The following is a 57,671-nucleotide window of genomic DNA, read 5'->3' on the forward strand; positions in this document are numbered from 1 at the left end:
CAACCAGGCCACACCGCACAACCAGAAGGCCAGGAAAAACCATTGCTTGAGGAAAAAATCGAAATCTGCGGCACGCCCCCAGAGCGAGGACAACACACAATAAGCGGCAAAGACCAACGCGGAGATGGTGAAGTAACCGCCGTATTCTTCCGTGCGCCATTTACGCCAGGGCAGGACCAGCAGAAAAGGCAACAACAAAAAAACATAGAACACCGCGCGTAACGGCGCAGGCCCTGAGGCCCAAAAAAAGGCGGATAAAAACAAATAAATACCGAGCGCTGCCCAACTGAGACAAAAGGTTTCCCGGCGGGCCCATTTCAGTGCGTTTAGTCGCATAGTTCTGTTAACTCATCCCGCCTGCATCGGCGCCAGCTGTTCAATAAAATCCACAGCATTATCCATCATTGAAAAAATGTCGTTAGTGGCGATAAAGTCCCGCGCCCGCTGCCGCCAGATCTGCGGATCAGATGCCGCCACGTCCGCCACGACATCCGCCAAGTGGTGGTCTGCCGTCGCCGCCGTTATCACGCGCCCCTGTTGCTGCCGGGCCACGTAATGCGCATAACCGCATACGTCTGTCGCAATGACCGGTAACCCAGCCACCATGGCCTCCAGCAATACGGCGCCCGCCGCTTCGCTATGAGCGGGATGCAAGAAGACATCGGCAGCCCACAAGAGTTGCGCCACATCATCGCGCGCGCCCAGAATCCTTAACTGCTCCCGCACCCCCAGGGATTGCGCCAGCTTGATAAACACGTGGGGATCATCCTGGCCAGCCACCCACAATTGCGCCCGCTGACGTAAATCCTCAGGCAAGTTCGCCAGGGCGCGGATGCTGCGCGCGAGGCCTTTGCGGCGGAAATCCGAACCGACCATCAACATCAAGAAGGTATCGGCCGATAAACCAAAAGCCGTCCGCCAGTGCTGACGTTGTGCCGGATAATCCGGCGGCATAACCCGGTCACGTTTGATGCCCGGTGGCAACAGGTGCAGCCGCGTATCCGGCGTGTCGTAGTAACGTTGAAACGGCGCGACCTGGGCCGGGGAGATCAGCAGTATCTGCGTCTTGCTGGTCGGCGCGAACACGGCGCGCTCCAGGGCCAGATAATGCCGGCTGCGACCGCTTAACCGATACCACCAGCCGCGCTCCTCGTAGGCCTTTTGCGCGAAGCACACATCGGCGGCGTAATAAACATCAAGACCGGGCATTTTATTGAAACCCACCACCAGGTCCAGCTTTTCTTGCGCGCGGCGCGCCTGGAACTGTTTAACGAAGGACTGAGCGCGGCCGTGGTTGGTCAGCGCCCGGGTCGGCAGGATCACCACGGGGATTTCAGCCGGTTTATCGCCTGTCCAGCCTTGGGTATAGATAGTCACAGCATGACCGCGCGCCACACAGGCGCGCGCCATGGCGAGCATGTCTCGCTCCAGGCCGCCGTAAGGGAAGTAGTGAAACAGGGTAAATGCAAGGCGCATCAGCTCTCATCTCGCCGTTGTTTTACACGTTGCTTCAAACGCTGCTCCCGTGCATATAGGGCTTGCGCTCGTTGCTCAATCTCTCGCAGTAACGCGCTGTGATGCTCAATAATCTCTCGCAAGGATTGACCGAAGTAGTGTTGCAAAAAACGGTATACATCCCCCCGTGTCACCCCGAAATCCAGGGCTGAAAAATACAGGCTACCAATGTCCTTCACCTGCCACCGGCGGGGCACCCGCGCACGCAACTGGGCACGATGCAGGTCGACGAGATACAGGATTGGCTCGCCCTGCCCCTGGAGCCAGGCGACCATGGATTGACGGTCCAGCAGAAAGTGACAAAGGTATAGATCGCGATGATTGATGCCGTTAGCATGCAATAGCCGCGCAATCTGCGCCGTTTGTTGCAACAACACCCGTTTCTCAGCGAAGCGGAGCGTGCGCGCTTGCAAGCGCTCCAGCAGATAGTGATCGAGCTGTACCGTGCCACACAGCTCTCGGGTCACGATAAAGGACAAGCGTGTGGCCGGGTTGGTTTTTTGCTCGCCGTAAGCCACTGGCGTCAGACTGGGGATCTTGAGCTCAGCCAGTTTGTTAAGCGCCAGCCATTCGTTACGGGCCCCAATCACCGGCAAGCGCAGACGTATCAGATTCTTGATGATCTCACCCCAGCCGACGCCGGTGTGCAGCTTGCGGTAGTAGGCGCGACCAGCCAACTCAAAGCGTAATGTCTGCCGGCCCGGCGCCGCGCGTGCCACCTCGCCGTGCAGTTGCTGCACCTCGGCGAAGACATCCTTGCCTTGCCACAAGGTTTGCAATTCGTCGCGCAAAATCAGCACTTGATGGGCATTATCTGGCATTGCAATCCTGCAAGTTGAAGGGGTCAGGGTAGAGTCACCGGCACGGGCGCCACGTCCTGCAACGCCTCCAGCACCATGGACGGCGGTAAATCCTTGAGGCAGCGATGGTGTTGTTTCGGGCATTCCCGTTCAAAACAGGGCGAGCATTCGATGGCGGTCGAGACAATCCTGACCCGCTCCGTCAACGGCGGCGTAAAGGCTGGGGAGGTAGAACCGTAGATCACCACCAGGGGGCGTTGCAACGCGGCCGCGATGTGCATCAGGCCCGAATCATTACTCACCACCGCATCAGCCACCGCCATCAGATCAATGGCTTCATCCAGCTGGGTTGTGCCCGCCAGGTTGTGACAATGTACCTGCTGCACCTCATCCAACTGTTCACGAATCGCTTCAGTCACAACATTATCTTTAGCGGAGCCCAGCAACCATACTTGCCAGCCCTTGCGGATTTTATGGTCAGCTACATGCGCGTAGTAGGCCTCCGGCCACCGCTTGGAAGGGCCATATTCCGCACCGGGACAGAGTATCAACACCGGGCGGTCGCGCTGCAATCCGAATTTTGTGAGTAATTGTGGCTGGCGTGCCGGATCAATCAGCAGTTGCGGATAGGGAAATGTCTCGGGTAAAGCAGCGTGGGCGGGATAACCCAACGCCAGGTAACGCTGCACCATCAGGGGATAACGGCGCTTGTCCAGCAGGCGGATGTCGTTGAGCAAGCCATAACGCATCTCACCGCGCCAGCCGGTGCGCACCGGAATGCCGGCAAAGGCAGGTATCAGGGCTGACTTGAAAGAGTTGGGCAGGACAATGGCTTGCTGGTAATTTGCCTTGGCGAGAAACTTGCCCAGCCGGTAGCGCACGCCCAGCTCGATCTTGCCATGGCCCAGCGGCATCTCGATGGTGTTGTCCACTTCCGGCATCCGCGCCAGCAATGGCAAGGTCCAGGGCGAAGCGAGCACATCAATCTGTGTATCGGGCTTGCGCTGCTTGATGATCTTGAACAGTGACTGGGCCATCATCATGTCGCCAATCCAGGCGGGGCCGATAATCAACAGCTTGCTGGGAGATGAAGACATAAAAAACCCTGGCAATGAAAAGAGCCTACCGCTACCCCGGAGGCTTTTTGCCTCCGGGCCAGGTCAGTTAGCCGGCTACCGGCGCCAGCCAATTACCGTGATCGGCCAATTCACCGCGCACTGCCTTGAAGTACAAATCTTGCAACCGCGTGGTGACCGGACCGCGCCGACCTTCGCCGATCTGGCGTCCATCCAGTTCGCGAATGGGCAGCACTTCCGCCGCCGTCCCGGTAAAGAATGCTTCATCGGCGATGTACACTTCGTCACGGGTAATGCGCTTTTCACGGATTTCATAACCGCAATCCGCCGCCAGTTGGAAGATGGTGTTGCGGGTAATACCGTCGAGGCAGGAGGTCAGCTCTGGGGTGTAGATCACACCGTCGCGCACCAGGAAAAAGTTTTCGCCACTGCCTTCCGCCACGTAACCTTCGTTGTCCAGCAACAGGGCTTCTTCACAACCACTGTCCAAGGCTTCCTGCAATGCGAGCAAGGAATTGATGTAGTGGCCGTTAGCTTTCGCCTTACACATGGAGATGTTGACGTGATGGCGGGTGTAACTGGAGGTGCGCACTTTAATGCCCAGGTCGCGTGCCTCGGGCGACATGTAAGAAGGCCAGTGCCAGGCAGCAACAATCACGTGAACTTTAAGATTGTCCGCGCGCAAACCCATACCTTCCGACCCATAAAATGCCATGGGGCGCAGATAGGCTTCGTTGAGATTGTTTTCGCGCACCACCTGCTTGTGGGCTTCGTTGATCTGCTCTTTGGCGAAGGGCATCTTCATGCGCATGATATGCGCCGACCGAAACAGGCGGTCTGTATGTTCTTTCAAGCGGAAGATACAGGTACCGCGACTATCGCTTTTGTAGGCACGCACCCCTTCAAAGACGCCCATGCCGTAGTGCAGGGTATGGGTGAGTACGTGAACCTTGGCATCGCGCCAGGGGACCAGCTCGCCGTCCAGCCAAATAACGCCGTCGCGATCGGCAAATGACATAGCCAACTCCTAAAAAAATTAACAAAAAATCAATAAAGAGAAACGCCATCGCCAACACCGGATGGTCTGGCGATGATTCAAATTCAGTGAACCTTGCGATTTATTGGCCGGAAGGATCCTCGAGCAGCTGTTGCCACACGCGACCCACCAACTGACGCTCGGTAACAAACATGGGTTCACCTTCACCCTGTTTGCTGTGCAGTACCGCCTCCTGACGTTGTAGCGCGAGGCGGTGCCCGGTGGATCGGTAAGCCTTGTAGGCGTCGATCAAGTGGGCGACGGATTCGGCGTCCAGTAGACCGGCCTCCTCCAGTGCTCCGAGTATGCGAATGTTATCCGTGTACTTGGCGAGCTTGGGCTCTTTCCAAGCCCAGGCTAAAACGGCGTATTGAACCATAAATTCAATATCGACGATACCACCGGCATCCTGCTTGAGATTAAAAACCTGCTCGTTTTGCGCGTTATTTTTACCGCTGCCTAATTGCTCGCGCATTTTCAGGCGCATGTTGCGCACCTCTTCACGCAAGGCTGGCAATTCGCGCTGCTGGCACAGGACTTTCAGGCGCACGGCTTCAAAGGCTGCTGCCAGTTCCGCACTGCCTGCGGTAACGCGTGCGCGCACCAGTGCCTGGTGTTCCCAGGTCCAGGCTTCGTTGAGTTGATATTTTTCAAATGCCGCCAGCGAGGTCACCAGCAAACCGGAGTTGCCGGAAGGCCGCAAGCGCATATCCACTTCATACAATTTGCCGGAGATAGTGGATGTATTCAGGATGTGAATAATCTTTTGTCCGAGGCGCGTGTAGAAGGTGAGGTTATCAATCGGTTTTTCACCATCGGTGGCCAGGTTGGCCGGGGTGTTATGGATAAAGACCAGATCCAGGTCCGAGCCGTGGGCCAGCTCAATGCCGCCCAGCTTGCCGTAACCGACGATAATAAAATCCGGCTGTTCATCTGCCCGGCCATCGTCGCGCAGGGGGCGACCGTGACGGGCGATCATTTGCTGCCAGGCCAGCTCCAGCACATGCTCCAGGATTACCTCGGCGATATAGGTCAGGTAGTCGCTGACTTTCATCAGTGGCAAGGCGCCGGTCACCTCGCTGGCGGCCACGCGCAGGGCGTGGGCGGAGCGAAAATAACGCAGGGTTTCCATATGGCCTTCCAGGTCGTCCCAGCCAAGACGCAATACTTCACGGCGCAGGTCATCGCGCAAGGCGTCTTTATCGGGCGGGGCATAAAGGCTTTCGGGTGTGAGCAACTCATCCAGCAAGGCGGGGTGGTGACTCAGTTGGTCGGCGATCCAGGGGCTGATCGAACAAAGCTTTACCAGTTGATGCAAGGCGGTAGGATTTTCCATCAACAGCACCAGATAGGCACTGCGCCGGGCGATGGATTCCACCAGCGGCAGGATGCGGTTAAGCGTTTCAGTCATACCTGCCAGGGCTTCCCCGCTGGCGGAGAAACGGCTCAGGACGGCCAGCAGGCGCGGCATAAAACTGTCCAGCCGCGTCCGGCTGCTGGCCTGCATACTCAATACGGCCCGACTCTCCCGGGACTGTTGGAGCAGTTGCAGCAATTGTTCCGGTGCATCGCAGCCGTGAGCGGTCAGGAAGCGCTGGGCTTCATCGCCGACCAGCGTGCCGTCCCACAAGCCGATCCAGGGCTCGGCACCTTTGGTTGAGGCGCTCTGGTTGTCTTCCGGCGCCGCGATCACCGCGCGGAATTCCTCATTAACGCGGGCGCGATGAGCTTCAAGCACTTTGGCGAAGGCATCCCAGGAATCAAATCCCATCACCCAGGCGAGACGCAATTTACCCAGTTCGTCACTGGGCAGGGATTGGGTTTGCCGGTCCTGAAATGCCTGGATAGCATGCTCGGTATTGCGCAGAAATTCGTATGCTTCCAGCAGCGCCGTGCCAGCTCCGGCAGGCAGGTAATTTTCCTGTTCCAGAAACGGCAGCATCTTGCACACCTGGCGTTCGCGCAGCCGCGCATCGCGACCGCCGCGAATCAGCTGAAACGCCTGCACCACAAATTCCACTTCGCGGATGCCGCCCTCACCCAGCTTCACGTCCAGGTTCATGCCCTTGCGCTGCACCTGACGACGAATCAGGCTTTTCATATCGCGCAGGGCTTCGATCACGCTGAAGTCGATGTATTGGCGATAGGTGAACGGCAGCAGCAACTCCATCAGATTCGCCACCGCCTTATCAGCCTGTTCACCGCCCTCGGCAGCCACCGCGCGCGCCTTGACCATGGCGTAGCGCTCCCAATCGCGCCCCTGGGTTTGGTAATAGTCTTCCAGGGCGTCGAAGTTCAGTACCAGCGCGCCACTCTGGCCGTGGGGGCGCAAGCGCATGTCAACCCGAAACACGAAGCCATCGGCAGTTTGCAGATCCAGGCTTTTGATGACCCGCTGGCCAAGTTTGACGAAGAATTCCTGATTACTGATCTGACGCTGCTCATTGGTGGTATGGCCCGCTTCCGGGTAGGTAAAGATCAGGTCAATATCCGAAGAGACGTTCAACTCACAGGCACCTAATTTGCCCATGCCCAACACGATAAAGGGTTGGGCCAGACCCGACTGTTTGCCCATGGGCACACCGTGCTGGACAACCAATTGGCGATAGTGGAAAGCAGCCGCCTGCTGAATGGCGGTGTCGGCAAAGCGGGATAATTCAGCGGTAGTTTCCACCATGCTCGCCAGTCGATTAAGGTCGCGCCAGATGATCCGCACCATCGCCCGGTGGCGATGACGGCGCAGGGTTTTATCCAGCTCCACATCGGTTTGGCGGGCGCCGGCTGCCGCCACCAGCTCAACGTACCCCCGCTCACGCAAGGGCGTGAAAAGCTCACCGCTGCTTATCAGCTCGATCAGCAGTTCGGGGTACTGGACGCAGGTTTTGGCAAGATACTCACTGCCGACAAACGCACGGGTTACCTGGCGGGAAAAGGCTTCAACGGATACCCGTTCATCCAGCAGGCGCTTGGGTGAGGTTAAATGGTGTTGCGCGATAGCTTGCTCGAACTGTTGCCAAAAACGTGAGCCGGCTTCATGGAGCGGCGCGGGCAACTGCGAAAGATCTAGCATAAACATTCATCCCTTGGGTGTTATGGGTGGCTGCCCAAAGAATAACATTCAAGCCCTGGCGCTGCCGGAGGATTTCCCGTGAATTTAATTCTGGCAGGCGTGCTGGTGCGCACTTGAAGATAATAAAACAGCCGATCCACCGGATCGGCTGTTTTATTGTTTATAGCGGAGGCGTTATACAGCTTTGGGGTTGGGGCCGTATTCGTTGTCCGGCTGACTGTCCTGCACCAGGAACACGATCATAATGATCAAACCTATCAGCGGGATGATATACAGCAGTTGCCACCACCCACTGCGCCCGGTGTCGTGCAAGCGTCTGGCGCCAATGGCCAAAGCGGGAATCAGTGAGCCCAACCAGAACAACCCTCCCAGAATCCGCATGCCAAGAATGCCGTCGATGATGCCCAGTACAATGCCAACGATGATGTAAAACAGAACGAACATCCAGAACTCTTGACGACGCGCACGGCCAGTAAAATCTGCGTACTTTTTATAGGCACCTAAAAAATATTCCATGGTATTTCCTCTTGATTGTTGTAGGGATGGGTAACGCAATGAAACTTTTATTATGTCGGTACATCCTTGGTTGCCCGCGCTCATGATGCCCAGGGATTTCGTTAACCGCCACCGGAAATTTTATTGTCGTCGCGCAGCAAGCATCAGCCACTCTTGAGCAGAGCCCAAGGGATTTGCTACACATGACTATAGTGAGGATGGACAAAAGCGCAAGTCGTTGCCGGCCCTCCTCCGGGGTTGTATTCCATTTGCTTCTAGCGAGCTAACTATTTTCTATTTTGATTATTCCTGCCGCACTGATAGCCTGCTCCACTTGTTCGTCGCCCTCCTGTGCAAGGTTCCTATGGATTTCCAATACGCATTTATTATCGCCGGCCTGGTTGTTGGCTTTGTCGTGGGTTTAACCGGCGTCGGAGGCGGCTCATTGATGACGCCGATCCTCTTGCATTTCGGCATCACCCCCACCGCCGCGGTGGGAACGGACCTGCTTTACGCGGCTATTACCAAAGCGGGGGGCGTTCATGTTCATCATAAAAAGCGCAACATCGATTGGCGCCTGACCGGGTGGCTGGCTCTGGGCAGTGTACCGGCGGCGCTGCTTACCTTGGGTGTTTTGCGTTACGGGGGTTTTGATACCAGCAGTGTGGATGCTTTCATTAAAGTCACGCTGGGCTATGCATTGGTCTTAACCGCATTGGCCATTGTGTTCAAACAGAAACTATTGGAATACAGCCACCGCAACGATGTGTGGCTGACACGCATGAATCCCCGCCAACAAATCATTGCGACAGTCGTCACGGGGCTGGTGTTGGGCGCGGTGGTGACCATCACCTCCATCGGGGCCGGCGCACTGGGAACAGTGGCATTGTTCCTGCTGTATCCTCTGCTGCCAACGGTGCGCCTGGTAGGCACCGAGATTGCCCACGCAGTGCCACTGACACTGGTGGCGGGGTTAGGCCACGCAGGTCTCGGCAACGTCGATTGGCATTTGTTGATCAACCTGCTGATCGGCTCGCTGCCCGGTATCTACCTCGGTAGCCATCTGGCCAACCGTGTTGCTGACCATTACCTGCGGCCGGCGCTCGCCGCGATGCTGCTATTTGTGGGTGTGAAGTTAGTGGTGTAACCTCAGGCTTTTTCCGGTGGCGGTGCCACGCGCATGACCTCTTCAACGGTCGTCAAACCTGCCGCCACCTTCTGCGCGCCCGACAGCCGCAAGGTACGCATTCCCTCTTTCATCGCCTGCCGCCGCAATTCCTGCAAATTACAATCGCTGGTGATCTTTTCCTTGATGGATTCGGATAACGGCAGGATTTCATAAAGCCCCTGGCGCCCCAGATATCCCGTATCGCGACATTCCAGGCAACCTACCGGGCGACAGATCTTCGGCGGCACGTTCACCTTCCAGGGCGCCACCAATTGCTGCCAATCATCCGCTGAGATATGTCCCTCCTCTTTGCAGTGCGGACACAGCGTGCGCACCAGGCGTTGCGCCATCACGCCCAGCAGTGTGGCGTTGATCAAATACGAAGGAATCCCCAGATCCAGCAAGCGCGCCACCGTGGCGGGTGCGTCGTTGGTGTGGACGGTGGATAGAACCAGGTGACCGGTCAAGGCGGCTTGCACCGCCATCTGCGCTGTTTCCAGGTCGCGGATCTCGCCTACCATGATGATGTCCGGGTCCTGCCGCATCAGACTGCGGATACCGGCGGCAAAATCGAGGCCGATCTTGTGGTGAACCTGGGTCTGGTTGAAGGATTCTTCCACCATCTCTATTGGGTCTTCGATGGTGCTGACATTCACTTCCGGCGTCGCAATCTGGCGCAGGGACGAGTAAAGCGTAGTGGTTTTACCGGAACCCGTGGGGCCGGTCACCAGCACAATGCCATTGGGGCGGTCGAGCATAGCGCGCCAGCGATTGTAGTCTTCACCCACCAGGCCCAGATCGGTAAAGCTGCGCAGCAGCACGTCCGGATCAAATATCCGCATCACCAGCTTTTCACCAAAGGCGGTAGGCAGGGTCGACATCCGCAGTTCGACTTCGCTTTCATCGCTGCGCCGGGTTTTGATACGGCCATCCTGGGGTTTGCGCTTCTCGGCAATATTCATCCGCGCCAGCACTTTGAACCGGCTGGTCACCGCTGTGGCCACATTGATCGGCAACTCGTACACATTGTGCAACACGCCGTCGATGCGAAAACGGATACGCCCCACTTCACGGCGCGGTTCAATATGGATATCACTGGCCCGTTGGTCGTAGGCGTACTGCAACAGCCAATCCACAATCTTGACGATGTGCTGGTCATTGGCATCGGGGTCGGTCGCCGTGCCCAGATCCACCAGTTGTTCAAAGTTGGTTACGGCCGATGCCGCCGGGCCGCCGCTGGCACGGCTGACCGAGCGGGCCAGGGTGTAAAACTCAACGGTATGGCGTTCGATATCGGTGGGGTTGGCAATAACACGCTTGACGGTTTTGCGCGCGACATGTTCGATCTGGGGTTCCCAACCAGTAATAAAGGGCTGGGTGCACGCAACAATGACGTGGTCCTGGGTAACCTGCACACACAGAATGCCGTGGCGCTTGGCAAAGGCGTAGGACATCACCTCGGTCACCTTGGGCACGTCAATCTTGAGCGGGTCGATATGTACCACCGGCATCTTTGCCTTTTCCGCCAGCCATTCCGTCAGGGCATCACCATCCAGGGTTTTGGTAGGCCGCTTAAGGTCATCGAAATTCTGGCTGGCGATATAACTCAGCGGGTGCATCATGGCCTGTTCGCGGGAGCGGGTGGTACCCAGCAACATATTGGCATCTGTCTGCTTCAGGCGGTCGTCGGCCACCAGGTCAGTCACCAGGCGACGCAGATCAAGCACACCTTCAAAAACCGCAGCATGATTCATGGGAAGGCAATTCCTGTATTGGGGCAAGGATAATGTCAGCAAAAGCAGTACTGGACACGGATTTATTTAGCGAATTCCCGCTCTGTGGATTGTAGCTGCTCTTGTCCGGCGGAGACACCGCTGGTCCCGGCTTTAGCAGACTCAGCCACAAAATACAGCCCGCGGCCGTCATAAATTTGTAAAAATCCTGCGTGACCTGGCCAGCCGATGTTTTTATACTGCGCACACATTTTTACGGGTGCACCGCTTTAAAGCGCTTATTTCAAGGGGACTACCGACATGCCCATTGCTAATCCGTTTTCCAACCTCTTTGGCCGCTCGCCGATCAAGCCCATGCAGGAACACATGGCCGTCGCAGTCAAGGCCGCCGGCGAGCTGATTCCTTTTTTTGAGGCGGTGATCGCCAATGACTGGGCCAGAGCCGAAGAGGTACAAAAGGGCATCACCGAACTGGAACACCAGGCCGACGACATAAAACAGCAACTGCGTCTGCACCTCCCCAAAAGCCTCTTCCTCCCCGTTCCCCGTACCGACCTGCTCGAACTGCTCACCATGCAAGACCGCATCGCCAACCGCGCGAAAGATATTGCGGGCATCATGCTGGGCCGCAAGATGACTATCCCGGCCAATATGCACACCCAAACCCTGGAGTTTGTGCAGTCCGGCGTGCGCACGGCTGAGCAAGCGCTGACCGCCATCAATGAATTGGATGAATTGCTGGAAACCGGCTTCAGCGGCCGGGAGCTGGCGGTAGTAGAAAGGATGATTCAGGAGCTGGACAAGCTCGAAGAAAAAGCGGACGAACTGGAAATCTCCATGCGCTCGTCACTCTTCCGCCTGGAAGCTGAATTGCCGCCTATCGACGTGATGTTCCTCTACAGCGTGATCGACTGGATTGGCGACCTCTCTAACCGCGCCCACGATGTCGGTGGCCGTTTGCAACTGCTGCTGGCGCGCTAGCCGTCGATTTTCATCTTTGAGGAATACACATCATGACCGTGATTGCTGAATACGGCCACATCTTGCTTATTCTTGCCTGTGTCTTTGGCATCTTCATGGCCTGGGGTATCGGGGCCAACGACGTCGCCAACGCCATGGGCACCTCCGTCGGTTCCCGCGCCCTGACCATGCGCCAGGCGATTGTGATCGCGATGATCTTTGAATTCCTGGGTGCTTACCTCGCCGGCGGCGAAGTGACCGCCACTATCCGCAGCGGGATTGTCGACCCGGCATTGATGAGCGACACCCCGGAGCTATTGGTGTATGGCATGCTGTCCGCACTGCTGGCTGCCGGCGTCTGGCTATTGATTGCCAGCATTCTCGGCTGGCCGGTTTCTACTACCCATTCCATCGTAGGCGCCATCATCGGTTTCGCGGCGGTCGGTATTTCTGTCGATGCCGTGGATTGGGGCGCGGTTACTTCCATTGTCTCCAGTTGGGTGGTCTCGCCCGTTATTGCCGGTTTTATTTCTTTCTGGATTTTCCGCTCCGTACAACACCTGATCCTCGATACCGAAGACCCTTTCACCAACGCCAAACGTTACATCCCTTTCTATATGTTTGCGGTGGGCTTCCTGATTTCGATGGTAACGATTCTTAAAGGCTTGTCCCATGTGTTCAAGGACTCGGGCATCAAGTTCAGCTTTGGTGAAAGTACATTGATCGCTCTGGGAATCGCCGCCCTGGTTACCGTGCTCGGCATTTTCTTTTTGAGTCGCGTCAACCAGGACATGGCTGCCGATGCTAAAAATCGCTTCTCCAGTGTGGAGCGAGTATTTGCCATCCTGATGATCTTTACCGCCTGCGCTATGGCCTTTGCCCATGGCTCTAACGACGTTGCCAATGCGGTCGGCCCCATGGCGGCGGTAATCAATACCATTAATTCCAACTCTGTTACGTCAAGTTCGCCGGTAGCCCCCTGGGTTCTGTTGCTGGGCGGCATCGGGATTGTCGTGGGTCTCGCGACTTATGGCTGGAAGGTCATCGCCACCATCGGCAAAAAAATCACCGAACTCACACCCAGTCGTGGCTTTGCCGCCGAAATGGCCGCCGCCGCTACCGTGGTGGTTGCCTCAGGCACAGGATTACCGATTTCCACCACCCATACGCTGGTGGGTGCCGTATTGGGCGTTGGGCTGGCACGCGGTATCGGCGCCCTCAACCTTGGCGTTATCGGCAGTATCTTTATGTCCTGGATCATTACCCTGCCTGCCGGTGCCGGCCTTTCCATCCTGTTTTTCTTCTTCTTCAAAGGCCTGTTCTCCTGACAGCCGATGATGCGCTGGCGAGCTGTCAGCGCATCATCCTCACATTCCCACGTTTTACTCTCCATAGCTCGATCCCCCATGCGCCCCATTTTTGCACACCCTGGATTCAACCTGGCGCATAAACAACGTTGTCAAATAATTTACAAACCTTTTCTTTTTTATTCTTCTTTAAACAATCCATTACTTTTCAATAAGTTAAAAATTTTGCCCAATAAAATTATCGCGTTCTTATGTCGACAGCAGCGACAGCAGTCGTCGAAGCAATTGACAACGTTGTCCACCGGGGTTTAAAAGTGTCACGGGTGCCATTGTCCGCCCGCTCCCAACCATTACAGATACGGATGCCAGATCAACCGGCTACGGCTGATTGATGGGATAGGACAGCAATGATTGGGAAGGCCGGGCAGGTCATACACACGACCGCGCACCCGAATCGACGTTAAAAACAATCAATATAAATTGAGGAGACACCTATGGAAGCTCATAGAAAGGCGTTCCGGAAGACATTACTCGCATCCAGTATTTCTTCCTGTTTGTTGGCATCGGTCTGCGTGCAAGCGCAGGAAAATCTGGTGGAAGAAGTGGTGGTAACGGGGGTTTATGCGTCGCAGCAAAACGCCGTAAACACCAAGCGAAATGCCCCTTCTGTCGTCGATGCAATTTCAGCTGAAGACATTGGTAAATTGCCTGACGTAACCATCGCAGACTCACTGCAGCGGATTCCTGGTATTCAAGTAGAACGCACCGCGGGTGAAGGTGGCCCAGTGCAGATCCGCGGTTTAAGCAATGTTGCAACCTCGCTGAATGGCGAAACATTCTTGAGTGCGACGACGATTGACAGCTCTGGAGCTGATTTCGGAGATCTTCCGTCCCAATTGTTCTCTGGGGCGGATGTTTATAAATCTCCCCTGGCTTCTTTAACAACCCTGGGTATTGCCGGCAGCATTGACCTCAAGACACGTCGGCCTTTCGATCTTGATGAAGGCTGGACCTTCGCGGCCTCTGCTGAGGGAGACTATGGTTCCATCAGCAAGGAAGTGGACCCGACAATTAGCGGCTTGATCGGCTGGCAAAATGACACCGTTGGATTTCTGATAAGCGCTGTCACCACGGAAAAAAATCTGGCTACCGATTACAACGGCTACTTTGATACATCTGAAAACGGCGGCATCGGTGCAACAAACAATAACCACACCTGGAGCACGCCAGCTATTGATGCTGATATCTATCATGTCGTGCCTCAAGGTTTTGCAGCCTTCCACAAGGAAGAAGAGCGCAATCGTGACGGCCTCAATTTATCCTTTCAGGCTCAATTAACCGATAGCGTCGAGTTGGTTGCCGATTACTTTTATAGTAAGCAGGAACGTTACAACCGCCGGGCCGGCTTTTCTCACAATAATCGCTGGCAAACATTCGCTGACTACGCCTACGCAGAAGGTTTCGGTAGCGCCAGTTTCGTCGACGAAAGCGGCAATAACTGGAGAACCGTTAATTCCTTCAGTGCCAGGCCTTACCGCTTGCAGTCCTTCTCTCAAGTTAATTTCAATGAAGAGGAATCCAGCAACGGCAGCATTGAGCTGAATTTTGACAATGACGGTCCTTTAAGCGGGCAAGTGCGAGTCACTCGTGCCGATGCTACCGCTAGCATGCGCCATGGCTATGTTGAAGGCGATATGCTGAGCATTGACCAAGGCACCCTGGTAACAGGCCCGGGCGGACTGATGCCAGCAGACTCAATTTATTGTGGTCCCGATCAAGAGGTCATCGGTGAACTGGGTGGCTGTGCCGCTGATTTCTCACCTGGCGGTATTGAAGACGATGAGTTCCGTATCACCTACGATGCATCCGGGAAACATCCGGTCTTCGGCGGCTTCGATCAGGTCGTTAATGGCGGCCAGGGGATGATGACCGTGGCCGACTATATGGCCAGCAAAGACTCATATCACATCGGAGCCATGTCATCAGAAAACAATACCGATGACGATGGAACAATGAATACCTTCAGTACAAAGTGGAAATATGAATTTGATGAAGCGCCATTCATTACTGCTGTTGATTTCGGCCTTCGCCAAAGTGAACGCACGGTAGATCACAACGTTTTCTCATATTTTGCAAATTTCCCTGAGACAGGCTGTTCGGCACAATGGAAAGCAGTGGACCAATTTGCCGGTACTGCAGAATGCGATCCGGATTTGATTCAAGGCGAGTACGAAGTTGATGAAAACGGGGATAGAGTTCTGTATGACGTCAAAGATGAAGACGGTAATGTGACCGGTCAACGTGAGAACTTTTTGGGTTACACATTGTTGCCGCCAACTCGAATTGATGAGTGGAATAATGTGGTATGGATTGATGACTTTGGTCCTGTCAAAGGCATTCCCGGTGTATGGGCTGTGGACCCACGAGAGCTCGATAACACCCTCGCATATCAGGAAAAGGTTTTTGGCGCACAAACCAAATTTAACCAACCCGGCCAAAGTTATGGAGTGGGATTGGATGAATTTAGTTATTTCACCCAAATTCATTTTGAAGCTGGAAATCTGACAGGTAATTTAGGCATTAAAATTGTTGAAACGGACTTGACGATTATTCAAAACGTTACGGGCGATGCGGTACCTCATTCAGGCGTAAATTATGACGCCGGAGACGAAGTAACTCAGCGCAGCTATACAGACGTGCTACCAAGTCTAAACCTTGCTTACGATATTACAGATGATTTAAAAGTGCGGTTTGGTTATGGAAAAACCATGCAACCTTTGAACCTTCTCGATTGGGGTGGCGCCAAATCGGTAGGTCGGGTCTTTAATGAGGATTGTAATTGCATGCGCGTTAGCAGCGGTTCACTATCAGGCAACCCCGATCTTGATCCAACACGCGCTGACAATATCGATCTGTCAGCTGAGTGGTACGTCGGGAACGCATCTGCGCTGAGTGCAGCGATTTTCCATATCGATATTGAAAGTTTCGTACAGACTGGCACGATTTATCTGGACGAACCGGACACCGATGGCATCAATCGCGGGCCTTGGCCGTTCACAGCGCCAGTACAGGGTACTGGTGGTAAGGTGGAGGGTGTAGAGCTTGCAGCTAAAGTAGCTTTTAGTGACTTTGCTGATGGCTTTATTTCGAATTTCGGTTTCGATGTCAACTACACGTTCTCTGACAGCTCTCAAGACGCTGCAGGATTAGGTGGCAAAGAATTGCCTTTCGTCAATAACTCTGAAGACACCTACAACGTGGTTGGCTGGTTCGAAAATGAATTCCTCTCCGCAAGATTGGCTTACAATTTCCGATCACCACGCTTGATCACTGCCGGTAGCCCAGCAACAGGAATGCAAAGCCTTTATCAAGATGATTATGGTCAACTGGATATGAACGTCACCTGGACTGTTACCGATAATGTAGACCTTTATATAAATGGTTCCAACATTACCGAAGAGTTCCAGCAAACCTACCTGGAGTTTAAAGATCAAAAAGCTTTCCAAAACATCTATGAAGCACGCTGGGCACTGGGAGCTCGCGTAAACTTCTAACACCTTGTAAAAAAGAGTGCTTTTCAATTACAGCTCGCTTTGATACAACAGGAACCGCCGCAGTATGTCGCGAGGCATCTGCGGCGGTTTTTGCTTTCCTGATAACAAAAAATCGCCTTGCATAATCTGGATAAAGGTTCTCACGTGCAAAAAAAACCTGTAAACCACATCATTATTGTCGGCGGCGGTACGGCCGGTTGGATGACAGCGGCAAGCTTGAGCAAACACTTTCGCAAGACTTCGATCAACATCACGCTGGTGGAATCGTCAGAGATAGGTACGGTGGGTGTGGGCGAGGCGACTATACCTACTTTGCGACGTTTTTATGGTGAACTGGGCATGCAGGATCTCGATGTCATGCGGGCTACCCGTGCCACCTGCAAACTCGGCATCCAGTTCCGCGATTGGTTGCGCCCCGGCAGTCAGTTTATCCATCCCTTTGGCTTATATGGACAGCGGGCCAACGGCATTGAATTTCATCACTACTGGATGAAATTACGTGAACAAAACAAGGATGCCGGTGATTTATCGGAATATTCCCTGGGCGTACAGCTGGCGGCGCATCACAGATTTATCGAACCCTCACCTAACCCGCCATCCGAGCTATCCGTATTCGATTGGGCGCTACATTTTGATGCGGCTTTGTTTGCCGGGTTAATGCGTGATTATGCCGAGCAGCATGGCGTAAAACGAATTGACGCGCGAATCGATGCGGTGCATCAACACCCGACTGATCATTCCCTGGCTTCTTTACAACTGGATAATGGCGAAGACATTCGCGGTGATCTATTTATCGACTGCTCGGGTTTCCGGGCGTTATTAATTGAACAAACCTTAAAAACCGGTTACGAGGATTGGAGCGAATGGTTGTTGTGCGACAGCGCCATAGCGGTACAAAGTGAACTCGCCGGGGATCCACCACCTTACACCATCAGCCAAGCGCATCCGGCCGGATGGCAATGGCGTATTCCGCTACAACATCGCCAAGGCAATGGCCATGTTTATTGCAGTCGTTATATGAGTGAAGACGAAGCCGTTGCTATCTTGAAGAAAAATATTGATGGCCCTTTATTGCACGAACCGCGTCGCTTTACATTTACCGCCGGCAGACGCAAGCAGGCCTGGAATAAAAACTGTATTGCCGTCGGCCTGGCAAGTGGTTTCCTTGAGCCATTGGAGTCTACCAGTATTGCGCTGGTGGAAACGGCCATTGAAAAAATTCGCCACAGTTTTCCCCGCCCTTATTACACCCAGGCAGACGTCGATAAATTCAACGACCTGACTGCACAGGAATACGAAAGGGTACGGGATTTTATTATTCTGCATTACAAAGCCAATCAGCGCGTTGGGAAGCCTTTGTGGGATCAATGCCGCAACACCAGCGTTCCTCTGCCCCTGCAAAAGAAAATCGATGCCTTTATCAAACAAGGCGATTTGCTTCGCTATCCGATAGAGATTTTTGGGTTGCCCAGCTGGCTTGCCATTTATCACGGCTTTGAAATACTGCCAAAGACTTATGATGCGCGTGTCAATGCATTGGACGAAGATTATCTGGTACAAAGTCTCACGGAAATGCGCAACGCCATCCGACGCGCCGTGGACGCGGTGCCAACGCATCAAAACTTTATTGCAACTCATTGCGCGGTCACTCCATAAGTTGTTCTGCTGCGCAATGCCGGGCAATAAAATGATCGTGAGTCATCGCTTGATCAGCGGCAACCTTAATCATTTGACGCATCCTGGCTAACTGGCTTTTCAGATCCGCAAGACTGATATTATCCGCACGCTCATCGTAGCGTCTGGCGTAACGATGGAATCCCATATACATGGTGACCCAGCTTTCCTTCTCAAAGGCTTCAGGCTCGTACATCACGACATGGCCGCGACTTTCATAAACCTGCATCTTGTGCGCAAGGGAATCCGGTATTGGCATGGCCTGGCAAAAGCGCCAGAATTCCGTATCACTGCGATCAGTAGCTTTGTAGTGCAATATGAGAAAGTCCCGTATACGTTCAAACTCGTGATGATGTAAACGATTGACCTCTGTTATATCGTGCGGATTAAAGCTTGTATCAGGAAAAAATTGCAGTAGCTTGCTGATGCCGGTCTGGATCAGGGAAATGCTCGTCGACTCCAGCGGTTCCAGAAAACCTGAAGCGAGCCCCAAGGCAAAACAATTTTTATTCCAGATTTTTTTTCGTCGACCCGTGACAAAATCAAATTGGCGCGGCTGCTTTATCGGAGCACTATCGAGATGAGTAAGTAATGTCTGCCGGGCCTGCTCATCAGTGATGAAACGGCTTGAATAGACATAACCATTGCCTGTGCGATGTTGTAGCGGAATACGCCATTGCCATCCGGCTTCGTGAGCTGTGGTGCGAGTATATGGCGTGGGTTCACCAATCAATTCACTTTGTATCGCAACAGCACGGTCACAGGGCAACCAGCAGCGCCAGTCGTCGTAGCCAGTATCTAACGCTTCCTCAATTAATAAACCGCGAAAGCCCGAACAATCAATAAAAAGTTGTCCTGCGATCTCCGCTCCGTCTTCCATCATCACCGATTCAATGAAGCCATCCTGTGAACGCAGCTTGACCGACGCAACCTTACCTTCCATGCGCACAACGCCGCGCGCAACCGCATAGTCACGCAGGTACGCTGCATAAAGCGCCGCATCAAAATGATAAGCGTAACCATAATCTGCCAGGGGCGTCGGTGGTTTTTCATGGGGCTGGGCAAAATGTCCGCGACGGGCCAACTGAATAGGAAAACTGTAATCAGCGATATCAACGGCTTCACCTGCGGCGCGAAGACGCGCAAGATAATGATGAAACTCAACGCCGTTTAATGGCAAACCATAGTCTGCAAATGGATGAAAAAAAGTGGAGCCGTTCTGATACCAGTTACGAAACTCAATGCCCAATTTGAAAGTAGCGTTGGTCTTCTTGATAAAATCAATTTCATCAATGCCTAGTGAAAGGTTAAAGGCGCGAATGCCCGGGATAGTCGCTTCACCAACGCCAACTGTGCCGATTTGCTCCGATTCAATCAGGATAATGTTGCCGGGTTTGCCCTCAAAAAAACGGGCCAGACTTGCTGCCGCCATCCAACCGGCTGTGCCGCCTCCGACAATAACAATGCGATTAACCCGGGTATCGTTCAAGGATCATCTCCAGCAAGTTTGACAGGTAAATTGAAGGATATCGTTAATGCCAGAGAGCGTCCACCGGCTGAATTTACCAGCCTATGCAGATATTGCCTTGCCATGTTTTTAGTTATCTGGAGTATGATGGGTTTTTCGTTCACCACACGATATTGAAGCGTTATGACGTTTAATGCCAAACACTACCAACAGCAATTGCAGCAGCTGGTTGCCATTCCATCGGTCAGTTGTGCCGTGCCTGAATGGGACATGCCGAACCTCCCGGTCATTGAATTATTGGCTAATTGGCTGGATGAGATGGGCCTGCGAACCAAAATCCTGCCGCTGCCGCAAAAGGGCAAAGCAAATTTAATCGCCACACTGGGTGAGGGTGACGGCGGGCTGGTATTGGCAGGACACAGTGATACCGTGCCCTATGATACGCATCGCTGGCAGACTGATCCGTTTAAACTGACGGAGAAAGACGGCAAGCTTTTTGGTTTGGGCGCCACCGATATGAAGGGCTTTTTTCCGGTAGTAATCGAAGCATTAAAACCTTACTTGAATATGCCATTGAAGCAGCCAGTGATTATCCTCGCGACGGCCGATGAGGAAAGCAGCATGAGCGGCGCCCGTGCCCTGGCAGCGAGCGGCACTCCCAAAGGACGCTATGCCGTGATTGGTGAGCCTACTGAGTTGGTGCCGGTGCGCATGCATAAAGGCATTATGATGGAGGCAATTCGGGTACAGGGCAGCAGTGGTCACTCGTCCAATCCCGCCCTGGGTAATAGCGCGCTTGATAGCATGAATAAGGTCATGAGCGAATTAATCTCATTGCGCGCTGAATTACAAACCCGCTACCGCAACCCCGGTTTTGCTGTTGCCGTCCCCACGCTGAATTTGGGGTGCATACACGGTGGCGATGGTGCGAATCGCATTTGCGGTGAATGTGAACTGCATTTTGATCTGCGCCTGTTACCTGGTATGGATAACGATGAGGTGCGCCGTATTATTCAGCAGCGTTTAAATCCTATTGCCCAGGCCACCGGCACCGACATTATTTTGTCTTCCTTATTTGAAGGCGTCGATGCCTTCGCCGAAGATGAGCATTCTGCCTTAGTGCAAACCTGCGAGGCGCTTACCGGTAAACGCAGCGAGAGCGTTGCTTTTGCTACCGAGGCACCCTTTATGCAACAGCTCGGTATGCAAACCGTGGTGCTTGGACCCGGCTCCATCAATCAGGCTCATCAACCCGATGAGTTTATTGACACACGACAGATTGAACCGGCTATCGCCATCATTCGCGGCTTGATACAAAAATTTTGCCTCGATTAAATCTGATACACAGCACTGGCTTCTGTTTACCAGCATTTATCGCTAAGCTTGCATTATTTCGATTTTAGAAGAGAAGAGATCGTGCCGACCAACACTCAGGACTACGTTAAATGGTTTCGCCATTCCTCGCCTTATATCAATAAGCACCGGGGAAAAACCTTTGTGTTGATGCTGCCCGGCGAGGCACTCAAGCATGACAATTTCAGCAACATCATTCATGACATTGCGCTGCTTAACAGCCTTGGTGTTCGCCTGGTGGTGGTGCACGGTGCACGTCCACAAATTGATGCACGTTTGCAACTGGCCGGCACACTAAGTCAGTTTCATCACAATTTACGCATTACTGACAGCGCGAGCCTGAATTGCGTCATCCAGGCGATTGGCGAAGCGCGGATCACCATGGAGGCCATGTTATCCACTGGCCTTCCCAATTCCCCCATGCACGGTGCGCACATGCAGGTGTTAAGCGGAAATTTCGCCGTCGCCATGCCCCATGGCGTTATCGATGGCGTGGACCTGCAGCACACCGGCAAGGTGCGCAAGGTCAATACGAAACCTTTGCAAACCGCACTCGATTCCGGCGCTATCGCATTGCTTTCACCGCTGGGTTATTCGCCCACCGGTGAAGTATTTAATCTGTCTTTCAGTGATGTAGCAACGCATGTCGCCACCGCCATCAAGGCCGATAAACTTATAGCGTTTATCGATGGAGACGGCGTCATCAACAATGCCGGTGAGCTAGTGCGGCAGTTGTCTTTGCAGGAATGCAAGGAGTTTCTCGAAACGGAAGGCCAAACGATTCATCCCGATCTGCGTCAGGCGCTAAGCGCTTGTTACCTGACCTGCCTGCAAGGGGTCGCACGTGCCCAATTGGTCAGCTATGCCACCGATGGTGCTCTATTAACTGAGCTGTTCACTCGGGATGGCTTGGGGACCATGGTTTATTCCGGCCAGTACGAACAACTTCGCACGGCTACTATTGATGACGTTGGCGGTATCATCGAATTAATTACCCCTCTGGAAAATGACGGTATCCTGGTGCGTCGTTCCCGCGAAGTGCTGGAAACCGAAATCAATAAATTCAGTGTCATGGAAAAGGATGGCACCATCATCGCCTGCGCAGCGCTTTATCCCTATGGTGATATGGCCGAACTCGCTTGTGTGGCGACGCATCCCGATTATCGCAAAGGGGGGCGCGCGGCAAGTTTAATGGAACATATGGAGAAGCAGGCGCGCAAACAACATATCAGGCAGCTCTTCCTGCTCACCACCCAAACAGCCCATTGGTTTATCGAGCAGGGCTTCGCCCAAGGTGACCTCAGTGATTTACCGATGGCCCGCCAGAGTTTGTATAACTACCAGCGCAACTCAAAGATCTTCGTTAAAAACCTGGCTTAGCCAACCCGTATCCGTGTTCAAGAGGCCGGCCGCTGTCCGCGACGGCCATCACGCCTGACGGGCCACCCTCGGGCTTTTCTGCTATGATTGACCCCTTTTTTACTACTCCGAAAACTGCTTCTACCGAGGTTGGCTATGCCTGTTTATCGCTCCAAAACCACCACCGCCGGTCGCAATATGGCTGGCGCCCGCGCACTATGGCGCGCCACCGGCATGAAAGACGGGGATTTTGATAAGCCCATCATCGCCATCGCCAACTCGTTTACCCAATTTGTACCAGGTCACGTTCACCTCAAAGACTTGGGTCAACTGGTTGCGCGGGAAGTGGAAAAGGCAGGCGGTGTTGCCAAAGAATTCAATACCATCGCTGTGGATGACGGTATAGCAATGGGTCACGATGGGATGCTGTATAGCTTGCCGTCGCGCGACATTATTGCTGACTCTGTGGAATACATGGTGAACGCCCACTGTGCCGATGCCTTGGTCTGTATCTCCAACTGCGACAAGATCACTCCCGGCATGCTCATGGCCGCCATGCGTTTGAATATACCGGTCGTCTTTGTATCAGGTGGTCCGATGGAGGCCGGTAAAACCAAGCTGGCAGATCATAAGCTGGACCTTGTCGATGCCATCATTATCGGTACCGATGACACCGCCTCCGATGAAAAAGTGGACGCTTACGAACGTTCGGCCTGCCCCACCTGCGGCTCCTGTTCCGGCATGTTCACGGCCAATTCCATGAACTGCCTTACCGAAGCCCTGGGGCTCTCTCTGCCTGGCAATGGTTCCGTGCTGGCCACTCACGCTGACCGCGAACAGCTTTTTCTGGAAGCCGGGCGCCGTATTGTTGAGATCACCAAACGTTATTACGAGCAGGACGATGAGAGCGTTCTGCCCCGTTCGATTGCCAGTTTTGAGGCGTTTGAGAATGCCATGGCTCTCGATATCGCCATGGGCGGTTCGACCAACACGATCCTGCACTTATTGGCGGCAGCCCAGGAAGGTGAAGTACCGTTCACCATGGCCGACATTGACCGGCTCTCACGCAAGATTCCCCAGCTCTGCAAAGTTGCACCTAACACACCCAAGTACCACATAGAGGATGTTCATCGGGCGGGGGGCGTGTTTGGCATCCTGGCAGAACTCAACCGCGCCGGTTTACTGCATAACCATGTGCCCACGGTTCACAGCAAAACCATGCAGGAAGCACTGGATCAATGGGACATCATGTCCACTGAATCCGCTGAGGTGAAAAATTTCTACAAAGCCGGCCCTGCAGGCATTCCCACACAAGTTGCGTTTAGCCAATCCACGCGCTGGCCGACACTTGATATTGATCGCCAGGAAGGATGTATCCGTTCTATTCAGAACGCTTATTCAAATGAAGGTGGGCTGGCAGTATTGCGCGGCAATATCGCTGTCGATGGTTGTGTGGTGAAGACATCTGGCGTAGATGAAAGCTGCTGGGTTTTTGAGGGGCCCGCACACGTCATCGAAAGCCAGGACCAGGCAGTAGAACATATCCTTAACGGTAAAGTTAAAGCCGGCGAAGTGGTGGTTATCCGCTACGAAGGCCCACGCGGTGGCCCGGGCATGCAGGAAATGCTGTATCCCACCAGTTATCTCAAATCCAAAGGTTTAGGTAAATCCTGCGCCCTGTTAACTGACGGGCGTTTTTCCGGGGGCACATCGGGGCTGTCTATCGGCCACGTATCGCCCGAGGCGGCGGGAGGAGGCAACATCGCCCTGATCCGGAACGGTGACATTATTCGTATCGACATCCCCAATCGCAGCATTGACGTTGCGCTGAGTGATGAGGAATTAAATCAACGCCGCCAGGAGATGGAAGCAAAAGGCGCCAAAGCATGGAAGCCTGTAGAGAGTCGTCCGCGTAAAGTCAGTGCTTCACTCAAAGCCTATGCCATGCTCGCCACAAGCGCTGACAAAGGTGCAGTAAGGGATCTAACCATATTGGATAATTAGTGCTTAGCGCCCATCGCAGAATGCCAGTGAAGCGATGGGGGTTTTCAAATTTTTGGCAATAAAAAAGCCAGCTGATGCTGGCTTTTTTATTGGATCGGTTTAACGCTATTAACTTTGCTTCAATGACGCAACGCGCGCTTTTTCTCTCTCAGCAAAGGTGATGTATTGCTTGGCCAGATTAGCACTGCGCTCATCCTTTGCAGCTTCTTTGAAGGACTTAATGGCCGCATCGAATTTACCCAGACTCAATTCAGCATTACCAATAGCAAGCAATGCCTGATCTCTGCGTTTCAACTGGCCTTTCTTCAACGCCGCATTACCGGCTTCGATAGCATCTTCAAAACGATCATTGAGACTGTAAAGCGTGGCTAGCGTATGAAGCAGGTTACCATCGTCTGATTTTCTTGCTGCCTTTTCCATTTCAACCAGAGACTTATCGTACTCCGCTGCCGCACGCCATGAGTTAGCGAGCAACTCAAGGTTTTTAGCGGTGGGCTCAATGGATTTATCCTTGTTGATACCTTTATCAAGCACTTTAGCAGCTTTATAAGGCACTTCAGCTTCAAGGAAATAAGACGCAAGAATAACAAGATCCTTTTCACCGGTGACGCCGCCCATCAGGTAAGCGGTTTCAAGAGCAGCCAATTTTTGCTTATCGCGCTCGAGAATACCGTAAACCTGCGCCAACTGACGCCAATAAGACGCTTTAGGGTAGTGACGGACCAATTTCTCCAGCACGACTACGCCGTTTTTATAGTCTTCTTTCTCAAAATATAAACCGCGCTGTAAGCCGTACCATGATTCCTGGGGAACCTTACCTGCTGCTTCCTGTGCGCGCACAGCTTCATTAATGTTTAACAGGGCGTTATTACTATCTTCCAACTGATAGTACAGCGTACCAAACAGATAATGCTGCTCGGGTTTGATCTCGCTGACATAATCAGTCCACTTCAGCATCATATCCAACGACTTACGATAATTTTCTTCATTACCGTAAAGCTGGGCGACCGTGAGTGTGGTTGAAGCTTCCAGACTGACCGGAATATTAGGCACCTGACGCAAGACCAGCTCAAATTGTTCGCGCGCTCTTTTGAAATCTTCCATGCCGTAATAGGCGTAGGCAAAGAATTGGTAGAGCTGTGCCTGCTCATAGGGATTAAGCTTATCTTTGTTTCTGGCCAACCCGTTCAACACTTCCAATGCTTTACGCGGATTTGGTGCAGGGGGCTTGCTGCCATCTTCCGGCTCTGGCGGCTGCAGCAGATTGCCCGCTTCCGTCAAACCTTTCGCAAAGTCCTGGCTTACACCAGGCAAACGACGCGGCTCAAATTGCTTGTTCTTGGCTTTTACTTGCGCTTCAACAACATCAAACTTAATCAATGTCTGGTTCGGAGCAACCGAGGTTGCAACGAGCGTTACAACACCCGGCGTTATCGCCAACACACTTGCCAGCAACGTCTTATTAAGAGCTGTTGAAACGATCGATTTAAACGATTTCATATTCACACCTCTCTTGCTTACTTCGCCAACTCGTACACGAATCTGTTACGGACACCCGGGACTTCGATCGGCACTCCATCAACAACCTTCGGACGATATTTGAATCTTTCCGCAGCGCGAATTGATGCACGATTGAATACCGAGGTCGGCTTACCATCTTTCGTGGTGCAATCAATAGCAACCACATCTCTGGTAGACCCGTTAACTGTTACAGTAAATTCCACCGTACAGAAACCTTCAATACCACGCGAAGCTGCATTACTGGGATACTCAGGAGCAACCTTTACGATAGGCAGGTATTCACCGTCACCACTAAAACCGCCAATATTCATGGCGATGTTAGACTCGAAGGTCGGAGCCTCCATATTGAGACCATCAAGATTAGCATCTGGTGCATCAAATTCCGGCTCCGGGATATTAGGCGGAGGGGTCTGAGGCTCTTCCGGCTTCTCCGGCTTCGCTTCTTCGTAGCGTGTCTCAATCTCGGTTTTTGGCATTTGAATATCAGCAATCTTGGTCTCTTTCTCTTCTGGAGCTTCACCAAGATCTTTGTTGATCAACGAATGCATCAAAAACAGAAGCAGGAAGGTGGCAACCACCCCCAAGCCTCCAGCTATACCTACTCTTGCAATGTTCATAGCGGCCTATTTCTTTTCAGTTGAGACAGCGACATCATTCACGCCTGCTTCACGTGCAGCGTTGGTGATATCAACTAACAGCTCGATACTGGCTTCACTATCAGACTGGATTACCACAGTTCCTTTGGGATTTTCAGCCAATAGGCGTTCAATAGCCTGACGAACACCGCGCGGATCAACACGGTTTTTATCAATCCAGATTTCATTATTATTGCTGACAGCAATCAGAATACTGGCACGCTTTTTCTCATCCGCTGTGGTCGCTTCAGGACGATTCACTTCGATACCAGCTTCTTTAATGAAAGTTGCCGTAACAATGAAGAAAATCAACATAATGAAGACCACGTCAAGCATGGGCGTCAGGTCGATCGCCTGAGCTTCTTCTTCGGGTTTTGCACTATTTCTGGCCATGAGAAATCTCTTCGGTTAATTCTTTAGCACATGAACCTTAGTGATCCATCGTCAGGTGATCGGCAAACAGTTGATTTTCACGCTCTGCAATACGGGTCAAATAGGTATTGATAAATAAACCGGACAGTGCCGCCACCATCCCCGCCATTGTGGGGATAGTTGCTCTCGATACACCACCAGCCATTTGTTTGGCATCACCGCCACCTGTGGTAGCCAACACGCCAAACACTTCAATCATACCGGTTACCGTACCGAGCAGACCCATCAGAGGACAAACCGCAATCAAGGTTGCAATCATATCCATGTTCTGTTGGATCCTGTCGGACATGCGCGAAATCATAGCCTCACGAATCTGGTGCGCATTCCAGGAGTTACGCTCTTTGCGCGCCTCCCAGGCATCCAGAGATCGTTGTACGTCACCTTTCAGACTCCCCTTGAAATACCAGACGCGTTCAAAAGCCAGCGTCCACATAACAAAGGTAAGGGCGGCAATCCAATACATCAAAGGGCCGCCCTGATCCATAAAGGCTCCAATGGCTGCAAATGCGTCCATTAATGCCTGCATGAGTTATCTCCTACTTGCGTTCAGCGTTTTCGGCGATGATACCTGCAGTCTGCTCTTCCAGGACATGAACGATGCGCTTGGCGCGACCGTTAACCAGGGTATGCATCAGAACTACAGGAATTGCAACAACCAGACCGAGTACCGTGGTGACCAACGCAGCGGAAATACCGCTAGCCATGTTTTTAGGGTCGCCAGCACCGAAGATGGTGATCGACTGGAAGGTCTCGATCATACCGGTTACGGTACCAAGCAGACCCAGTAACGGTGCAACGGCGGCGATAATTTTCAATATGGCCAAGCCGCTCTCAATAGCAGGACGCTCTTTCAGAACCGCTTCTTCGAGCTTCAGCTCCAGAGTTTCATTGTCCGCTTTTGGATTGTCTTCAGCTACTTTGAGCACGCGACCCAAGGGGTTGTTAGTGTTTGGCTTGGAAGATTTAAGTTGCGCGTTAACCTTGGCACTCAGACCAAAGAGAACCAGAATACGCCACAAACCAAGCAATACACCAAAGACACCCACACCAGTAATCACGTAACCAACAAGACCACCGTGATGCCACTGCTCTCTGAGAGACTCTTTATTAATGAGAGCCGCCAGCAATGAACCACCCGTTGGGCCGGTTGGGTCAATACCCACGCCAGTCAACCCGGAGTTAGCAGCTTGCAGCTTGGAAGCGCCGGCAGAGTAACCATCCGGTTGACGTGGCAACTCTTCAATTTTACTGCCATCGAAGCTGAGGTACTGACCATTAGACACCAGGTTCCATGCGCCGATACGTACGATTTCCTGCTCAGCTCTGTCTCCGTTAGGCTTAATGACGACACCGTTGAATTTGCTAACACGACCACCTTCAACCATCTCACGCTGAACTTCGTACCACAGGCGTTCAATTTCAGCGATAGTAGGCAGCTTGGTATTGCTGTTCATTTTATCGATCAGGTCTTCAAGGAAGTCACCGCGATTCGGGTACTGGGCGCTTACCAGAGAACTTTCGGTAGCCACACGCAGGTCACCGGCGGTTGATGTCAAGTGGCCAAACAATTCGCGCATTGAACCCAGACGCTCATTAAATTGGGTTCTCTTGGCGGTTACTTGCAACTCTTGATCAGAGTGAACCTTCTCCAAACGCTCGGAACGGGTTTCTTCTGCCTGGCGAGTCGCTTTAGCCTGTGCCAACAAATTCGCCTGGTTGGCCTTGTTACGTGTGAACTCGGCTTCACGTTGACGATGCTCAGCCGTTTCAGCGATCTGGGATTTTTTCACCATGTCTAACAGCTGATCCAGCGTTGCGGCCTTTTCAGACTGCTGCGCCAAAGCAAAACTGCTGCTCAGCAAACCTGCGGCTACGAGAGCCATGCAGCTTTTTACAAACTTCATCTTCATTGTGCTGCCTCCGGAGCTTGAACAGGTACGGTTAAGATGTCTGGAGAGGCCTGTTTACGCGCAATACGCAAACCTTTGAGAATGAGAGAGCGGTATGAATCATCCAATTCAACCCAGGCGTTTTGCCCCGCATCCCATGCACCAGACAACTCGGTGTCAGTGGTTTGATACATCAGCGAGACACGGCCGACCTGCAGAATATTCACTTCACGATCCTGACCACCCACATTGAGGGTAGCCTTGTACTCATTCAGGAATCGACCGTAATCGGATTCGATCTTGTAAGCTTCGAGCACCTGGCGGAATTTTTCGGAAACAGAGATATCAGCACGATCCTGGTTGTCGCGCAGCACCTGGATACGGTTTTGACGCTCCTCCAGCAGGAAGGGTTTATCCAGAGCAATAAATTGCTCCAATGCGTCCAGCATACGCATGATCAGCGGTTGAATCTGACGCTCAACAACTGTCACCTGCTCAATAGAAGCATCGAGATCTTTGATCACTTGCAATTGGGCGGCAACTTGCTTTTCCAACTGGGCGTTATATACGCGGAGACCTTCGATTTCTTTGTTGACTGCTTTGAATTCTTGGGTAAGGTCATCAGTTTCCTGAGCCAGTCGATCAATTCGTTTTTGTGATTCTTGTGCCAAGGTCGTCTTGGTTTGACCTACCTGGAGAACTGCATCCAGGGTTTGATCTGCCTGAGCAACGCTACCCATTAGCGCGCCGGCAGAAAGCACGGTGGATAAAACCACGGCTTTCAATCGCTGTTTTTTCATATTCCCCCCAACTCGGGTGCTTCATCAAGTGAGTTTGCGACAGTAACGGAAGTGCCACAGACGCGTTATCCACGTAGCCTCGGAAGCGAGGCAATTAAGAACGCCGCATTGTAATAAGAGCTTTCGCTCACATTCAATGTTTTATCCAAAAGGCTTTCTACGTGTGTACTTAAGTATCACCGCGGTAACAGTGACATATTTCAAAACCAACAATAAGTAACATTTGGTTGAAAAATGCGCTATTTGGCACATTTTTCAGTCTATTTATAAGAACCAAAGGTTATTAGCGCTTAATTATTGACCAATTCGTTCGAACACCAAAAACTTATGGGGCTCCGAGGATTGGGCGTCACCCTCTATGGCAGATACTTTTAACCATTCCTGTGGAGATAATTCCGGGAAATAAGCATCCCCGGAAATATTTTTTTCAATTAACGTCAAATAGATCTTATGGGCATGGTTTATGCTGGCGCGATAAATTTCAGCTCCGCCAATCACCATCGCCTCATCAACCGCCCCGTTGGCATTGGCGACTGCCTGCTCCGCCAGACTGATGGCCTGAGCCAGGTCGCTAGCCACCTGCACACCTTCAGCGGTCCAATCCTGCTGGCGCGTTACCACGATATTGGTGCGCCCCGGTAACGGCCTGCCGATGGAGTCATAAGTCTTGCGCCCCATGATGATGGGCTTCCCCATGGTTACCGCCTTGAAATATCTCAGGTCCTCCGGCAAGTGCCACGGCAGACGATTTTCGCGGCCAATAACATGGTTGGCCGCCGTAGCGACAATCAGGGCTAATTTCACCAGGGTTGTACTCCAGTTGTCTGCGCTCGATTAGTTATATGGCAATCGGCGCAACAATTCGCGGATGGGGTTCGTAACCGGCAAATTCAAAGTCTTCCAGTTGATAATCAAAAATACTGCCTGGATGGCGCTTGATGATCAGGTTGGGCAATTTTTTTGGCGCACGGTTCAATTGTTCGTAAACAATTTCATCAGTGATGTGATTGTTATATAAATGGCAATCACCAAAGGTATGCACGAAATCACCCACCTCCAGGTTGCATTGCTGCGCAACCATATGCGTCAACAGCGCGTAGCTGGCGATATTGAAAGGCACGCCCAGGAACAGATCTGCGCTGCGCTGGTAAAGCTGGCATGACAACCTACCTTCAGCCACATAAAACTGGAACAGGGTATGACAAGCAGCCAACGCCATTCGCCCCTGCTCAACATTTTGCTGGGGACTTAAAGATTCATCAGGCAAATCAGCCGGATTCCAGGCACTCACAATCAATCGACGCGAGGTGGGACGGGTTTTGATTTGTTCAATAACCTGGGATATTTGATCGATAGTGCTGCCATCCGGACAAGCCCAGCTACGCCATTGCTTGCCATATACAGGGCCAAGCTCTCCATCTGCTGTCGCCCATTCGTTCCAGATGCTGCAGCCTCGCTCCTGCAACCAGCCCACATCCGTGCGCCCCTGCAAAAACCAGAGCAATTCGACAATGACACTTTTCAGGTGAACCGTCTTGGTCGTCACCAGGGGAAACCCTTGGGCAAGATCGAATCGAAGCTGCCGGCCAAAGACAGAGCGGGTTCCGGTACCGGTGCGGTCACCGCGCTGGATACCGTTTTCCACGACATCACGCATCAGATCCAGGTATTGTTTCATTTATATGACTCTCTCAACATCCGCTCATGAGTTTTTGCTGGCGGTTACAGCGTCCGGCGTTTTGGTTGGCCAATAGGCATACACCATCAAGCCTACGCCCAGCACAAACAGTGGGATAGACAGCAGCTGCCCGCGGGTCATCCAGCCCAACAAATCAAAGCCGATATGACTGTCGGGCTCGCGCACGAACTCTACCAGGAAGCGGAAAGTGGCATAACCCACCAGAAAGAGACCACAGACGGCACCACGCGGACGCGGCTTGCGCGAGAACCAGAACAGGATAATAAAGAGCACCAAACCTTCCAGCGCCGCCTGATATAGCTGGGAAGGATGACGCGGCAAGCCCGAGGGATCGCGAGGAAAAATCATACCCCAACGGCTATCCGTGACCCGCCCCCATAGTTCCTGGCCAATAAAATTTCCGAGCCGGCCAAAGCCAAGTCCCAATGGAACGGCAGGCGCAATAAAGTCCATCAATGCGATGTAGGGTTTATGGATGCGATGAGCATAAATCAGCATGGCCAGGATGACGCCGATAAGGCCGCCATGAAACGACATTCCGCCTTCCCAGACACGGAACAGCCACAACGGATCATTCATCCAGGTTTCAAATTGATAGAGCACCACATAACCGACCCGACCACCAATGATGACGCCGAAGGCACCATAGGTAATCAAATTTTCAACCTGGGTTTTGGTGATGAGGGCGTGGGGCGCTTTGGTTCTATGCATGGCGATCAGCCAGGCGCTGGCAAAAGCCAGCAGGTACATGACGCCATACCAGTGTATTTTGAGGGGACCAATAGCCAGTGCGACAGGATCGATCTCGGGATAGGTCAACATAGCGGATAAATAGCCTGTGGAGTCGGAAACGCGGGCAATCATAACACCATTAATCGTTCAATCACCCACGCGGCGGCAGTTAAATCATGCAAAGTTTCCAGTGGCGGCGACAAGCCGGATCAGTCCTGTGCAGAAGGCCGGATCAACCGTGTGACACCTGCCTCTTTCAAAGCCTGATCCAGGCGCTGGCGGATTTGCTCGGCATTTACCATCGTCATCACCTCGGCCAGCAAGGCTTTGGCCTGCTTCAGGCTGATACTGCGAATGACCGACTTCACTTTGGGCAGGTTGGTGGCGTTCATCGACAGCACATCGTAACCCATCGCCATCAGCAGGATAGCCGCACCGGGATCACCCGCCAATTCACCACAAATCCCCACGCTGACACGCTCAGCGTGCCCTTCCGTAACGATATGCTGCAGAGCGCGCAACACCGCCGGGTGAAAGGCCTGGTAAAGGTCAGCCACACGCGCATTATTGCGATCCACGGCAAGTAGATATTGGGTCAGGTCGTTGCTGCCAACTGACAGGAAATCGACCCGCACAGATAATTCGCGCACCTGATACACCGCTGCCGGCACTTCAATCATGACCCCGATATGCGGCATCTTGACCTTGAACCCTTCTTCCAGCAGCTCGTTGAAGACACGGTGGATTAACAATTTGGAGGACTCCAGCTCTGCTACGCTGGTGATCATCGGCAGCAGAATACGCAGGTTATCCAAACCTTCACTGGCCTTGATCATCGCGCGCAACTGCGCCAGAAAAATCTCGGGATGGTCCAGCGTTACGCGAATGCCGCGCCAACCGAGGAAGGGGTTGTCTTCTTCGATAGGAAAGTAAGGCAAGGCCTTGTCGCCGCCGATATCCAGCGTGCGCATGGTGACGGTGTGCGGAGCAAAGGCTTCCAATTGCTCGCGGTAAATTGCCCGCTGCTCTTCCTCACTGGGAAAACGATCACGCAGCAGAAAAGGTACTTCAGTCCGATAGAGCCCCACACCTTCCGCGCCCCGCTCAAGGGAACGCACCACATCGGTCATCAGGCCCGTATTGACCCACAACGGCAAGCGATAGTGATCGAGCGTCTCGCACGGTAGGTCCTTGAGCGCCTCCAACCCCTTAACCAGTTCCTGCTCTTCGAGGAAGATCGCCTTGTAATGCTTGCGCAATTGGGGGCCAGGATCGCTGTAAACCGTCCCTTTGTATCCATCTACAATCACCGAGCGCTGGTCCATCTGGGTGTAGGGTAAATCCACAGCACCCATGACCGTGGGAATATCCATCGCGCGCGCCAGAATTGCCACGTGGGAGTTGCTGGAACCAAGTACCGACACCAGGCCGGCCAGTTTTTCCTTGGGGATTTCACCCAACATGGAAGCAGTCAGCTCCTCGCCGATCAAAATCGTTTTGTCGGGATAAACCCGGCATTTCTGGTTGGACTCCTGCAGGTATGCCAGCACTCGCCGTCCCAGGTCGCGCAGGTCCGTGGCTCGCTCGCGCAGGTAGGGATCATTCATACTGTTGAAGGTGTTTTCGTGCTCGAGGATAACCTCACTCCACGCGTAGGACGCATTGGTCCCGCGCCGAATGCGCTCCGCCACCTCACTGCCCAGGGAAGCATCGTCGAGCATGGCCAGGTAGGCATCAAACAGCGCTTGCTCTTCACGGTTGATCCGGGTGCGCAATTGTTCGCCCAAGGCTTTAATATCCTCGCGAACAGCCATCAGACATTGCTGGAAAAACGCCAGCTCAGCATCCACATCGGTACATGCTTTGTAGGGAACCGAGCGCAAATCTGCGGGCGGGGTGATAACCACGGCTTCACCGATGGCAATACCTGGCGCACCGGAGACACCGATAAATTTTGCCTGGGTGGCTTTATCACCCGCGATATCCATCGCGCCCGTGGCTTCGGCATGGGCAATAACGCCGGCAAGCTGGGCGGACATGGTGACAAGGAAGGCTTCATCACCTTCATCAAAACGGCGCTGCTCTACCTGTTGAACGACCAATACACCCAGCACCTTGCGGTGGTGAATAATCGGCACCCCCAAAAAGGAACTGAAGCGCTCCTCACCGGTTTCCGGAAAGTATTGGTAGCTTGGGTGAGTTTCAGCGTGCTCCAGATTGACCGGTTCTTCGCGCATCACTACACGGCCGACCAGACCCTCGCCAGGACGCAAGCGCACCTTACCCACCGCATCGGCATTGAGGCCATCGGTGGCCATCAATACGTAATCACCTTTGGGGTTGCTGAGGTATACAGAGCAGACCTGGGTCCCCATGGCCTGCTTGACGCGCGTGACGATAATCGCCAGCGCTGTCTTCATGTCGCGGGCGGCATTGACTTCCTGAACAATACTGCGAAGTGAATTTAACATCGAGGTGAACTGCCTGGTTGTTGTCTGTCGGCGATCTGCGCATGCTTGCTGGTGCGGCAGGCAGATCACACTGATTCGAAGCCTCCCAGGGATATCAGGTTGCGCATGTCCCGGGAAGCTTACTGGCTCTTAGGCTTATCTGACTCTTAGTAGGGTAGCAGGTGTACCGCTGGATACTGATGAATTCTCAGCACACCCGATATCTTCCAACTGGCTGTGATCCAGCGACAGTTCTTTCAGCGCACGTCGATACACATCGCGCTTGAACGCCACCACCTTGCTCAGCGGATACCAATAACTGACCCAGCGCCAATCATCAAATTCAGCCCGCCCACCGTTTTCCAGACAAATACGACTGTCGTCCGTACGCAAACGCAACAGGAACCATTTCTGCTTCTGGCCGACGCAAAGCGGTTGTGAATTGTGCCGGACTAATCGGCTCGGCAAACGATAGCGCAGCCAGCCGCGGGTGCAGGCAAGAATTTCCACGTCTTCCGGATGGAGACCTATTTCTTCATGAAGTTCACGGTAAAGCGCCTGCTCGGGGGTTTCGTTGGCATTGATGCCGCCTTGCGGGAACTGCCAGGCATCCTGCCCGCCCACGCGCCGCGCCCAGAGCAATTGGCCCCGGTCGTTGGTAAGCATGATGCCCACATTAGGGCGAAATCCATCGTTGTCTATCACGGGGCTGGTTATCCTGGCTGGCAAGCAGTAGGCAAAACTGCTCTTTCATTATTTAGTCATGATTTTCGCGTAGAGCTATTGCGACCTATTGTTCCACAAATCTGTTGCACACAGCAATTCGCTCAATACCCGTCTGCCAGTTTAAAAAAATGTGAGAATCTGCACATAGCTGTTGAGCGGGTTACCCACAATCGCTATGCTAGCCGCCATTCCGAACAACCCCTTCAGGTACGCTGTGACCCTCGCTATCTTTGACCTCGACAACACCTTGATCGCCGGCGACAGCGATCACAGTTGGGGCGAGTTTCTGGTAAGTAAGCAACTGGTTGATGCCGTGGAGTATCGCCGCCAGAACGACCTCTTTTATCAAGCATACAAAGACGGCAGCCTCGACATTCATGCCTACCAGCGCTTCGCCCTCACTCCTTTGGCGCGCTTCACTGCGGCTGAGCTGGCAGAGCTACACAGCGAGTTCATGGCCACATGCATTGAACCGCTGATGTTGGTCAAGGCACAGACACTGCTGCAACAGCATCGCGACAATGGCGATTACTTACTGATCATTACGGCTACCAATAGCTTTATTACGCACCCGATTGCCACGCACCTGGGCGTAGATGACATATTGGCAACGGACCCGCAGGTGATCGACGGGCGGTATACGGGCGAGATTATCGGCACGCCCTGCTTTCAGGGCGGCAAGGTAACCCGACTGAACGAGTGGCTGGCAGCAAGGGAGAAATCCCTTCATGGCAGTTATTTTTACAGCGACTCCTACAATGATTTGCCTTTGTTGGAACAGGTCACGCATCCGGTGGCGGTCGATCCGGATGAGCGCTTGCGCCAGACTGCAGAAGCACGCAATTGGCCGATCATCAGTTTGCGCGATTAATGGACGACATCCAACAACCTGCCCAGGGATTTATTTACACACTATCGTGAACCACATTCTTACTACGGCTTTCACCCTGCTTATTGCACTCTCTTGCTGCACGTCCAGTGCTTTTGCTGCCGATTCCCCCACCGATAATGATCCCCTGGATAAGGCGACCCGCTACGCCTGGGAGCTGGGACTCCAATCGTTGATCAACACAGAGCAGGCCAGCCGCAACCTCTCCGGCCAGTTGGAGTTGTTCCTGGCGGAACCTTCCGAAGCAGGTTTTGCGCAATTGCGCCAGGAGTGGCGTAACTGCCATCAGCAATGGCAGCAGCACGCTGTGTGGGTTGAGTTGGCCCGAGGCCAGGCGCACCGCCTGGCCGCACTGAATCGGCGTTATTTCAGCATTGATGCACGAGAGCTGCAGCCAGGCTATCTTGATGCCGTACAGGATTATCCTTTCAGCGGTATCGTCAATGATATTTCCATCGTGCTCACCGCCGACAATTTACGTCAGCAGCACGGCCTGACCGATCCCAGCGAAGTCAGCCTGGGATTCCATGCCCTGGAATTCTTGTTGTGGGGAGAACAAAGTCAACGGCCATTTACGGACTATGTGCCGATCACCACGATCAATGCTGAGCAAAACGCGGCTGGCCTTACCATAGGCGACTTGCCCAATAATCGCCGCCGCACTGCGCTACGTTTGATAAATCAGGTGCTGGCTGACGATCTACAACGCCTGCGGCAGGATTGGCAAAACCCTCTCAGCCCCATCAGTCAAAGCTATCTCAATCTCTCGCCGTCGGTCCGGCTCGCGTTGATTCACCGCACAGCGCATCAATTGCTGGCGGTAGTGCTGCCGGATCAATTACTGCAAGCCATAACCAATGATCGCACCATGCACCACAATCAATTTGCCGGGGATACGCTCCAACATAGCCTGGCACTGCTGAGTGGTCTGGAAGCTTTGCTGAGTCAAGGCGAATCACCGCTGGTGAATCATTTGCTCGTGGCGGATGCAGGACTGGAATGGCAACAACAACTTCAGAATCTGATCGCTGGCCTGAACGAACTTACCCAGGAAAAAGACAACATAACCAGCGCGAAACTGGCCAGCCTGGTGGAGCAACTGCCGCACCTGGCCAATGCACTGGGCACGCCAAATCTGGCCGCAGAATAACGAGAAGCTCGCCCTGCGGCCCACTCACATCATGGAAGGTAGACCCGCGCGAAGATGGCTTTCAGGTAGTCAGTCTCAGGGATAGCAGGATGCACCGGATGATCCGGCCCCTGGCCGCCCTGCCCGATAATTTGCACATGGCGGTCCAAGTGGCGGCCAGCACCGCGCACGATATCCAGCAGCGTATCCCGGTGCAGATGCATGGAGCAGGAGGCGGACACCAGCAGACCATCGCGGCCTAACAAGCGCATCCCCAACTCGTTGACGTGACGATAAGCGGCTTCACCGGACTTTTGATCTTTACGACGCTTGATAAACGCGGGCGGATCGAGCACTACCACATCGAAATGTTCGTCCTGCGCAATCAGGTGCTTCATGACCTCGATGGCTTTTCCCTGGATAGTGCTGACACGCTCACTCACGCCATTGAGCTCCGCATTACGCTCAACACCATCCAGAGCAGCTTCTGACGCATCCACACAGACAACCTCACGGGCACCAGACTGGGCAGCCTGGATGCCCCAACCGCCAATATATGAAAAGACATCCAGCACCCGCTTGCCTTTTACATAGGCTTGCAATTGCGCGCGATTGATACGATGGTCGTAGAACCAACCGGTTTTCTGCCCGCCATGTACCGGAGCCAGAAAGCGCGTGTGGTTTTCCACCAGTTCAACCTGTTCTGGCACTTCACCATAAGCCACTTCCACATACTCCGACAGGGCCTCCAGGGCGCGTGCGCTGTGATCATTACTCAGTAAAATACCGCGCGGCTTCAGTGTTTGCACCAAGGCCTCAACAATCTCGTCCTTCACTTTTTCCATCCCCGCACTGGCAATCTGCACCACCAGATAATCCCCAAAACGGTCCACCACCAATCCCGGAAGCAAATCGGCATCACCAAAAATCAACCGGTAATAAGGCTGATCGAAGGTCCGCTCACGCAATGCGAGCGATTGGTTGATGCGGTGTACCAACAGGGATTTATTGAGGGGGTATTTTTCGCTGCGACTGACCAGGCGCCCACAGATGAGCGCATTGGGATTCATCACCGCAATGCCGAGGGGTTTGCCACTGTGGCTGGTGACCAATGCCTGCGCGCCCGCCTCGAAAGTTTTCAGCGGTGAGCGTTCGACATCGACTTCGTTGCTGTAAATCCAGAGATGGCCCAGTTTCAGGCGGCGGTCGGCTTGGGATTTGAGAATCAAAACGGGCAGGGACATGAGCATTCCAGTGATAAGGGGAAAGGGAACAGGAAAAGAAAGGTGGGCGATTATAGCGGAAAGCGCGGGAGACTCGCGAGCGAACGCCGGTCGCATCCGCTCGCGCTGACCGTTCAGATATCCGGATTGACAGCGAGCACGTCTCGCTCCGCGAATTGTTGCCGATCAGTGGCGTTCGCGCTCTCCTTACATTCGCCTTTCAGCCATAAGTGATAACGCGAGATGCTGCGATCCAGCTCGATAAAACCCTCACGACAATACTTCATATGCTTGACCACATAGGCCGCATTCTGCTGCAGGCGTTCATAAGTATTGCGATTGATATCAACTCCGCCGACCGTCCTCGGCTGATTCGGTCCGCTGTGGCGCGCGACGCGAATGTGGTTGGGAATCGCATCATCCGGCCATTTGAGGCGATAAACGAACATCTTACTGTTGTTGCGCAGGATGTTAATCTCCAGCGTCTCTTGCATTCCGGTTTTGGCATAGCTGCGGCCGGGCGTACCACATCCACCCAACAAGACAGACAGACCGAGAAGCAAAACAGCCAGCACGGCTGAGCGAGGGAACTGACGGACCATCAGGATTATTCTCCATTGTTTTTAAAGATATGGCGCCCGGTGCCGACACAGTGTGAAAGGGCGGGCTTCATCTTGCCCATCACCACCCTAAAACATTTTGCTTACGACGCCAACATCACCGGGCGAGGAATTTTCATGCACGCACGTCTTATACGCTGCCGTCTGCTCAGGTTGTTAACTATCGCTTGGCTGCTCGGCAGCGCGATGGCATTGGCTGAGGAGTTTCCGCCTGGTGAGGGTGTAACGCCTACCGAAAGTCCCGCATCGATCCCGATTGAGGAGCCTCTGATAGTCCCCGAGCCTGTGGTAATTGCAGAGCCAGCCGTTGCAGCCGAAGCTTCAGTAAGCACCGAGCCCCCCGTCTCCGGCATGCTGGAACCAGCTCAGGACTTTCCGTTGCCGAAGGATGTAGCAGTCAAACCGGACGCAGAATCCCTCGGGAATCGCTCCCATCCGACAGCATTTATTGTGTCTAATTCCACCACCCGCTATGCGCAGGACGTCGAACACCCGGGCCGGCGCAACCAATGCGCCCATGCGCAGACTGCTTTACAAGAAAGCCCCTACTATAAATCCATCGCCATCGCGCGCTTTAACCGTACCGAAGCCGATTCATCCAAAGCTGGCGGGCTGCATCAGGCGGAAGAGGGTTTACCGTCCCTGCTGAGCCAGCAATTGCAACGCCGCCATGCCATCCTGACACCGGTGCAACTTCCGCAGAGCCTCACCAACCCCGGCGATACCAATGGCCTGCGCGTGACGAATCAGGTCCAGCAGTTGGCCCGTACCCATCGCACCCAATTTATCGTGAGTGGTGAAATCCTGGATATGTCCATGGCGCACCCCGGCGCGACTTATTCACCAGGTTTATATACCCGCTTCGTCAATGGTGTTCACGATACGTTCGGGTTCAAGACCCGGTTTGATAAACGCGACCGCCATTTCAGTTTTCACCTCAGCTTGCGCGATGGTTTTACTGGCCAGGTTTTGTTTCAGAAACGCTATGACACGGTGGGGATTTGGGGGATCAGCAGCCGCCGCGAAGTGGACTTCGGCTCATCGTTATTCTGGGGGAGCGATTATGGCGAACAAATCGGTGGGCTGGTGAACAAAGCCGGCGACGAACTGGCAGCCGCTATTCAATGCCAGCCCTATATCACGCGGGTGGAGAGCAGACCCAGCCAACAGCAGATCCTGCTACACAGCGGCGCCAACAACGGCTTGCGGGCGGGCGATACGCTGGCGTTGTATCAATTGGTGGTGCAGCCCGTCAGTGGCGAATACCAACTTTACGATACCCGCCTGGTGGATCGTCAAACGCTGATCGAATTGCGCGAGGTGTATCCCTCCCACAGCGTCGCGGTCGTGAACAGCGATTATTTATTGAACGGGCAGTATCTGGCAGTGGCGCCCTGATGCGACGTTAAGGGGTTTTTGCCTTCATCTGACGCTGCAAAAATTCATCGTGAGTCGGCAGGGTTTTTACCATCCCCTGGATGGCCGCGCGGGCCAACTTCAGGGTTTCACCGATCTGGGTGAAATCTACATTATCCACCCGCGGGCAATGTTTACGCGGACGAATGCCCATCCCTTCAAATACCGATTGCCAACTGGCACTGCGGAACAATTCATCCACACCTTCGCGCAACGCGCCGTGACCGCGAAAGAGTTCGATTCGCTCTTGCAATGAATCCGGTAGCGGCATTTGCTGGCACCAGCGCCAGAAGGGTGTGTCCTGACGCTGGGTCGCGCAGTAGTGCAGGACAATAAAATCGCGCACCTCTTCGTAGTCGCCCGCCATGCGTCGGTTGTACTCGCGCACCAGGCCCGGATCGCAATCCTGGTCCGGGAAATAGCGCAGGAAAAAATCCATACCGCGCGCAATCAGGTGGATGGCCGTCGACTCCAGCGGTTCCACAAAACCCGCCGCCAGGCCGAGGGATAAACAGTTGTATTTCCATATTTCCCGGCGCTTGCCGGTCACAAAAGGAATGACGCGGGGCTCTTCTACCATGGGGCTATCGATAGCGCGCATCAGGGTGGACTTGGCATCGGCGTCGCTGCAAAAACGGCTGGCGTAGACATAACCGTGACCGATGCGGTGTTGCAGCGGAATGCGCCAGGTCCAGCCTGCCTTGCGCGCTGTGGCCAGGGTGTAGGGTAAGGTTGGCTCGATCTGCTCGGTCTTGATAGCGATGGCGCGATCACAAGGCAGGAAATCCGACCAGTCCTCGACTTGGACGCCCAAGGACTTTTCAATCAGTAATGCTTTAAAACCGGTGCAGTCGATAAAGAAATCGCCGTGAATTTCCCGCTCATCCGCCAGGACAATCTTGTCGATATGGCCATTATCACGCCGGATAACCTGCTCAACGAGCCCCTCGGTGCGAATCACACCCCGGGCTTCCGCATACCGACGCAGATACCGGGCAACCAGTTGGGCATCCACGTGCAAGGCATAGTTAGCGCCGCCGATAGGTGTGTTTTGGGCTTGGTTGGGTAGAAAGAAACGGCCGTTTTCAGCCATGACATTGCAGGGGGAAAAGTCCTGCAAGGATGCCGCCTCGCCCTGCATACGCGCCTTGAGCCAACACTGGTAAAAATCGTGGTGACCGATTTTTTTCCCGATGACGCCAAAGGGATGGAAGTATTTTTCGTTGCGCTGGTGCCAATCGACAAACTTGATACCGAGCTTGTAAGTCGCGCGGGTTTCGCGCACAAATTCCTGCTCATCAATTCCCAGGCGCTGGATCAGTCCGACAAAAGGCGGCACGGTCGACTCACCGATACCGATAGTGCCTATCTCCGCGGATTCCACCAGCTCAATCTGACACAGGTCGTTCTTTAAATGGAATGACAACATGGACGCGGCTATCCAACCGGAAGAACCGCCGCCGACAATGACTATTTTTTTTATGGGTTTCATAACATACGTTCGATGCGGTTAGCCGCGAGAATTACCATTGATTATTTTCCACCATCAGCCCCGAGTTTCCAGATTCGCGCTGTGTGGAGTAATTCCAATAGGCGGCACTGGAAGCCTGGATGGCTTTGCGCAATACATCAATCGCCTTGTGACGTGGAAAGCTCGCGCGCCAGGCCAAGGCCAGCGTACGTTTGGGTGCCGGTTCCGTAAACGGGCGGGTCACCAACACATTAGGCGCATAGAGCGATGTTTGCGCAGCGGATAAGGGCAGGATCGTGATGCCCAGTCCCGAGGCCACCATGTGCCGGAGTGTCTCCAGGGTGCTGCCTTCAGCGGCGGTGTGAATGCGCTGGGACGCGCGCTCTTCCGTGGACTGCAAGTGTGGGCAGGTCGCGAGCACCTGATCGCGGAAACAGTGTCCCTCGCCCAATAACAATACGTCCTGGTTATCCAGGTCGTCCGGGCTTATCGCATCTTTACTTGCCAGTGGATGGTCGTGGGGCATCAGCACCACAAAGGATTCATCAAACAGCGGCTGGGCCACTACATCAGGCTCGCTAAAAGGCAAAGCCACAATGATGACATCCAGTTCGCCATTGCGCAGTTTCTTGCCCAAGGTCGCGGTGTAGCCTTCTTCAACATAAAGAGGCATATGGCTGGCGAGCTTTTGCAAATGGGGAATGAATTGCGGCAACAGGTAAGGACCGATGGTGAAGATGGCACCCACCGCCAGCGGGCTGCTCAGCTGATCCTTACCGGCATCGGCAATATCTTTAATGGCCGCCGTTTGCTCCAGCACCCGGTGCGCCTGGGCCACAATCTGCTCGCCCAGCGGCGTGGGTTGAACACGGGTCTTGGTACGCTCAAACAATGCCACCCCCAGTTCATCCTCCAGCTTCTTGACCGCAATACTCAGTGTGGGCTGACTGACATGGCAGCGATCCGCTGCGCGACCGAAGTGTTGCTCTTGCGCAAGGGTGACAATATAACGCAGCTCTGTAAGGGTCATGATAGGGTTTCCCGTCAGGGTTGTTGCAGTTCCGGGCGGCGAGGCGCGCCCAGACATCATACGCCTTTATTAGCGATATCCACAGATCAAATCAGGCCCGGCACTGAAGTCGGCCCTTGTTGTTCATCCAATCATCCCTATAAATAGGGCTTGCGCGAACCCCCGGAAAACTGAACAATCCCGCCAGATTCGGAACCGGGTGTTGGCCGTCAATCAATCCACACCGCCAAGCGATAGACATGAGTGATATGAGCGAGCTTTTTATCCTGCAAAATCATGACAAGCTCTTTCTGGGGCGCCAGAAAGAATGGTTGGATGGTAGTGATCCAGCCAGCCTGTTCAAAACACCGCATAAAGATGAAGCGGTTAACCAGGTGTTTGAGATCAGTTCCAAGGATTACACCCAGCGCATCAAGGTGGTGAGTTGCAAGGCGAATGAGAAAGGGTTGCCGGTCATTGAGCCCACGTTGCTGCCAAACGACGCACCCACATCGGCGCCCCTGTTCACCGAGATAGTAGTTGCCGATGCCGATGCCGATGCCGATGCCGATGCCGATGCCGATGCCGATGCCGATGCCGATGCCGATGCCGATGCCGATAATTTTGCACCGGATATTACCTTGTCAAATGATCCCGAATCGGTCGAACCCGACGCGCTAGATGAGGTGAACATTGAGGATCATCAACAACCGCTGCTGTAGGCGGATTGTATTCAGATAGAAGTTTCGGGGCACAGCGACCGTCCGGCATGGGGCCCCGAATATATTTTGCTTGTTAATGCCCGACTGCCACCCTGTGACAGCGGTTTATGAGGACACCAGCTTGTCGCAACCATCCCAACCTTCGCCCGCTTCGCGGCAAGCATCATCCTTCCAGCACCTGTTGCAGGCTTTTTCCCAACCCCTGCACAACGCCACCTTCACGGGTATCCTGCGCGGCCTGGAAAAAGAAAGCCTGCGCGTCCTGCCCGATGGAACACTCGCGCAAACGGATCATCCTTTGGCGTTGGGCTCCGCGCTCAAGCACCCGCATATCACCACCGATTACAGCGAGGCGTTGCTCGAGTTTATTACCGAGCCTTTCCGCCATATCGCCGACTTGCTGCAGCAATTGGAAGATATTCACCGCTTTACCTATCAGCAACTGGATCAACAAGGCGAGCGCCTGTGGCCCGCCAGTATGCCCTGCTCGTTAGGGTCGGATGACCAAATTCCTGTCGCGCGTTACGGCAACTCCAACAGCGGCACCATGAAGACGATTTACCGTATCGGTCTGGGCCATCGCTATGGCCGTTCGATGCAAACCATCGCCGGCATTCACTATAATTTTTCGCTGCCCAATGAATTCTGGCTCGCCTTGCAACAGGAAGAAGGCAACCAGTTGTCCTTACAGGATTACAAGACCCAACGTTACTTTGCCTTGATCCGTAACTTCCGCCGTTATTTCTGGTTGCTGATTTATTTGTTCGGTGCCTCGCCGGCTGTGTGCAGTTCATTTGTGAAAGGTCGCGCGCATCAGTTGCAGGCTTTTGACGAACAGGCCAAATCACTCTACACACCTTATGCCACATCGCTGCGTATGGGTGACCTCGGTTATCAGAGCGATGCCCAGCAATCACTGATTGTTTGTTACAACAATCTGCCCAGTTACCTTAAAACCTTGTATGGCGCCATCTCTACCGCACATCCGGCTTATGAAGCTGTGGGGTTGATGGATGCCCAGGGACATTATCAGCAACTCAACACCAGCCTGCTGCAAATCGAAAATGAATTTTATAGCAGCATCCGCCCTAAACACCCGGCCCAATCCGGCGAGACTGCCTTGCAGGCACTGCGCTTGCGCGGGGTGGAATATGTGGAAGTGCGGTGCATTGATCTCAACCCGTATGAGCCGCTCGGCATTACCGCCGAACAGATGCATGTCATGGATGCGTTTTTATTATTTTGTTTGCTGCACGATAGTCCGCTGACCGGCGCAGAAGAATACCGCGAAGGGCAGGACAATCAGAAACGTGTGGTTTACCATGGGCGCGATCCGGATCTGGCATTGATACGCAACCGGGAAACCATCAGCATGCGCCGCTGGGCTGAAGACATTCTGGCCGGGACAGCGGAATGCGCCGCCTTGCTGGATCAGGCCAACGGTGGCACGCAGTATCAACAGGCAGTGGCTCAACAATCCCTGAAAGTGCAACACCCTGAACTGGCACCCTCAGCGCGCATACTGCAAGATATGCGCACCGAACAGAAAACATTTTTTGGCCACACCATGGCGCTGGCTGAGCAACATCGGCAATATTTTGCCAGCCATCCACTCGACGCTGATAAGGAAGCTTATTACCAACACCTTGCGCAGCGCTCGCTGATTGAACAACAGGAACTTGAAGCGACGCCGCAATTACCTTTTGCAGCCTACCTCGATAATTATTATGCGCAATATCGCTGCTGCGTGAACGACTGACACCGCGCGCACCTGCCCCAGGATTTCAATAAATGTACGGGCAGGTTTTTATTGCCTTTACTTCTGCATCACCAGATTATTGAATAACACATCGTTGATCGCCGCCTGCTCACCGGTTTCTTCCGCGAGCAGGCGATTAATCTCGGTCAATGAATCCTGGCGCATCGCTTCCTTTCCCTCAACACTGGCCATGGCCTCATCGGTCTGGCGGCTGAACAATAACACCAGTGCATTGCGGATCAACGGCATGTGATGATTGACCGCCTCTACGGCCTTGGGGTCATCCACTCGCAAGGAAATATCCGCTTTGAGATATTTAATCTTGCCTACGCCGCCGTAATTCACTACAAATGCCGGCTTAAGTTCTATATAAGGTCCGCTGGCACCCCCACCGCCGCCAGCGGCAAAAACCGGAGAATGCACCAGGCAAAGACTTACCAGCAGCATCCATAACACCTGTTTGGCCCGACAACCCATAATAGTATTCATAAGCCTTTTCCTACACCCTATCGAACAAATGGAGGTATTGAACCCTCCGTTGAATGGTCGGTCAACCATTGGCTTTTTTGGCGTCTCGCTATACGCCGACAATAACGCTTCATCAAACAGTCCACAGGCTTTCGGCAATTGGCTGGCGCACCCGGAGACTTTTTGCGTACTATTGCCTCCATAACCTTAACGAAGGATTCACCATGTTGCCCAGTATTCGCCAGACAAATTTAATTATCTTCCTCGGCTGTGTTGGTTTAATGTTAATTGCTGCTTACATGGAGCACGTCATGGGGCTGGAGCCCTGTCCGCTCTGCATTACCCAGCGTGCCTTTGTAATTCTTGTGGGGCTCATTGCCCTGATTGCATTCCTCCATAACCCTGCCCGGACTGGTCGGCGTGTCTACGCTGTGCTGGGTATTCTTGCGGCAGTCATCGGCGGAGCTTTTTCGAGTCGCCAATTGTGGCTGCAAAGCTTGCCCGAAGATCAGGTCCCGGCGTGTGGCCCAGGTCTGTCTTATATGTTTGACGTTTATCCGTTCCTTCAGGCCCTGGAGGTATTGCTGCAAGGTGACGGCAATTGTGCAAAGGTGGACTGGTCCCTGTTTGGTATCAGCATTGCTGGCTGGACCCTGGTGGCGTTCATTGGCCTGGCATTGATCAATCTCTTTCAGGTCTGGCGGAAAGGCTGATTAGGCTTGCCGTCAGCGGCGGGATAGCCTATCTTGACTCGCCTGATTTAAAAAACGGTTATTCAAGGAAATATCGCATGCTAGACAATTGTAAGAACGCCAAAGAGCTCTGGGGCGGCGTCAGCGAAATCATTGATCGCTGGCTGCAAGAGCGACAAGACATGCTGGTGCAATACTGTGCACTGAGCGGCCTTGATGCCACCCCTGAAAACGAAGCCCTGCGCGGAGCGAAGTTGCGTACCCTGTGCCAGATCCTGGTGGACTATGTCTCAGCAGGCCACTTTGAAATTTACGATCAACTCATTAAAGAGGGTCGGCAGTTTGACGATACCGACGCACTGAAAGAAGCCGGTACGCTTTTCTCTGTGGTCGATAAAACGACCGAACAAATCCTCGACTTCAACGACAAGTACCTGGAAACCGACGATCTCACCTCACTCGATGCCGATCTTTCGGAACTGGGCGAAACACTGGAAGTGCGCTTCAGCGCCGAAGACCGCATGATTGCGGTACTGCACACATCACATAAGGACCTGGTCAGCTAATCCTGCTCTCACGGCAAACCGCTCCAGCCGGATTAACGCCCATAAAAAAACCCGCTTTTGACAGCGGGTTTTTTGTTAGCTGATTGAATCTTTTACTCGGCGTCAGCCTTTTTCACTTCCAGCAATTCCACTTCAAACACCAGTACAGAGTTTGGTGGGATCGGGCCGTTGGCGCCTGGACCATATGCCAGGTCAGACGGGATAACCAATTCCCACTTGGAGCCTTGTGGCATCAACTGCAGGCCTTCAGTCCAACCCGGGATAACACTGTTCAGATCAAACGTAGCGGGTTCGTTACGTGAGTAAGAGCTATCGAATTCAGTACCGTCCAGCAACTTGCCGCTGTAGTGTACGGTCACAGTGTCGGTCGCCTTGGGCTTAACACCGGAACCTTCGGTGATCACGCGATATTGCAAACCGCTTTCAGTGGTGGTCACACCCTCTTTAGCTTTGTTTTCTTCAAGGAATGCCTTACCTTTCTCAGCATTCTCATCGGCGATTTTTTTCTGCTCTTCTTCACGCTTGGCCATGGCCTGTTCCTGGAAGGTCTGCATAACAGTCTGCATTTCTTCTTCCGTCAGACGGGACTCAACACCGTCACGCACATCGTTGAGTGCCAGCATGAAACTGTCCGGATCAACCACCAGACCGTTTTGCTTGAAGTTATTTGCCAGGTTGCGGGCAATGGTGTAGTTCACTTTCTGCTCGAGCGTGGTCAACTCAACAGCTTTGGGTTCCTCAGCCTGTTTTTCACAGCCCACCACCAGAACAACAGAAGACACTAAGCCCACAAGTAGTTTTTTGTTAATCATATGACACCTTAAATTTTATTGATGTATTTGCTTCCTAATCTATCCAGCCAGGACATAAGGGCCGGTCGACCGATTAAATCCAACCCGGCAAATCCACTACTTCAGGGGCCAGAGAAGCCGCCAATGGTATACCAACTGGGAAGGATTGTGAGCCTCTTTTGCGGTTTTTTTGCTGAATTCTGCGGGTTTTGTGCGGAATCTGCGATGCAATCGGCGGGCAAGATGCTGGTCCCTATGCTTGCCTCAGGATGAACCGGCGCCGTTCAGACTGCTATTTTTGCGCTTGGTTCGAACCCTCACCAGAATGGGCTATCAGAGATTCATATTTGGATTTGCTTTTATTTTTCGCAGCTCGATGGCCAGCATCCGGCTCAACCCTGGATACGCGTACAAAAAATCAACACTTTTGTTCGTTAGCAGACATACACTTTTTTAAAAACCACGATTACAATGAGGCCGGTTCAAAAGCTCATCCTGATGTAAAAAGATAGTCGCCGTTTCAGCCTGATGTTCACGATAAGTTTGCATCTGGATTTGTCCATAAGATTGCATCATTCACTGTTACCACCCTCAAACCGATAGGACTCCGTCATGGCCGCCAAAAAGACAACCTCAGTCTCGATTACTGACATTGAAAAGCAGATTGCCAAAGTAAGTGCCGAGCTAGAAAAAGCGCGGGCACAAAAACTCAACGCCGCAGAAAAAGCACTTGCTGCCGCACAAAAGTCCGCAGCGGCATCAGCCAAAAAACTGGCTGACCTGCGTGGCAAAGCTGCAACAACTGCAGCGGCCAAAGCCCGTTTGCAGAAACTGAAAGCCGAGGCCGCCGCGCAAAATAAAACTCTGGTCGCCGCCCATGAGGTTGTCACAGCACTGCGTGCCGAGAAAAAAAATGCAGCAGAGATGAGCAAAGCCGTGGCCAAGGCCACCAAATCGACTAAGGCAAAACCAGCCAGGGCTGAAAAGAAAGTGACGGCGAAGCCTGCCACAGCCGCGAAAAAAGCAGCCTCCAAAAAAGCTGAAGCACCAGCTGCAGTAACCGGCGCGCCCGCATCAGCTGCCCCCGCCAAACCCAAAGCTACTAAAAAAGCCGCTGCAAAACCTGCGGCTAAAAAAGCGGCTCCGGCAGCAAACAAGCCGACCGAATCCGGCAAGACGAGCGAAAAACCGACCGCCGAACAACAAAAACCTGCTGAAAAGAAAGCTGCCAAGCCCGCAAAAAAAGCGCAGCCCAAGGCTGAGAAAAAAGCAGAGGCCAAACCCGAAAACAACGCTGAGAAAAAGGCTGAGCCAAAAGTAGAGAAAAAGCCGGCAGTGGCGACGTCCAAACCCGCTGAGCCAGCGCCGGTAAATACCGTAGTGACCGATACCCATGAGAAGCCGATTCCGAGTCACACCACCATCGGTATGATTGAGCCGCGCGACAACCCGCTTCCCAAAGCGACCCAGGTACCGGATGCGCCGACATCACCTACTCCGGCAACCGGCAGCCTGTTTGAAAACGACGATAAATTCTGATTGACGTAACGCGAGTTGCGGTGTCCGTTTTGACGGTGGCCAAGATAGTTTGTAATCCGCTTGGTAATCCGCTTGTCATTAGGCCATTGGTTTCGAAACCAATGGCCTAATGAACAAGCTCACACCTGGCGAAGGTTAATGCTTACTTCTTTTCTCTTCCCACCAAATAAGCCAGTATCTCTTCGATCAAATTCTTTGGTACGCGAAGCGTGTTCAGATAATGTAATCCGTTTTCTCCCAAGGCTAATGGCGTCGTTTCCGCAGGCCAATCGCCGGCCATCGCTTCCAGCCAATCCAATTCGACTTTTTCCGCCGCCAGTTCCGCCGACTGGATCGCCTGACGACAGCTGCCGACCTGGTGATCCTGTGTAGCGTGTTGCTTGAGATCCCTGCGCAGTTGTCGCAATGGCGCAACGACAGCATGATCCCATGATGCAATGCGCTCATGCGCCTGCTCCAGACGCTCAGGTGTCAATCGAATGTTTTGTACCTCCAGCCAGCAACTCCACAACACCATATTAGTGTTCGCTTGGAAGTCATCTTGCAAGCGCAAGCAAATGTTCTCTACACCGGGGGCGGCGTAAAGTGCGAGGGCAAAATCCCATAGAGAGGCCGTTGGGGGAGTCATATGCATCTTCCGGATTTAAAATTGTCCTGATTTTCATTGGCCGAACATAGCGGTTGCGAAGCAGTCTGCTAGAATGCGCGCCATGATTCAATTACAAAACATCTCTCTCCAACGCGGCAGCAAATTCCTGCTGGAATCCGCCGACCTGACCATTTTTCCGGGCCAGAAGATTGGCTTGATCGGTGCCAATGGCAGCGGCAAATCCACCCTCTTCCAGATGCTGCTGGGCAAAATCGCCAGCGACACTGGCAGTTGCGAGGTTCCCCGCCAATGGCGCATCGCGCACATGGCACAGGAAGTGGGTCATACCCAGCGTTCAGCGCTGGATTATGTGCTGGATGGCGATACCGAACTGCGCCGCCTTGAAGGGGAGATCGCCGCCGCCGGGCAGGATGGCGATAAGCTCGCGCACCTGTACGGCGAGATGGAACAAATTTTTGCGTATTCCGCGCCGGCCCGCGCGCAACAATTATTAAGTGGCCTGGGTTTTGCCCCGGGCGATGATACACGGCCCGTGAGCGACTTTTCCGGTGGCTGGCGTATCCGCCTCAATCTCGCCCAGGCGCTGATGTGTCCATCCGACCTGCTGTTGCTCGATGAGCCCACCAACCACCTGGATCTGGACGCAACACTGTGGCTGGAACAATGGTTACAACGTTATCCCGGCACACTGATTATCATCTCTCACGACCGGGATTTTCTCGACAATATCATTGATCGCACCGTGTGTATCGAGCGCAATAAACTCGACAATTACGCGGGCAACTATTCTGCTTTCGAACGGCAACGCGCCGAAAAGCTCGCGCAACAACAGGTGAGTTTTGAGAAACAACAGGAACGCATTGCGCACATTGAAGACTTTATCCGCCGCTTCCGCGCCAAAGCCTCCAAGGCGCGCCAGGCGCAAAGCCGGATTAAAGAACTTGAGCGCATGGAAAAAATTGCACCAGCGCATATCGATTCGCCGTTTAGCTTTACCTTTACCTGCGCCGATAAAATGTCCACGCCACTGGTCCACATTGCGCGCGGTGAAATTGGTTATGGCGATAAGGCCGTTCTGCAAAAAGTCGAACTCAGTATCGTGCCGGAAACGCGCATCGGCTTGCTGGGGCCGAACGGTGCGGGGAAATCCAGCCTGATCAAAACCCTGGCTGGCAGCCTGCCATTGCTGGCCGGTGAGCGAACCAACGGTGAGCATTTCAAGTTAGGTTATTTTGCCCAACATCAGCTGGAAGCGCTGGATATCAACGCGTCGGCAGCACTGCATATCCAGCGCCTGTCGCCCCAGGCGCGGGAGCAGGAAGTGCGCAACTTCCTCGGCAGCTTCGATTTCCACGGAGAACGCGCGTTCGAACCTATCACGCATTTTTCCGGGGGTGAAAAAGCCCGTCTAGCGCTGGCGATCATCGCCTGGCAAAAGCCTAACGTACTACTGCTCGACGAACCGACCAACCACCTCGACCTGGAGATGCGCCAGGCATTGACCATGGCCTTGCAGGAATTTGAAGGCGCGGTCATTGTCGTATCGCACGACCGCCATTTGTTGCGCAATACCGTGGATCAGTTTTTATTGGTGGCGGACGGCCGCGTCAGTGAATTTGACGGCGATCTGGAAGATTATTACCGCTGGCTTGCCCAACAAAAACAGGCGTTGGCCGGCGATACCAAACCGACAGACAACGCACCCAAGGTAGACAAGAAAAACCTTCGCCAGCAATCTGCAGCGCAACGTCAGCAACTCAAGCCGCTGACCAATAAATTAAAAAATCTCGAAAGCCAGATGGAAAAATTGCAGCGGCGGCTCAGCGAGATTGAAACCCACCTCAGCGACACCGGCATCTACGATGACGTCAACAAAAAACAACTGCAAGAATTGTTGGCAGAGCAGGCACGGTTGCAACCGCAACTGATGGAATGCGAGGAAAACTGGTTATTGATCAGCGAGGAAATTGAGGCGGCCACTTAGCAAAGGCGGCCGCCTCGTCAGCGTATTAAAATGGCATCTGCGCCAGATTCTGTTCGCGCATCTCCGTCCAGTTATCTGGCGGCAACGCCGGTGCTGTGGCGGGTGCAGGCAGCGGTGGATGTTTCTTTTCCAGCAACTGCTGCATGTCGCGCAATACCGGATCATCTTCAGTTTCACTGGGGCACAAAAAGACTTGCTTGCGCCGCATTAACTCACCCAGATACAAACTGCTTGAATAGCGCACGATGGGCGCAGACAACACCAGCCCGGTGAGAATCGGCATCAGCCACCAGAAAAAAATCGGTGCGTAGATAAATGTCACTGCCCCCCATGCCAAGGCCACCAGGGTTGTACGCGACGTGCGCGCAATAGCCTCGCCCCAAGGCAGTAGACGCCCCTCACGCGCCTGCGCATCCCAATTTACTTTGAAACCCAGTATTACGGAAATTACAAAGTAGGCATGAAACGCCATCATGATCGGTGCAATCAGAATGGCAAACACGGTTTCGATAAACGCCCCCTTGATGATTGCCCAAGTGCCGCCAAAGGCCGCGTTGCGATGGGTGATTGCCACCACAATGCCCATAATCTTGGGCAGTAACAACAACGTAATCGTTAAACTGATCAAGGCCACAATCAAACCGGTTTTGGCAATGGGCCAATCGGGAAATAATTGATACGCCTCGGTAAAATAGACATTGCTGTTGATCGCGCGGATAACCGCATCGGCAGTGCTCAAGGCGAGCATGGCGAGCCAGATCAGTGATGAAATATAGGCAACGGCGCCCAATAAAAAATGCAGCCGGCTGACGGAATGCAATCCGGCGATGTCGAGCAGACCGAGGTGCTGGATATTACCTTGCACCCAGCGGCGGTCCCGTTTGGCGTAGTCGATAATATTGCTGGGCACTTCTTCGTAACTGCCCTCCAGATCCGCGAGCAAAAACACATCCCAACCAGCGCGGCGCAGCATCGCCGCCTCCACAAAATCATGGCTCAGGATATCCCCGCCGAAGGGCGCCTTGCCGGGCAAACTGGGCAGGCCGCAATAATCGATAAACGGGCGCACGCGGATGATCGCGTTATGTCCCCAATAGTTTGCGGCGTTGGTCTGCCAGAACGCCAGACCGGTGGCGAGCATGGGGCTGTAAAGCACCGCTGCAAATTGCACAAAGCGCCCGAAAAATGTGGTTTGCCGAACCGGAATCGGTACCGTCTGAATCAGGCCGGCACGCGGATTGGCTTGCATCGCACGGGTCATCTGCAACAAACAATCCCCGGTCATGATGCTGTCGGCATCGAGCACGATCATGTGTTCATAGTTGCTACCCCAGCGCTGGCAAAAATCGGCGAGGTTGCCCACCTTGCGCGCAATATTTTTTTCCCGACGGCGATAAAAAATCTGCCCCGATAAATCGCCTAACCGCTCACGCAGCTGCTGCCAGGCATCGAGCTCGGCCTGGGCCACCTGGGGATCGGTGGTGTCACTTAAGAGATAGAAATCAAAGTGGGCCAGCTCGCCCGTTGCTGCCAGTGAGCGAAAGCTCGCCTCGAAACCGGCAATCACCCGGCGTGTGTCTTCGTTGTACACCGGCATGACAACGGCGGTGCGGGTCGTGATGGGTTGCCGGCGGTAGCGATCAAGGTCCATTTTTTTTAACGAGAGCGGATCGCGCTGCATCATCTGCAACACAAACCCACACACCGCACTCCAGAAAGAAATGGTGATCCAGCCAAACGTGATTGAAAACAAACACAACAACACCGCTTCCAACGGCATCAAATTGTTAGCGGCGAGGATATTAAACATGATGGCCATGCCAGCGACGGTGGTGCCCAATACCAGCATAAAAAATACCGGGCGCCGCAGGGCTTCTCCCGGTAAGCGAATACTGTTTTCCGGTTGCAGGCGCGCATCGACCGGCAAGGCGCGCGCGTGCAGCTTACTGAATTGCATCGGGATACCAGACATAACTCCATACCTCCGTCAGGCGTTGATCGCGCAGCTTGATAAACATACGCATATCCACCAGGTTGTTACCTTCAGGCTCCAGTTTGAATGACACGCGCCAGGTTTTTTGATCGGGTAAACGCATTACCATCAAGTCGGTAATGGTGCCGGAATTTTTTTGCAGCTCGGCTTCCAGCGGTACATCCGCAGACAGGTTTTCCAGTTCACCACCGCGAAAATCAATCGCAAATTGCCGTTTGCTGTGCGGTGGCGGGTTGCTCTGACCAGGTACAGCGCCCCAACCGATGCGGGTGCGCAGTACTCGCGCGCCACCCTGCTCTGCCAGATGCTGATCGAAGCTGCGCAGACGGTAACTGAATTGTCGGGACTCGCCAGCCTTGAGCGCTTTTTCAGGGACCCAATACGCCACGATGTTATCGTTCACTTCGCTATCGGTGGGAATTTCCACTAATTCCACGCGGCCCTTGCCCCAGTCGCCTAGCGGCATAACCCACAAGCTGGGACGCAATTCGTAATCGGCTTCCATATCCAGGTAATGATTGAAATCGCGATCCCGTTGCAACAAGCCAAAGCCGCGCGGATTTTCATCCGATAAGGAGGAAACACGCAACGCGCGGTGATTACTCAGCGGACGCCAGATCCATTCGCCATTGGCTGCCGCAACCAGCAAGCCGTCCGAGTCGTGCACTTCCGGGCGGAAGTCATCCACAAAGCGCGTCGTATTTTCGCCGTGATGGAACATGCTGGTGAGCGGTGCGATACCCAGCTTCTTAATATCCTTGCGTGCAAACAAGCGCGCTTCCACAGCCATTTCGGTCGGCGCGCCGGGGGTCACTTCAAATCGATAGGCGCCCGTCACGGAGGGGCTGTCGAGCAAGGCATACAGCACCAGGCGAGTCTGGGTGGGTTCAGGTTTCAGCAGCCAGAATTCGCGAAACACCGGAAACTCTTCCCCGCTCGATTCCGCCGTATCAATGGCCAGGCCGCGAGCTGACAAACCGTATACCTGGCCCGGCCCGACCAGGCGAAAATAGGAAGCGCCCTGGAACACTAAAAATTCATCTTTGTACTCGTTGGTATTGAGTGGGTAATGCACGCGAAATCCGGCAAAGCCGATATTTTCCGGCGCCTTACCTGCCAGGGCTTCGGCCTGGCCAACGTAGTTGAAAAAATCCTGTTTGAATTTCAACGAGGGATCGCCTTCGCTGCTGGCCATGTGCAATACCACCGGCTCGCGGTATAAAAAGCCGGGGTGAAACAACTGGATTTCAAACAGGGATTCGCCGCGCCACAGAGAAGCTTCGGGACGAAAGTGGATCGACCGATACTGGTCGTATGTCATGTTGGCTAATTCATCGGGGATATTGGTTTCCACCGGTTTGAAATCATTTTGCGCAAGGGATTTCGCCCGCGCTTCGATGGCATTAAAGAGAGCGTTGGGTTCCTCATCAGCTACCCGGGGATCAGCAAGGGGAGCCGCCAGGGACACACTGGATGCCGACGTGGATTGCTGGGCCTGTGTACCTTGGGTGATGACCCCCAGGCACAAGAGCCCCAGAAGCCAGACGGTGTACGTAAAACGGTTTGGAAGCTTCCCGGTACGGGTGATGACATTACACATCATCCATTCAATCTCCTGCTGGATTTCTGTTGCCGATGGTGAACGCTACATCGGGGACATCAAAAGACTCCCCCGATAAAAAATGGTTTGCTGTCGTTTTTCATTGTGCGAGCTAACGAACAATTTCGTCGCCGCCGTTACCCTTGTTCGTATCCGCCACGGTAATTTCCCTGCACAAATCACGCCGAGCATCAACGTTATAAATTCTCGACACCTGAGCCCTGAACCGACTCGGCTCGTAACCGGAATAAGAAAGTGCGGTAAGGGTTTATTATCGAGAGGAGAAAACGGGTCACAGCCGTCACATTGCAGCCGCACTCGCGCTGCCTGCTCATGCCGGAGACTCACCACGAGTCACGCGCGGTCATAATAAAACGACGCGCCACCAACGACTGTTGGTTAACGCACCGTGGGCGCCCCCGGTCGCAGTGATAAAGTGAAAAAACGATGGGCATGCCCCCTGGCAAGTAGCACCAGCTTGGTGCTTTTTAATAGTCAGCAGATAGTTTTTTACAAACACGTGAATGCTTTTTAAGAAGCAGCATACGATGAGTGCAAGGGGAAAATAACGATGAGTGTATGGCAACAAATATCCAGCACCATTGCGACAGAGTTTTCCGACATCAAAGACGTCACTGAAATTACCCGTATCAGCGTGCGTTTATTGATGGCTGCGATACTCGGCGGCATCCTCGGCTTTGAGCGGGAACAGCGTGGCAAGGCAGCGGGCATTCGCACCCATATGCTGGTCGCTATCGGCGCGGCACTGTTTGTGCTGATTCCCCAGGAAGCGGGTATCTCTGATGCCGAGTTGAGCCGGGTCGTCCAGGGCATCATCGCCGGTATTGGCTTTCTCGGTGCGGGCGCAATCATCAAAGGCAGCGACGAAAAACATCTTAAAGGTCTGACCACTGCTGCCGGTATCTGGCTGACGGCGGCCATCGGTGTCGCTGCCGGGCTGGGACGCGAGTCCTCCGCTATTTTGTGTACCTTCCTCGCTCTGGCAGTGTTTTTGGTTATGCCGCGCATACTGATGTTGTTTGGAGAGCCGCCTAAACCACGTCCGGGTAAAGAGGATTAAATCTCCGCCAACTGGTGTGTGGAAGGTCAATTTCGGGGTGCAGCTTTTTTGTCTTTCAGTGGGTAAAAAACTTATGTGAGAACCCGCACAGACCTTGCCGCTCCCAACCCGCAGGCTAGGCTATCGCGAGGCTCAAACAGCTGACGTCTCTCAACGAGCAATGCGCAATTCCTTACAAATTACCCGGTGCATCTTCTGTGTAAAAGCGCTAGAGTTTTGTGCGTTGCCGTTCGTCTATTTACCCGTTGTTTTAACCCGAGCAAAACAACACTCACCATGGATTTCCGGAATAAAAAAAGGAAGCGTGTGGCATGAAAGTACTATTTCTTACCTCCAGCCCAGGCTACGGTCACACCCGTGCCGCTGAAGCGATTGACCTGGCCCTGCGCAATCGCTACCCGGATATCGAGACCCAGTGTCTCGATGTGACCCATTTGCTTGATGAAGATGTCAGCGCCGCCGTCAAAGACGGTTACCTGCGCATGACCGCCGAGCACCCGGAGCTTTATCAGAAGCTTTACGATATGGATAAGGATCTTTACCGTCAATTGGCCGGTAAGACACCGCCGGATAAAGAGCTGGTGGAATTCCTGACCGAGCAACAACATCGCTGGTATCCCGACGTCAACGAACACTCCCTGTTCTCGTTTGCC

General features: G+C 53.5%; 48 protein-coding genes (2 of these 48 only partly in view). 19 read left to right on the plus strand and 29 right to left on the minus strand.

All coding sequences use genetic code 11. The features are described from left to right. The 7 genes from ACSV5M_RS05875 to ACSV5M_RS05905 all read right to left on the minus strand — a co-directional run. Window positions 1–336, minus strand: the beginning of a protein-coding gene (locus tag ACSV5M_RS05875; protein WP_439174684.1) for an O-antigen ligase family protein. The gene continues 849 nt to the left of window position 1, outside the view; the window shows 336 of its 1,185 coding nt (coding positions 1–336); its start codon is at window positions 334–336; the stop codon falls past the left edge of the window. A 12-nt stretch (window positions 337–348) separates the two neighbouring features. Next, window positions 349–1,476, minus strand: coding sequence for a glycosyltransferase family 4 protein (locus tag ACSV5M_RS05880; protein ID WP_439174685.1), 1,128 nt, complete (start codon window positions 1,474–1,476; stop codon window positions 349–351). Next, window positions 1,476–2,336, minus strand: coding sequence for a lipopolysaccharide core heptose(I) kinase RfaP (gene rfaP, locus ACSV5M_RS05885; RefSeq protein ID WP_439174687.1), 861 nt, complete (start codon window positions 2,334–2,336; stop codon window positions 1,476–1,478). The genes ACSV5M_RS05880 and rfaP overlap by 1 nt, the downstream gene beginning before the upstream one ends. Window positions 2,337–2,359: 23 nt before the next feature. Beyond that, complete coding sequence (gene waaF, locus ACSV5M_RS05890) at window positions 2,360–3,412, minus strand: lipopolysaccharide heptosyltransferase II (RefSeq protein WP_439174688.1); 1,053 nt, start codon at window positions 3,410–3,412, stop codon at window positions 2,360–2,362. Between the two features lie 67 nt (window positions 3,413–3,479). Then, the gene (locus ACSV5M_RS05895; RefSeq protein ID WP_439174689.1) at window positions 3,480–4,409 is read right to left on the minus strand and encodes a branched-chain amino acid transaminase; all 930 of its coding nucleotides are present in this window, start codon (window positions 4,407–4,409) and stop codon (window positions 3,480–3,482) included. A 100-nt stretch (window positions 4,410–4,509) separates the two neighbouring features. Next, entirely contained in the window at window positions 4,510–7,497 is a 2,988-nt protein-coding gene (gene glnE / locus ACSV5M_RS05900; RefSeq protein WP_439174690.1) for a bifunctional [glutamate--ammonia ligase]-adenylyl-L-tyrosine phosphorylase/[glutamate--ammonia-ligase] adenylyltransferase, read from the minus strand. Between the two features lie 174 nt (window positions 7,498–7,671). After that, window positions 7,672–8,013 (minus strand): DUF805 domain-containing protein, encoded by a 342-nt coding sequence (locus ACSV5M_RS05905; protein ID WP_439174691.1) that lies wholly within the window; start codon window positions 8,011–8,013, stop codon window positions 7,672–7,674. A 343-nt stretch (window positions 8,014–8,356) separates the two neighbouring features. On the opposite strand from ACSV5M_RS05905, the gene ACSV5M_RS05910 reads away from it, so the two are divergent. Continuing rightward, window positions 8,357–9,139: a sulfite exporter TauE/SafE family protein gene (locus ACSV5M_RS05910; protein WP_439174692.1), complete on the plus strand. Its 783-nt coding sequence runs from the start codon at window positions 8,357–8,359 to the stop codon at window positions 9,137–9,139. A 2-nt stretch (window positions 9,140–9,141) separates the two neighbouring features. On the opposite strand, the gene ACSV5M_RS05915 is transcribed toward ACSV5M_RS05910, so the two are convergent. Beyond that, window positions 9,142–10,914, minus strand: coding sequence for a GspE/PulE family protein (locus ACSV5M_RS05915; protein ID WP_439174693.1), 1,773 nt, complete (start codon window positions 10,912–10,914; stop codon window positions 9,142–9,144). Window positions 10,915–11,193: 279 nt separating this feature from the next. Here ACSV5M_RS05915 and ACSV5M_RS05920 point away from each other — a divergent pair, with 279 nt between their 5' ends. From ACSV5M_RS05920 to ACSV5M_RS05935, 4 genes are all read left to right on the plus strand, one after another. Beyond that, complete coding sequence (locus tag ACSV5M_RS05920; protein ID WP_439174694.1) at window positions 11,194–11,874, plus strand: TIGR00153 family protein; 681 nt, start codon at window positions 11,194–11,196, stop codon at window positions 11,872–11,874. Between the two features lie 32 nt (window positions 11,875–11,906). Then, a complete protein-coding gene (locus ACSV5M_RS05925) occupies window positions 11,907–13,181 on the plus strand; it encodes an inorganic phosphate transporter (RefSeq protein WP_439174695.1) in 1,275 nt (424 codons plus the stop codon). 473 nt (window positions 13,182–13,654) lie between these two features. Beyond that, window positions 13,655–16,714 carry a TonB-dependent receptor gene (locus tag ACSV5M_RS05930; RefSeq protein WP_439174696.1) on the plus strand — a complete coding sequence of 1,020 codons (3,060 nt, stop codon included), beginning with the start codon at window positions 13,655–13,657 and terminating at the stop codon, window positions 16,712–16,714. Between the two features lie 144 nt (window positions 16,715–16,858). Continuing rightward, a complete protein-coding gene (locus tag ACSV5M_RS05935) occupies window positions 16,859–18,370 on the plus strand; it encodes a tryptophan halogenase family protein (RefSeq protein WP_439174697.1) in 1,512 nt (503 codons plus the stop codon). Here the strand turns inward: ACSV5M_RS05935 and ACSV5M_RS05940 are convergent. Then, the gene (locus tag ACSV5M_RS05940) at window positions 18,360–19,877 is read right to left on the minus strand and encodes a tryptophan halogenase family protein (RefSeq protein WP_439174698.1); all 1,518 of its coding nucleotides are present in this window, start codon (window positions 19,875–19,877) and stop codon (window positions 18,360–18,362) included. The genes ACSV5M_RS05935 and ACSV5M_RS05940 overlap by 11 nt on opposite strands. A 162-nt stretch (window positions 19,878–20,039) precedes the next feature. Between ACSV5M_RS05940 and argE the strand changes: the two genes are divergently transcribed. The 3 genes from argE to ilvD all read left to right on the plus strand — a co-directional run bounded on the left by argE (window position 20,040) and on the right by ilvD (window position 24,572). Beyond that, window positions 20,040–21,191, plus strand: a complete 1,152-nt coding sequence (gene argE / locus ACSV5M_RS05945; RefSeq protein WP_439174699.1) for an acetylornithine deacetylase — start codon at window positions 20,040–20,042, stop codon at window positions 21,189–21,191. Between the two features lie 81 nt (window positions 21,192–21,272). Further along, on the plus strand, window positions 21,273–22,589 hold the full coding sequence (argA, locus tag ACSV5M_RS05950) for an amino-acid N-acetyltransferase (protein WP_439174701.1): 1,317 nt from the start codon (window positions 21,273–21,275) through the stop codon (window positions 22,587–22,589). Window positions 22,590–22,724: 135 nt separating this feature from the next. Next, on the plus strand, window positions 22,725–24,572 hold the full coding sequence (gene ilvD, locus ACSV5M_RS05955; protein WP_439174702.1) for a dihydroxy-acid dehydratase: 1,848 nt from the start codon (window positions 22,725–22,727) through the stop codon (window positions 24,570–24,572). A gap of 108 nt (window positions 24,573–24,680) precedes the next feature. On the opposite strand, the gene ACSV5M_RS05960 is transcribed toward ilvD, so the two are convergent. The 11 genes from ACSV5M_RS05960 to ACSV5M_RS06010 form a co-directional block, all read right to left on the minus strand. Continuing rightward, the gene (locus tag ACSV5M_RS05960) at window positions 24,681–26,072 is read right to left on the minus strand and encodes a tetratricopeptide repeat protein (RefSeq protein WP_439174703.1); all 1,392 of its coding nucleotides are present in this window, start codon (window positions 26,070–26,072) and stop codon (window positions 24,681–24,683) included. 17 nt (window positions 26,073–26,089) lie between these two features. Beyond that, entirely contained in the window at window positions 26,090–26,710 is a 621-nt protein-coding gene (locus ACSV5M_RS05965) for an energy transducer TonB (RefSeq protein ID WP_439174704.1), read from the minus strand. Between the two features lie 6 nt (window positions 26,711–26,716). Beyond that, window positions 26,717–27,121, minus strand: coding sequence for an ExbD/TolR family protein (locus ACSV5M_RS05970; protein ID WP_439174705.1), 405 nt, complete (start codon window positions 27,119–27,121; stop codon window positions 26,717–26,719). A gap of 37 nt (window positions 27,122–27,158) precedes the next feature. Then, window positions 27,159–27,686, minus strand: a complete 528-nt coding sequence (locus tag ACSV5M_RS05975; protein WP_439174706.1) for a MotA/TolQ/ExbB proton channel family protein — start codon at window positions 27,684–27,686, stop codon at window positions 27,159–27,161. 10 nt (window positions 27,687–27,696) lie between these two features. Continuing rightward, window positions 27,697–29,070, minus strand: a complete 1,374-nt coding sequence (locus ACSV5M_RS05980; RefSeq protein ID WP_439174707.1) for a MotA/TolQ/ExbB proton channel family protein — start codon at window positions 29,068–29,070, stop codon at window positions 27,697–27,699. Then, window positions 29,067–29,849, minus strand: coding sequence for a DUF3450 domain-containing protein (locus tag ACSV5M_RS05985; RefSeq protein WP_439174708.1), 783 nt, complete (start codon window positions 29,847–29,849; stop codon window positions 29,067–29,069). The genes ACSV5M_RS05980 and ACSV5M_RS05985 overlap by 4 nt, the downstream gene beginning before the upstream one ends. A 294-nt stretch (window positions 29,850–30,143) precedes the next feature. Next, a complete protein-coding gene (locus tag ACSV5M_RS05990; RefSeq protein WP_439174709.1) occupies window positions 30,144–30,653 on the minus strand; it encodes a dihydrofolate reductase in 510 nt (169 codons plus the stop codon). A 34-nt stretch (window positions 30,654–30,687) separates the two neighbouring features. Further along, a complete protein-coding gene (locus tag ACSV5M_RS05995) occupies window positions 30,688–31,527 on the minus strand; it encodes a thymidylate synthase (RefSeq protein WP_439174710.1) in 840 nt (279 codons plus the stop codon). 24 nt (window positions 31,528–31,551) lie between these two features. Beyond that, window positions 31,552–32,370, minus strand: a complete 819-nt coding sequence (gene lgt, locus ACSV5M_RS06000; protein WP_439174800.1) for a prolipoprotein diacylglyceryl transferase — start codon at window positions 32,368–32,370, stop codon at window positions 31,552–31,554. Between the two features lie 119 nt (window positions 32,371–32,489). Continuing rightward, a complete protein-coding gene (ptsP, locus tag ACSV5M_RS06005; protein WP_439174711.1) occupies window positions 32,490–34,751 on the minus strand; it encodes a phosphoenolpyruvate--protein phosphotransferase in 2,262 nt (753 codons plus the stop codon). Between the two features lie 135 nt (window positions 34,752–34,886). Further along, window positions 34,887–35,435 (minus strand): RNA pyrophosphohydrolase, encoded by a 549-nt coding sequence (locus tag ACSV5M_RS06010; protein WP_439174712.1) that lies wholly within the window; start codon window positions 35,433–35,435, stop codon window positions 34,887–34,889. Between the two features lie 235 nt (window positions 35,436–35,670). Here ACSV5M_RS06010 and ACSV5M_RS06015 point away from each other — a divergent pair, with 235 nt between their 5' ends. After that, the gene (locus ACSV5M_RS06015) at window positions 35,671–36,327 is read left to right on the plus strand and encodes an HAD family hydrolase (protein WP_439174713.1); all 657 of its coding nucleotides are present in this window, start codon (window positions 35,671–35,673) and stop codon (window positions 36,325–36,327) included. A 46-nt stretch (window positions 36,328–36,373) separates the two neighbouring features. Then, the gene (locus ACSV5M_RS06020) at window positions 36,374–37,495 is read left to right on the plus strand and encodes an imelysin family protein (protein ID WP_439174715.1); all 1,122 of its coding nucleotides are present in this window, start codon (window positions 36,374–36,376) and stop codon (window positions 37,493–37,495) included. A 29-nt stretch (window positions 37,496–37,524) separates the two neighbouring features. On the opposite strand, the gene ACSV5M_RS06025 is transcribed toward ACSV5M_RS06020, so the two are convergent. Both ACSV5M_RS06025 and ACSV5M_RS06030 read right to left on the minus strand, forming a co-directional pair. Then, window positions 37,525–38,718, minus strand: coding sequence for a class I SAM-dependent rRNA methyltransferase (locus ACSV5M_RS06025; protein ID WP_439174716.1), 1,194 nt, complete (start codon window positions 38,716–38,718; stop codon window positions 37,525–37,527). A 113-nt stretch (window positions 38,719–38,831) separates the two neighbouring features. After that, the gene (locus ACSV5M_RS06030) at window positions 38,832–39,299 is read right to left on the minus strand and encodes a hypothetical protein (RefSeq protein ID WP_439174717.1); all 468 of its coding nucleotides are present in this window, start codon (window positions 39,297–39,299) and stop codon (window positions 38,832–38,834) included. A gap of 135 nt (window positions 39,300–39,434) precedes the next feature. Here ACSV5M_RS06030 and ACSV5M_RS06035 point away from each other — a divergent pair, with 135 nt between their 5' ends. Next, window positions 39,435–40,715, plus strand: coding sequence for a flagella assembly protein FlgT middle domain-containing protein (locus ACSV5M_RS06035; protein ID WP_439174718.1), 1,281 nt, complete (start codon window positions 39,435–39,437; stop codon window positions 40,713–40,715). A gap of 7 nt (window positions 40,716–40,722) precedes the next feature. Here the strand turns inward: ACSV5M_RS06035 and ACSV5M_RS06040 are convergent, their stop codons facing one another. Both ACSV5M_RS06040 and ACSV5M_RS06045 read right to left on the minus strand, forming a co-directional pair. After that, the gene (locus ACSV5M_RS06040) at window positions 40,723–42,225 is read right to left on the minus strand and encodes a tryptophan halogenase family protein (protein WP_439174719.1); all 1,503 of its coding nucleotides are present in this window, start codon (window positions 42,223–42,225) and stop codon (window positions 40,723–40,725) included. A 31-nt stretch (window positions 42,226–42,256) separates the two neighbouring features. Next, window positions 42,257–43,234, minus strand: a complete 978-nt coding sequence (locus ACSV5M_RS06045; RefSeq protein ID WP_439174720.1) for a hydrogen peroxide-inducible genes activator — start codon at window positions 43,232–43,234, stop codon at window positions 42,257–42,259. 239 nt (window positions 43,235–43,473) lie between these two features. On the opposite strand from ACSV5M_RS06045, the gene ACSV5M_RS06050 reads away from it, so the two are divergent. Beyond that, window positions 43,474–43,935, plus strand: a complete 462-nt coding sequence (locus ACSV5M_RS06050; protein ID WP_439174721.1) for a hypothetical protein — start codon at window positions 43,474–43,476, stop codon at window positions 43,933–43,935. Window positions 43,936–44,113: 178 nt separating this feature from the next. Then, window positions 44,114–45,694: a glutamate--cysteine ligase gene (gshA, locus tag ACSV5M_RS06055; protein ID WP_439174801.1), complete on the plus strand. Its 1,581-nt coding sequence runs from the start codon at window positions 44,114–44,116 to the stop codon at window positions 45,692–45,694. Window positions 45,695–45,751: 57 nt separating this feature from the next. Here gshA and ACSV5M_RS06060 read toward each other — a convergent pair whose 3' ends face one another. Then, window positions 45,752–46,183, minus strand: coding sequence for a flagellar basal body-associated FliL family protein (locus tag ACSV5M_RS06060; RefSeq protein ID WP_439174723.1), 432 nt, complete (start codon window positions 46,181–46,183; stop codon window positions 45,752–45,754). A gap of 203 nt (window positions 46,184–46,386) precedes the next feature. Here ACSV5M_RS06060 and ACSV5M_RS06065 point away from each other — a divergent pair, with 203 nt between their 5' ends. Next, window positions 46,387–46,875 (plus strand): disulfide bond formation protein B, encoded by a 489-nt coding sequence (locus tag ACSV5M_RS06065; RefSeq protein WP_439174724.1) that lies wholly within the window; start codon window positions 46,387–46,389, stop codon window positions 46,873–46,875. Window positions 46,876–46,952: 77 nt separating this feature from the next. Next, the gene (rsd, locus tag ACSV5M_RS06070; protein ID WP_439174725.1) at window positions 46,953–47,420 is read left to right on the plus strand and encodes a sigma D regulator; all 468 of its coding nucleotides are present in this window, start codon (window positions 46,953–46,955) and stop codon (window positions 47,418–47,420) included. A gap of 92 nt (window positions 47,421–47,512) precedes the next feature. Here rsd and ACSV5M_RS06075 read toward each other — a convergent pair whose 3' ends face one another. Then, on the minus strand, window positions 47,513–48,232 hold the full coding sequence (locus ACSV5M_RS06075; protein ID WP_439174726.1) for an FKBP-type peptidyl-prolyl cis-trans isomerase: 720 nt from the start codon (window positions 48,230–48,232) through the stop codon (window positions 47,513–47,515). Between the two features lie 591 nt (window positions 48,233–48,823). On the opposite strand from ACSV5M_RS06075, the gene ACSV5M_RS06080 reads away from it, so the two are divergent. Next, window positions 48,824–49,750, plus strand: a complete 927-nt coding sequence (locus ACSV5M_RS06080) for a hypothetical protein (RefSeq protein WP_439174727.1) — start codon at window positions 48,824–48,826, stop codon at window positions 49,748–49,750. 142 nt (window positions 49,751–49,892) lie between these two features. Here ACSV5M_RS06080 and ACSV5M_RS06085 read toward each other — a convergent pair whose 3' ends face one another. Beyond that, window positions 49,893–50,378 (minus strand): TIGR02444 family protein, encoded by a 486-nt coding sequence (locus ACSV5M_RS06085; RefSeq protein WP_439174728.1) that lies wholly within the window; start codon window positions 50,376–50,378, stop codon window positions 49,893–49,895. Between the two features lie 82 nt (window positions 50,379–50,460). On the opposite strand from ACSV5M_RS06085, the gene ACSV5M_RS06090 reads away from it, so the two are divergent. Beyond that, window positions 50,461–52,344 (plus strand): ATP-binding cassette domain-containing protein, encoded by a 1,884-nt coding sequence (locus ACSV5M_RS06090; protein WP_439174729.1) that lies wholly within the window; start codon window positions 50,461–50,463, stop codon window positions 52,342–52,344. Between the two features lie 25 nt (window positions 52,345–52,369). Here the strand turns inward: ACSV5M_RS06090 and mdoH are convergent, their stop codons facing one another. Next, a complete protein-coding gene (gene mdoH / locus ACSV5M_RS06095) occupies window positions 52,370–54,316 on the minus strand; it encodes a glucans biosynthesis glucosyltransferase MdoH (RefSeq protein WP_439174730.1) in 1,947 nt (648 codons plus the stop codon). Next, window positions 54,288–55,940 carry a glucan biosynthesis protein gene (locus ACSV5M_RS06100; protein WP_439174732.1) on the minus strand — a complete coding sequence of 551 codons (1,653 nt, stop codon included), beginning with the start codon at window positions 55,938–55,940 and terminating at the stop codon, window positions 54,288–54,290. Before ACSV5M_RS06100 ends, mdoH begins: the two co-directional genes overlap by 29 nt. 568 nt (window positions 55,941–56,508) lie before the next feature. Between ACSV5M_RS06100 and ACSV5M_RS06105 the strand changes: the two genes are divergently transcribed. Both ACSV5M_RS06105 and ACSV5M_RS06110 read left to right on the plus strand, forming a co-directional pair. After that, on the plus strand, window positions 56,509–57,018 hold the full coding sequence (locus ACSV5M_RS06105; protein WP_439174733.1) for an MgtC/SapB family protein: 510 nt from the start codon (window positions 56,509–56,511) through the stop codon (window positions 57,016–57,018). 311 nt (window positions 57,019–57,329) lie between these two features. Next, a protein-coding gene (locus ACSV5M_RS06110; protein WP_439174734.1) for an MGDG synthase family glycosyltransferase crosses the window boundary here: on the plus strand, window positions 57,330–57,671 show its 5' portion. Its footprint extends 1,005 nt past the window's final position; only the first 342 of its 1,347 coding nucleotides appear in the window; the start codon lies at window positions 57,330–57,332; the stop codon falls past the right edge of the window.

The sequence above is a fragment of the Cellvibrio sp. ARAG 10.3 genome, assembly GCF_051846955.1.
GTDB lineage: Bacteria > Pseudomonadota > Gammaproteobacteria > Pseudomonadales > Cellvibrionaceae > Cellvibrio.

Bases quoted from the DNA above. Each gene is read 5' to 3' on its own strand.
- ACSV5M_RS05985 (WP_439174708.1), bottom strand. From the start codon at position 29,849: ATGAAAAAACAGCGATTGAAAGCCGTGGTTTTATCCACCGTGCTTTCT.
- ACSV5M_RS05920 (WP_439174694.1), top strand. From the start codon at position 11,194: ATGCCCATTGCTAATCCGTTTTCCAACCTCTTTGGCCGCTCGCCGATC.
- ACSV5M_RS05895 (WP_439174689.1), bottom strand. From the start codon at position 4,409: ATGTCATTTGCCGATCGCGACGGCGTTATTTGGCTGGACGGCGAGCTG.
- ACSV5M_RS06030 (WP_439174717.1), bottom strand. From the start codon at position 39,299: ATGGTCCGTCAGTTCCCTCGCTCAGCCGTGCTGGCTGTTTTGCTTCTC.
- ACSV5M_RS05970 (WP_439174705.1), bottom strand. From the start codon at position 27,121: ATGGCCAGAAATAGTGCAAAACCCGAAGAAGAAGCTCAGGCGATCGAC.
- ACSV5M_RS05910 (WP_439174692.1), top strand. From the start codon at position 8,357: ATGGATTTCCAATACGCATTTATTATCGCCGGCCTGGTTGTTGGCTTT.
- rfaP (WP_439174687.1), bottom strand. From the start codon at position 2,336: ATGCCAGATAATGCCCATCAAGTGCTGATTTTGCGCGACGAATTGCAA.
- ACSV5M_RS05905 (WP_439174691.1), bottom strand. From the start codon at position 8,013: ATGGAATATTTTTTAGGTGCCTATAAAAAGTACGCAGATTTTACTGGC.
- ACSV5M_RS05975 (WP_439174706.1), bottom strand. From the start codon at position 27,686: ATGCAGGCATTAATGGACGCATTTGCAGCCATTGGAGCCTTTATGGAT.
- ACSV5M_RS06045 (WP_439174720.1), bottom strand. From the start codon at position 43,234: ATGACCCTTACAGAGCTGCGTTATATTGTCACCCTTGCGCAAGAGCAA.
- ptsP (WP_439174711.1), bottom strand. From the start codon at position 34,751: ATGTTAAATTCACTTCGCAGTATTGTTCAGGAAGTCAATGCCGCCCGC.
- ACSV5M_RS06065 (WP_439174724.1), top strand. From the start codon at position 46,387: ATGTTGCCCAGTATTCGCCAGACAAATTTAATTATCTTCCTCGGCTGT.
- ACSV5M_RS06050 (WP_439174721.1), top strand. From the start codon at position 43,474: ATGAGTGATATGAGCGAGCTTTTTATCCTGCAAAATCATGACAAGCTC.
- ACSV5M_RS06085 (WP_439174728.1), bottom strand. From the start codon at position 50,378: ATGACTCCCCCAACGGCCTCTCTATGGGATTTTGCCCTCGCACTTTAC.
- ilvD (WP_439174702.1), top strand. From the start codon at position 22,725: ATGCCTGTTTATCGCTCCAAAACCACCACCGCCGGTCGCAATATGGCT.
- ACSV5M_RS05995 (WP_439174710.1), bottom strand. From the start codon at position 31,527: ATGAAACAATACCTGGATCTGATGCGTGATGTCGTGGAAAACGGTATC.
- ACSV5M_RS05880 (WP_439174685.1), bottom strand. From the start codon at position 1,476: ATGCGCCTTGCATTTACCCTGTTTCACTACTTCCCTTACGGCGGCCTG.
- ACSV5M_RS05960 (WP_439174703.1), bottom strand. From the start codon at position 26,072: ATGAAATCGTTTAAATCGATCGTTTCAACAGCTCTTAATAAGACGTTG.
- ACSV5M_RS06060 (WP_439174723.1), bottom strand. From the start codon at position 46,183: ATGAATACTATTATGGGTTGTCGGGCCAAACAGGTGTTATGGATGCTG.
- ACSV5M_RS06080 (WP_439174727.1), top strand. From the start codon at position 48,824: ATGGCCGCCAAAAAGACAACCTCAGTCTCGATTACTGACATTGAAAAG.
- mdoH (WP_439174730.1), bottom strand. From the start codon at position 54,316: ATGTCTGGTATCCCGATGCAATTCAGTAAGCTGCACGCGCGCGCCTTG.
- glnE (WP_439174690.1), bottom strand. From the start codon at position 7,497: ATGCTAGATCTTTCGCAGTTGCCCGCGCCGCTCCATGAAGCCGGCTCA.
- waaF (WP_439174688.1), bottom strand. From the start codon at position 3,412: ATGTCTTCATCTCCCAGCAAGCTGTTGATTATCGGCCCCGCCTGGATT.
- rsd (WP_439174725.1), top strand. From the start codon at position 46,953: ATGCTAGACAATTGTAAGAACGCCAAAGAGCTCTGGGGCGGCGTCAGC.
- ACSV5M_RS06075 (WP_439174726.1), bottom strand. From the start codon at position 48,232: ATGATTAACAAAAAACTACTTGTGGGCTTAGTGTCTTCTGTTGTTCTG.
- ACSV5M_RS06025 (WP_439174716.1), bottom strand. From the start codon at position 38,718: ATGTCCCTGCCCGTTTTGATTCTCAAATCCCAAGCCGACCGCCGCCTG.
- argE (WP_439174699.1), top strand. From the start codon at position 20,040: ATGACGTTTAATGCCAAACACTACCAACAGCAATTGCAGCAGCTGGTT.
- ACSV5M_RS05980 (WP_439174707.1), bottom strand. From the start codon at position 29,070: ATGAAGATGAAGTTTGTAAAAAGCTGCATGGCTCTCGTAGCCGCAGGT.
- ACSV5M_RS05965 (WP_439174704.1), bottom strand. From the start codon at position 26,710: ATGAACATTGCAAGAGTAGGTATAGCTGGAGGCTTGGGGGTGGTTGCC.
- ACSV5M_RS06105 (WP_439174733.1), top strand. From the start codon at position 56,509: ATGAGTGTATGGCAACAAATATCCAGCACCATTGCGACAGAGTTTTCC.
- ACSV5M_RS06100 (WP_439174732.1), bottom strand. From the start codon at position 55,940: ATGATGTGTAATGTCATCACCCGTACCGGGAAGCTTCCAAACCGTTTT.
- ACSV5M_RS06035 (WP_439174718.1), top strand. From the start codon at position 39,435: ATGCACGCACGTCTTATACGCTGCCGTCTGCTCAGGTTGTTAACTATC.
- ACSV5M_RS06040 (WP_439174719.1), bottom strand. From the start codon at position 42,225: ATGAAACCCATAAAAAAAATAGTCATTGTCGGCGGCGGTTCTTCCGGT.
- ACSV5M_RS05925 (WP_439174695.1), top strand. From the start codon at position 11,907: ATGACCGTGATTGCTGAATACGGCCACATCTTGCTTATTCTTGCCTGT.
- ACSV5M_RS05915 (WP_439174693.1), bottom strand. From the start codon at position 10,914: ATGAATCATGCTGCGGTTTTTGAAGGTGTGCTTGATCTGCGTCGCCTG.
- ACSV5M_RS05930 (WP_439174696.1), top strand. From the start codon at position 13,655: ATGGAAGCTCATAGAAAGGCGTTCCGGAAGACATTACTCGCATCCAGT.
- ACSV5M_RS06090 (WP_439174729.1), top strand. From the start codon at position 50,461: ATGATTCAATTACAAAACATCTCTCTCCAACGCGGCAGCAAATTCCTG.
- lgt (WP_439174800.1), bottom strand. From the start codon at position 32,370: ATGTTGACCTATCCCGAGATCGATCCTGTCGCACTGGCTATTGGTCCC.